Origin of the sequence: Pseudochryseolinea flava, from assembly GCF_003286915.1 — a bacterium.
Taxonomy (GTDB): Bacteria; Bacteroidota; Bacteroidia; order Cytophagales; family Cyclobacteriaceae; genus Ohtaekwangia; species Ohtaekwangia flava.
In genome coordinates, this window is record NZ_QMFY01000023.1 from 1 (window position 1) to 57,671 (window position 57,671).

The window sequence follows — 57,671 nt, forward strand, 5'->3', positions numbered from 1 at the left end:
GGTTTACTAGCCATAGCGCACAATCTTGCAAAAGCGACCGCATGAGTGACGAAGATTTCACGCGCCTACATTTTTCAAACTAGATTAACCCAAAAAAAACAAAAAAAGCCGCCTCATGACTTTTGAGGCGGCCTCTTTTTTTGTTCCGCAAAAAACTCTACCTTGGTAAAAGCCTTAATTTTTTGTCAGGCCCCATAATTTTTTGAACTGTGTACTTACCAAAAAATCGGCTTCTATTCATTAAATTTCAGTTTACCGTGGGTACCTCATGCTAAACCAGCCCATACATAGCGGTGAGTCTCAGCCTCAGTCATCTCAGTTAACTGATCAAGCGCTCGGTACTGAAAATCCGTTTCCGGGTTTGAGATCATTCTCTATTGATGAATGCCATCTCTACTTTGGTCGTGAAGGGCAAGTCGATGAGATTCTCATGCAAATCGCGAAGAGCAGATTTGTGACCGTCATGGGCTATTCAGGTAGTGGAAAGTCATCGCTCATGTCGTGCGGTTTAGTTCCTGTACTTTACGGAGGCTTTGTTACAGAATCTGGTCCCTATTGGGAAGTTATTACGACGCGCCCAGGAGGATCACCTATTCGTGCTTTAACAGATTCTGTTGTTGATTTTCTAATCAAGAAAAATCGAATCAATTCAGACGACAGAAGTATCCATTGGGCCATTATCAATTCTGTTCTTCGAAGCGGCCCCGATGCATTGCTCGAAATTTCGAAGTATATCCAAACTGATAATAAAGAAAACATCTTCTTTTTAATTGATCAGTTTGAAGAGATCTTTCGCTTTCGCGATGACGCAGAACATGAAGCGCAAAACGATTCGCGACTTTTTGTAAACCTAATTCTTACGGCGGTAAAACAATCCGAAGTTCCCGTTTACGTGGCGCTAACGATGCGGTCAGATTTTATCGGTGAATGCGCAGCCTTTCCAGGATTAACACAACTGATCAATAATAGTAACTACCTCGTGCCGCACATGACGCGCGAGCAAAAGAAAATGGCTATTGAAGGTCCTGTTGCCGTGGCTGGTGGCAGAATCTCCCAACGCCTTGTAAAGCGATTGCTTGCCGACCTTGGCACGAATCAAGATCAACTTCCAGTATTGCAACATGCACTTATGCGTACGTGGGATCATTGGATTGAGAATCATGAACCCAATGAGCCAATAGATCTTCGTCACTACAATTCGATTGGTAAGATAACACAAGCCTTGTCGCAGCACGCCAATGAGGCATACGAAGAGTTATCGACAAGAAATAAAATGATTGCCGAAGTTCTTTTCAAATCCATTACTGAAAAGAACCAAGACAATCGTGGTATGCGAAGGCCTGCGCGTTTGGGGGTGATAGCGTTACTTGCGGAAGTGAGTGAAGAAGAAGTGATCGATGTGATTGAACACTTCAGAAAGCCAGGTAGATCTTTTTTGATGCCAGCAGCGCACGTAAGGCTCGACAGTGATTCAATGATTGAGCTTTCACACGAAAGTTTGATGCGTATTTGGAATCGCCTTGAGGCATGGGTAGAGGATGAGTTTGAATCCGCCTCGATGTATCGTCGTTTGTCAGAGGCAGCGGCGATGTATCAGATCGGGAAGACTGGTTTGTGGCGGCCACCAGATTTGCAACTTGCGCTGAACTGGCAGAAGAAACAAAAGCCGACGCGTGAATGGGCCCAACGCTACGACGAAGCTTTTGAAAGGGCAATCGTGTTTTTGGATACGAGCCGTATCACGTATGAAGCGGAGTTGAAGAATCAGGAGATGATGCAACGACGCGTGCTGCGAAGAACGCGTGCTACTGCGATTGTCCTTGGGGTTGCATTTATCGTAGCCATTCTCTTCTTCGTTTTTGCTTATCTACAAAAAATACAAGCCGATTCCGATCGTCAGTATGCCGACACGCAACGGAAGCAAGCACTAGCGCAAAAAGCTGAGGCTGATCGCCAGAAGGGGATAGCTGAAAGTCAGAAAGCTCGCGCTGAGAAAAGTGCTTTTGAATTATTGAAATCAAACGAAGCACTTGAGGATGCTGTGAAAGCTGCTAAGCGCGAACGTGACCGCGCTGAAGATGCGTTTAAGTTCGCGCAATTGGAAGAACTAAAAGCAAAAGCTGCTGGGATAAAAGAAAAACAAGCAGCGAAGATGGCAGAGGAGAAAGCGGAAGAGGCGATGTATAACTTTCAGGCTGCAGAAAATCTACTCATGCTAGTACTGGCGCAAACGCTGGCGACAAAATCTGTGCAAGAAGATGATGATAAAAACTTAGCCGGTCTCCAAGCAATGCAAGGTTATATCTATCATAAGCGACACAGAGGAAAAACATACGATCCTTACATTTATCGTGGATTGTACAGCGCGCTGACAAAACTCTCTGGTGCTAATTACAATGCGTTTAAAATTCCAGGACCGCCACGCGTGCACATTCGATCCCTGGCTATTTCTGGCCGCGGTACATCGTTCTTTGCGTCTGGAGCAGACGGAAGAATTTATCAAGGTGACTACGATCGGTTGAGCAGCACCGTGACAAACTACACCACACCATTTCCAAGTAAAGTGATCGCCCTGAGTAAGGATGAAAACTATTTAGTGAATGGTAGCGACTCTGCCTTTGTTCAGCTTTACGATTTGAAGAATGGCGGAAAAGCAAAAATTATCAAAGGATTTAAAGGTCAAACCAACGACATAGAGTTCCTTCCAAAGGAGAATGCGTTCATCGTTGCCAGTGGAGATAGAACCATCAGCAAAGTTAACGCCGCGACTGGCGAAGTGACAAAGCTGATCACGATGCCATTTGAACTGAAGGCGATTAGTATAAATCCGAATGGCAAAACCATGGCAGGGGCAGCATGGTCGGGGCAGGTAGTGATTTTGAACCTACAGACGTTAGAGTATCAAACGGTACTTGACGACAACGGTTTTCGCGCGATGGTGGTGAGGTTTAATCCAGATGGAACAGCGTTAGCATTTGGATTAGAATCTTTGGATCCGGTGAATCGCCGTGGTGTCGTCCGTTTATATAATACTTTTACGAAAGAGACGCGTCAGTTTACGGGCCACCGTGCTGGGATCAACGACATTGAGTTTAGTGCGGATGGTAAGTTGATGGCGAGTGCTGGACTCGATAAACGTTTGCAACTGTATGTTTTGGATAACCCAGAGGATTTGCCTGTGGAGATGGAAAATAATAACGGATTTGTGTGGGATATTGCTTTTGCGAAAGGTTCAGATTTGTTGATCGCAACTTGTAGTGAATCCGAGATTCGCGTGTGGCCAACAAATCCGGCGTCTTTGGCAGAACAGATTTGTCCGAAGCTTACGCGGAACATGACGCAAGATGAGTGGGGTAAATACGTTGGAGACAGGCCGTATGAAAATACTTGTATAAATCTGCTAATCAATCAACACTGATCAGATGCAGCGTTTAAGAATTGCCTTCCTAGTATGCTTTGCGATATTTTGTGCGCGTGGTCTGAAAGCTCAGAGTCAGGAAGAGTGTGAGCAGGTGTTAAACCGCGCGATCGAAGAATTTAATGCTGGGCATTTTTACGGGATACCATCGATGCTGCATGACTGTCTAGAGCGGAATCAACGCGCAGCATGGCGACAACGCGCGTATATTTTACTAGCGGAAACGTATCTATTGTTAGATGATCCGGTCGGAGCTGAGCGAAGTTATTTGGAGATTTTACGTGCCAACCCGGAGTTTGTTCCTGATCGTAATCGTGATCCGATCGACCTCGTTTATCTCGGTTCTAAATTTACCGGCGAGCCAATTTTCTCGCTCTATGGCAGGATCGGTGCGAACGTATCACCCGTTAATTTGCTAAAGACACGGTCGGCACTTGCAGGCGATGTAACACACGATTATAAGTGGAGAACTGGGATAGGCGCGGGCGTTGGTGCTCAATATCATTATGATCAGAATTTTGGCGTGACGCTTGAATTGAATTATATGTTTACGGCCTATCAATACGAAACGACACGTGCGTTCGGGCGCGATAAGTTATCAGTTTTTGATCGACAAAATTGGTTTAAGATTCCGGTAACATTCCGATACTCAGATTCAGAAGGAAAGTATCGGCCATTCGGATACATTGGATATTCCGTAGATATGCTGTTCCGTGATCGCGGTACGCTAACATTCGACGATCGTAATTTTACGGATGGGAGAATCGTTCCCGATGAACGCGAAAGTCCCGTCATTAATTTTAATCCGAAACGAAATAAAATAAATCAAGCGCTCCTTTTTGGAGGCGGGGTAAAGTATAAACTTGGACTCGATTATGCCTTTGTTGATGTTCGTTACTCTATCGGATTGACAAATGTTGTGAAGGTTGAGAACACGATTAATAGTGCAGACACTGAAGATCCGGTTTTTCAATGGGGATATGTCGATAACCTTTACAAAATCAATAATCTTTCAGTTTCTATCGGATACATTTATCCATTATACAAACCACGAAAGTTAAAGAAGGCTCGTTCGAAGTCTGTTCTTAAGCGTATCAAAAAGCAAGATGATGAAGTCACTCAAGATTAAAATTCTTTTGATATCGCTGTTAGCCTTCCTTTCGTGTGACACGAAAAATGATTTTGAGGGAGACTACCGAAATTACTTTGTAAAATACTACGGCGAAGATGGTAATCAGGAAGCTGCGGATTTATTGTTGACCGACGATGGCGTGTTGATGTTGGGTACGACCCGTATGGCCAATCAAAGCAGGATAGTATTGATCAAAGTGAATTACGATGGTGATGAAATATGGAGACGAACGCTGGGTGCTTATAGCGAAAACGCCAAAGACATAGAGCCAACCACAGATGGACAATCATATCTCATTCTTTCAAATGTGTTGACAGGAAAGAATCTTGTAACCAATGAAGATTTGTATGATGCCAAAGTGATCAAAGTTAACCGCGACGGAATAAAGGAAGATAGTGCCGTTTATAGTGAGCATGTGACACAGTTCATGAATAGTGTAACACCGCTTTCGGACGGCGGTTTTTTCCTTGCAGGCAACAGCGCCGATGAGACTATTTTTAATGAAACACTTACCACGCCGCCACCGGATCAGGAGGATATTATATATGTGCAATTCACACCGGCTTTCGATCCGCTCACGAGCAACGAAAGTACCGCTGCAGAGCATTATGGGGCGGCGGTAAAAATGTTTGAGACCTCATCTGGTATTCGAATATTTGTTTACTCCGACAATGAGTTTGGACTACCGATTGCTGCAAACGCGAACCATGCTGTGTATGAGACCTATTTTTCGGGAGGCTCCTGGAGTACCGGGTACCCTTACAGCGGCACAAATGATCGCGATGAAATTCTCAAGCATGTCATAAAAGATCCATTTACCAACGGGTATTTTGAGTTAGGGACCTCATGTGACATGCCAACGCCTTACGGAAATCTTTATTTCGCCCGCCGTACCGGTGGATTCGCGATTATAAACCAAGGTGTTGTTAATGGACTTGTTGGAAATTATACCGCTGCCGGTGTCGCACCATGCCTTCATACAGATGATGGATATTTGGTAGTTGCGAATCAAATCCAGCTCGCAGGAACGAATATTAAGCTTGTGAAGCTTGATCAGAACTGCACATACCAATGGGACGTCAGTTTTGGAAGTGCCTCAAAACAAAATGTTGGTGTGGGTGTTGCTGAATTACCTGATGGTAGGATTGTCGTGTTGGGCACGATTGAACTTGAAACGCAGAAGAAGATAGCGTTGATGAAGATCAATCCTCAAGGTAAGTTCTCCGATTAAATAGCAGAAAATCAGTCGAAGGATTACGTATATTCATGGTTACATTTTTCTGATTTTTTAAATAAACCTCAATAGTTGTTGTCCCCCTCCATGATTACACCGCTGCGTTTTATTCAATTTTTTTGCATATCCCTGTTGATGCTTTCGTTTCAAGTAGCGTCTGCTCAGGTAAGTGTGAGTGGGGGTACCGGTGGGTCCACGCTTTGTGCTGGGGGAGGATATGTTTCATTGACGCCCATTGTGATCTCGGAAACAGCAAACGGCGATATATCAATGGGCACGCTGGCGCTCGAAACATTGAATTTGACGTTATCCAATGCGGCTTATGAATTTGAACCCAACGTTGGAAGCGTTTCGTTTACGGGGACAGGAGCTGCGAGCATATTGGCGTCGATCAACGTCACGGCAACACAGATATCGATCTCCATCGCAGAGGGCGATAATAATAATTCGACAGGTTTAAACGCGCTCACAATTACCGGCATTCGGGTACGCGCAACTGCCGGAGCTGGTGCGGCCAATCTTCGTCGCGCTCCCGCGGGCGGTACAATCTCTATCAATGGATTTGCAGCCGGAACAAATGTATCATCGGTTCAAGGATTTGCTTCACCAACCGTAAACGCGGGAAGTGACGCAACGGTCTGTCAAAATACCGCATTCAACTTTATCACCCAAAGCACTCCCTCATCGGCATCGGCAGGAACTACGTTGTCGTGGAGTCATAATGGTTTGGGGGTTATTACAAATGGATCAACGCTAACGCCAACCTATACGCCATCGGCCGCTGAAACGGGGGTGGTGACATTCACGCTACAAGCAACCAACACAAATGGAAGCTGTTCTCCAGTAACTGAACAAATGCAGTTGACGATCAATCCGTCGACGATGGTATCAGTTCCTCCTTCAGCATCGGTAATTTGTGAAAATGAAAATACATCGTTCACCGTCGTTGCATCGGGAACGTCACTTACTTATCAATGGCGCGAAAATGGTTTGAATATTTCTAACGGTGGCGTCTATAACGGAGCGACTTCGCCAACATTGACTTTAACCAACGTGCCTGCTTCATTTAGTGGCCGTACATATTCTGTCACGGTATCGGGTACGTGTGGATCTGTAACCACAACCCCTGCCGTTCCACTTACAGTAAACGTCAGGCCGCTGATTGTGGCTGGTAATCCAACTAGCGAAACAATTTGTCAAAATGATGACATTGATTTTGTTGTTGATGCAGGCGCGACCACGGGCGTTTCTTATCAGTGGCAGGTGAGTGTCAACGGCGGATCTACCTTTAGTGATTTATCCAATGGAGGCAACTACGCAGGTGTTAATTCAGGTATTTTGAATCTAACCAACGTGCCAGTTTCATTTCATGGAAACCTGTATCGCGCAGTAGTAAACGGAGTTTGTTCGCCGTCTGTCACCAGCAATGCAGCGATACTCACGGTGAATGCCAATCCAGTCGTAAATACACCACCTTCCCCGCAAACCGTTTGTGAAGACGGTGTTGCTACTTTTTCGGTGTCGGCCACAGGGACAGGTTTGACCTATCTATGGTATGAGGATGGAACTCCTTTATCCAACGGAGGAGTCTATTCAGGGGTGACGACCTCAACGTTGACTTTGTCCGGTGTTACATCAGCCTTTAATAGCAGAGATTATCATGTTGTGATTACAGGAGGTTGTTCATCACCGGTAGCGACGACGCCAGTAAATCTCACGGTGAATGAGAAGCCGCAAGTGAGTAACCCGACGAACTCAACGATTTGCCAAGGAACATCAACGTCGTTCTCCGTTTCTACAACGCCCACCACTTCACCAACCTATCAGTGGCAAGTAAGTACGAACGGTGGGGTGACTTTCAATAACCTCACAAACGTAGCGCCTTATAGCGGGGTGACTACGGCGACGCTGAATCTGAATGCTGTCCCTTTGGCAAACAATAATTTCCTTTATCGTGTAGTTGTAAATGGAACTTGTTCTCCGAGCGTCACAAGTAACGCAGCGCTTTTGAGGGTGAACACAACAACGAGCGTTACTACACCTCCTGCGGTTACGAGTGTCTGTGAGGATGGAACGGCGATGTTTAATGTAGTCGCTTCGGGAACAGCACTAGGTTATCAATGGAGAGAGGGCGGTGTTCCCATTTCCAATGGGGGCGTTTATTCCGGCGTAACAACGACGTCCCTTACATTAACAGGTGTTGCGAGCGCGTTCAATGCTCGCGTTTATAGTGTTACCGTTTCGGGAGCCTGCGGAACCGTGACAAGTGCTGGGGCGGCGCTTACCATTAACGAGAAACCTGAAATATTAGATCAGCCTGATAATACAATCATTTGTGACGGTGATGACACGAGCTTCGAAGTTGATCCAGGACTAACAACAGCGCCAACGTATCAATGGCAAGTAAGTACTAACGGCGGTGTGAGCTTTTCAAACGTGGTTGCTGATGCTGTGCACAGCGGAATAACAACCGCTATGCTATCATTAACCGATGTGCCCTTAACCCATCAAGGGAGATTGTATCGCGTGGTAGTGAGTGGTGCCTGTGCTCCAAGTATCACCAGCAATGCCGCAGTACTAGGCGTGAATGCTAATCCGGTAGTGACGACAGCACCGACAGCCCAAGTATCCTGTGAAGGAGGTACAGCAACCTTTAATGTAGTGGCGACAGGAGCAGGTCTTGCGTATCAATGGCGCGAGAATGGAACACCGATCAGCAATGGTGGAATCTATTCCGGTGCGACGAGTCCAACGTTGACCTTGACAGGCGTTACCGCAGCGATGAGTGGCAGAACGTATAGTGTTGTGATCACCGGTTCATGCGACAATGCGACGACGACAGCAGTAGCGCTTACGGTGAACATCAATCCCGTGATTACGAGTCACCCGAGCAGTGTAGTGATTTGTGAAAGCGATGCGACAAGCTTCACGGTGAATGCGGGCACAACAACATCACCATCATATCAATGGCAAATCAGCACCGATGGCGGTGTTAGTTATACAGACTTAACGAGCGTAGCACCTTACAGTGGTGTGACGACAGCAACCTTAAACGTGAGTAGTGCATCGTTATCGATGAATGGGAATCGTTATCGCGTACGCGTATCGGGTACGTGTTCTTCTCCTGTGACGAGCAACGCGGCAGTACTAGGAGTGAATGCTAATCCGGTAGTGACCACAGCACCGACAGCCCAAGTATCCTGTGAAGGAGGTACAGCAACCTTTAATGTAGTGGCGACAGGAGCAGGCCTTGCCTATCAATGGCGTGAGAATGGAACACCGATCAGCAATGGTGGAATCTATTCCGGTGCTACGAGTCCAACGTTGACCTTGACAGGCGTTACCGCTGCGATGAGCGGCAGAACGTATGATGTCGTGATCACAGGTTCATGCGACAATGCGACGACGACAGCCGTAGCGCTTACGGTGAATAGGAATCCAGATGCTTTTGCCACAGACGCGACGATCTGTAGTGGAGCAACTACCAATATCATAATTAGCAACCCGAATGCGGTGGCGGGAACAACGTTCACATGGAGTATACAGAGTAGCACGAATGTTAGCGGGGCGTCATCGGGATCAGGTGCATTAATAGCGCAAACACTAAGCTCGACCGATGGTGTTACTGCTGGAATTATTACTTATATTATTCAACCTAGTGCATCAGGTTGTAACGGTGTTCCTTTCGCTGTTTCTGTTAATGTAAGACCTATTCCAAATGTGGCTGCGTCTCCTCAAACGATTTGCTCAGGTGCGACAACCAATATCTGGATCACAAATCCAAACAATGTTTCTGGAACAGCATTCAATTGGATCGTACAGAGCGTTTCAAATGTAACGGGGGCGTTACCGGGGTCTGGAAATACAATCAATCAACGTCTCACATCTACCGATGGTATTACGCCTGGCGCTGTGACCTATCGTATTACGCCGATTGCAGGCGGATGCCAAGGTAGTTTCATTGATGTGACAGTTACCGTAAATCCGATTCCTGTCGTAACAAATCCGCCAACGGATTTTATACAAAAGATATGTAGTGGTGTTGCTTTGAATTTTGTACCGACATCGACAGTAACCGGTACCACATTCAATTGGACTTCAACAGTAATAGGAACGTTGACCGGTGTGTCGACTTCCGGTACAGGACCAATTACTGATACGCCAATCAATGCAACAAGCACGGACGCTGTCATTATATACACCATTACACCTACGATTGCTGGATGCGCTGGCGCTCCCGTAAACCTTGTCGTGACCGTTCACCCGGTGCCCAGTGCAACAGCTTCTTCTCAAAATATTTGTTCAGGACAATCGACTAGCATTGCGATAAGTGGTGGTCCGAAAAACGTGTCAGGAACAACGTTCTCTTGGACTATACCGAACTTCACAAATGCGAGCGGATTTGCAATTGGATCCGGAAATGTAATCAGTCAGCTTCTATCAAGTGTAGATCAATTGAATAATGGTGTTGTTACTTATCGCATCTTGCCAACAGCGAATGGCTGTGACGGCCCAACGCTGGATGTAACAGCAACGGTGAAGCCTGTTCCTGTTGTCAACAATCCGACCCCATCATTAGCGCAGCAGATTTGCAGCAGTGCGCCGCTGAATTTTGTGCCGACAACCGCCGTATCAGGATCAACCTTTACGTGGACAAGTACAATTACGGGACCAGTAAGTGGTGGATCTGTGACGGCATCAGGCAGTGGAAGTATTACAGACTCACCGGTTAACACAGGGAATGTACAAGGAACGGTAACCTATCGAATCACGCCACACAACAATGGATGTGATGGTCCTACGGTTGACTTTATCGTGACTGTGAAGCCTGTACCAACGGCAACAGCTTCGGGTGTTGTTATTTGTAGTGGTGAGACAGCAGCCATTTCGATTTCGCCATTGCCAAACAACGTGGCAAATACAACGTTTTCTTGGGTTGCAGCGCCGACGACTAACATTATCGGTGCCTCTAATGGAAACGGTTCATTGATATCACAATCGCTGTCGACGACGAACGCGAGCATGGGTTCGGTAGTATATACGATTACACCTGCCGCCGATGGATGCAATGGTTCGCCGGTGATGGTTACCGTGACAGTGAATCCATTCGCAATCGTGAGTGCAGGAGCAGATATAAAAGTTTGTCAAGATGCCGCAGCACCTGTGACGGTGCCGGTTACAGGAACGATTGGCGGTAGTGCAACATCTGCTACTTGGTTTGTTAAAACGGGTTTGGGAACAGTGTCGGCAAGTACGACAACGGGCGGGACCGTCACGGCGACTTACAACACACAGCCTGGCGATATTGGCGGAGTCGTTGAACTGTATCTCGTGACCAATGATCCAGACGGAGCAGGCGGACCTTGCACGGTGAAATCGGATACCTTAAAAATCTTCATGAATCCAACGGCGAAGATCGTTCCACTTATCGATCAGGTGGTTTGTGATCCCGGCGTAATCAATTTATCTGGAACGCTTGCAGGGAGCGCAACGTCAGGTTCATGGACACCAGAGACAACAGGTGGTGGCGCGTTAACCATTAGTAGTATCACGGGCAGTGTTGTCACCGCGAGTTATTCGACAGTAGCAGCAGATGTTCCTTCAACAGTTTCCTTTAGGCTGACATCGAATGATCCAGATGGCTCCGGGCCTTGTACGCCCGCAACAGACGTGGTTTCGATTACGATCAATGAGTCGGCACGGGTGTTTGCAGGTGCAGATTTCGCGGTGTGTGAGGATAGTCTCTTCCAACTTCACGGTGATTTTGACAAAGCGACCTCGAGTGTAACCTGGACAGGAGGTAGTGGTGCTACTCGCTTTAGCAATGTGAACGATACGGCATCAACGTACTCGTTGACACCGGCAGACATTGCGGCAGGCTCTATAACATTTACGTTAACGTCTAATGATCCAGACGCTGGTGGACCTTGTATCGCTGTGTCGGATAACGTGGTGGTGAAGGTTAATGAACTGCCAGACGTATTCTTCTTCGGATTGGAAGATTTTTATGCAGAGAATAGTCCGGTTGATGATCTCTCACCAGTGCCAGTCGGTGGTGATTTTTCGGGACCTGGTATCATTGCCGGAACTTATCAATTCAAGCCATCTGCTGCAGGCTTTGGGCCTATCGTCATTACCTATGAATACACAGATCCGAAGACAGGTTGCACAAACTCGGTGTCGGACAATACAATAGTGAACCCTGTTACCGATGTTGACTTCTATATTGAGAACAATCCAAGAGATGAAGATGGTCATCCTGTAATTTGCTCTAATCAAGGCGTTGTGAACTTAATCGGCGTTCCTGCGTCGGATGATAATCTCCACCAAGATCCAACGTTCTTCGAGGCGCTTTCACCTGAGTTGATTCCAAGAATGAGCGAAAGCAACCAGCGCTGGACGTTGAATACGACAGATCTTCCTGCGGGAACATATTTGATGCAGTACACTTACAAAAATCAGTACGGCGCATCGAATACGATCACACGCGACATTATCGTGCATGCAACGCCAACGGCGACAATTGATGTAACAAATGAATGTATTGATAAAATCGTGACATTCCACGAATCGTCGACTTTTGCGCCAATTCAAAATAATACTACGGGGGTTATCGATCAGTGGACTTGGACGTATGGAGAAAGTACAAACGGCAGCGACGGCCCGAATCCTGAACCAACGTATCAGTACATCACGCCGGGTGATAAGAATGTGACGTTGAGAGTTACAACCAATGAAGGATGTTCGAATATCGCTTCAAAAGTAATTACGATAGGGACACCGCCATCACCTGACTTCGAGGCCACTGGAATTTGTTTGGGTGATGTTAAAAAGTTTGTTGATAAGTCAACGTCAAGCTTTGGAACGATTACACATCATGCATGGGATTTTGGCGACGGTGATACATTAGGTATGTCAGTGTCTAATAAAGTAATTCCGGTAGGTAAGCATGCAGGAAAGACTACTGGCATTTGGAAAAATCCAAACCATGAGTACACAGATTATCAAGTTTACTCAGTGACACTAACGGTTGGTACTGATTCTAAATGTAGCGCGAGCACAACCAAAGAAGTGTTTATTCTCCAGACGCCGTTAACCTCTACGGATTACTTTACAGACTTCGATTCAGGTCCAGGCACATGGGTCGCAGTAGGGGAGCCGATAACACAATCGAGTTGGAATTTCTCGATGCCGGACGGAGAGTACATTAAAAAGAAATATCCGACAGATAGTGCGTGGGTGACATCGGGCAACGATGGTACATATTTCAATGGAGAGCAGTCTTTCGTGTATGGCCCATGTTTAAATCTTACGGCAATAGATCGTCCGATGGTATCGATGAACTATCAAGTAGATACAAAAGAAGGATTTGACGGTGCAGTGTTGCAGTACTCAACAAACAGTGGTCAAACGTGGAAAACAATAGGAAACGCGGCGCCAGATCAGGGTATCAATTGGTACAACAGAACTGATGTTGTGGGAAATCCAGGTGGTGATGATAACTATGCATGGAGTGCCATAGGCGAGACAAGTTGGAAGAATGCACGATTCAATCTTGATCAGATACCGCTCGCGGAACGTGATACAGTAGTGTTCCGAATTGCTTTTGGAAGTAGCTTGGATGCATCGCCGGGTAGAAAGCTAAACGGATTTGCCTTTGATGACGTGTACATCGGAAGTAAGAAACGGATGGTACTTGTTGAACATATCACCAATGATGCCTCATTCAATGCCGAGGACGAGTTCATAGATAACGACATTGCTTCCGATAATTTTATTAAACTTCAATACCATTTGTCGACGCCAACTAACGATGAGGTGAATGAAGATAATCCATTCGAGCACCTGGCCCGCGCTGTATTTTACAACGTGGCGCGTCCACCGGCAACCTTCATGGATGGTATACTCGGACCATATTACAACACAACCTTCGATGGTCTTGTGGCGAAGATGACGCCGGAAGTTCTCGATAGAAGGTCGCTTGAAGATCCTTCGTTTGAGATATCCATTGTGTTCAACGATACGATCAAGTCATATTTATCAGCCGACATTACGTATACCTTTATCGATACGGCGATGACATATACCAAACCCGTTATTTTACAAGCTGCACTTGTTGAGTCAGGTCCTGGCGCGAACGACAACAAAAATGCGTTGCGTAAACTGTTATTAGAACGCAGCGGCTTTATGACAGATAAGCCACTGAATAAAGGAGAAATTGTTTCGTTCGTGAAGAAAATAAGACAGCCGATAAATTTCCCAATCGGTGATGGTGACAGTCTGTCGGTGATTGCATTTGCACAGGAATTGACAAGTCAGAATGTGAAGAAAGTGCTGCAAGCAACCATAGCAAAAGCACCGTTGGATCTCATACCGCTTGGGCCCGTTGCGAATGAACAAGATCAAGAAGCAAGCAACATTGAATTGTATCCAAATCCTGCTTCCATGGTCATCAACTTTGCCTCAACGCAAGCGCTCCGGAATGCGTATAGTTATCGTCTCATCGATCAACGCGGCGTTACGGTGTTGGATGGAAACCTAAAGCGTGATTTGAGAACGCCGCAGGAAGTTGATATCAGTAAACTTGCTAACGGAATATATTTCATGGCAATTGTTGACAAGAAGCGTGTGGTGCGCTACGAAAAAATTGCTATCCTGAATCAGTACTAAAAAACTGATTACAGTACCTGTAAAAAAAAGAGATCCCGCGAGTAATTCAGGGATCTCTTTTAATGAATACTATTGTTACTCTAACCAAGAGCTTCTTTCGATAATTCGGGAATCACGATTTTACACTTCTTTAGAAATTCTCGACCTATTCGTGTGACTTCCTGCAAGTTCGTTTCAAGCTTGCTGTTCTCTTCTATAAAAACAATCTCACTCCGAAGGGCGTCCAGTCCCATCAACGTAAAGCTCGGCTTAATTTGGTGCGCCATACGTGATAACTTATTCCATTCCTGCGTGTCAATAGCTTGATGCATGTCTTCTAAAATGGATGGTACAGTTTGGATAAATGTCGTGACCATTTCGCGAATGAACTCTTCGTTGTTGCCTGAAACCGAGCGAAGATAGTCGAGGTTGTAGTGGACTTCTTTCTTTGTGCCCACCTGGACCGGGATGTTCTCTTTTGTTGCTGGTTCAATTTTTAGATCGTCGAACAATTTATGATAAAGATCCTCGGGCGTAAACGGCTTGGGTAGATAGTCGTTCATCCCAGCAGCAAAACATTTTTCTACATCAGAAACCGTGGCGTTAGCAGTGAGCGCAATGATGGGTACATCTGAGGAATGATCCATCATTCTAATCGCTTTCGTTGCTTCATACCCGTCCATCACAGGCATCTGAACATCCATCAAAACAACATCGTAGAAATTGTTTTTGATCTTCTCGATGGCAACAAGTCCATTTTCAGCAACATCGATATAGCACTGCCAATTCTTTAGAATACTTTTTGCGTACAGTCGGTTAATGTCGTTGTCTTCGACAAGCAATACGTGCAAGTCAGACTTCTTAACGTCCTGCAGAACCTTGTCTGTACTTTGTGTCGTTTTTGCAAGGTCTTTTACTTTTCCGATGCCATAAGGAATCGTAACCATGAACGTCGACCCTTCATGTTCTTTGCTGATCACGTGAATCGTTCCTTGTTGAAGTTCTACCAGCTGTTTTACGATCGTCAGTCCCAGTCCAGTTCCGCCATATCGACGGGTAACGCTAGCATCAGCCTGACTAAAACTTTCGAAGATGGTATTCAATTTTTCTTCTGGAATACCCACGCCAGTGTCGCTAACTTCAACGCGTATCCAACAAGTGCCACGGTGTTCTTTCTCTGCATTGCAACGAATTTGAATTGAACCGTTGTGGGTAAATTTTACGGCGTTGCTAATGAGGTTGATTAATATCTGATTTAATCGGACTGGGTCACCCAGCAAGATTTTGTTTAGCTTTTCATCGATCTTATAGTCGAGCGAAAGCTTTTTCTCTTTCGCTTGATAAGTAAAGGTATTAATCAGCGAGGGGAGTAGATCTTTTAAATTGAAGGCGATACGTTCAAAGCGAAGCTTGCCTGATTCGATCGCGGCGAGATCGAGGATGTCATTGATGATTACCTTCAAGTTCTCAGCAGAGTGCCTGATCGCGTTTAAATACGTCTCACGATCTTCAGGACTAGGTCCTTGTCCAAGAAGGTTGGCCATTCCGGCAATACCATTGATCGGCGTTCTGATTTCGTGACTGATATTTGCCAAAAACTGTTCCTTAGCTTTTTGTAATCGCACGAGTTCGTTTTCATCACGCTTCCGTTGCGTGATGTCGCGACAGTCAAGAATCAATCCTTCCAGTGCGGTTTTGTGCTGAAGGTTAATCGCGTTGAATTCAAGAAAACGGAAGCTTTGATCCTTACACAGAAATTGAAATTCAATTTTTTCGGTGTAGGCTCTTTTCTGACTGAGTCTGAATTTGCGTTTGAAATCTTCTAAGGTCTCAGGTTTGATGAAGTGAAAGAAGTTTTTTCCGATCAAGCTTTTCGATCGATAGCCAAGCGTTTCTTTTACGGAAGCATTGTGGTAGTGGATATTTCCGGTATAGTCCACCACGAAGATAATATCCGAGCCGTCTTCTACGACGGCTTCGTAAAAGGCGCCACGCTTAACATAATTCTCTAACTTCATGCTAGATTCCAATAGCCTCCATTTCTTTCAGGTACCTGTAGAGGGATGATTTCCCGATATCTAATTTGTTAGCTACTTCTAACACATTATTGTCGTATTTGTTGAGGTAGTGCCGGATGATCCGGTACATAAACTCCTGCATTTTCATCTCCTGATTAAGGAATGACTCCATGCGTGAAGAGCTGTTGAAGGTGATGTCTTGAGCACGAATTTCCTGGTCTTCAGCCATTACCGCCGACAACTCGATGATCGATTTGAGTTCGCGTATATTTCCGGGGAACGAGTACTGAAGCAGCTTTTCTTGTGCCTCTTGGCTGATTTTGAACTTACGTAATTGATTTTCGCTAGCGAAATTGTCCAAGAAATGCTTCGCAATAAGCAACACGTCGTTACCCCGTTCGCGGAGCGCCGGTAGGTGTACCGGAAGACCCAATAGGCGATAATACAAGTCCTCACGGAATCGCCCGCCCTTCACTTCTTCTGCAAGATCTTTATGCGTTGCGGCAAGAATACGGACATCCAATTTAATGACTTGGTTGCCACCGATCCGTGTGACTTCACGCTCTTGCAACACACGAAGAAGTTTTGCTTGAAGGTTTGGATCCATCTCACCGATTTCGTCGAGAAAGATTGTTCCGCCTTCCGCTTCTTCGAACTTACCAATGCGCCGTGTGATGGCCCCCGTGAAAGCTCCTTTCTCGTGACCAAACAATTCACTTTCGATGAGATCGCGCGGAATTGCTGCGATGTTGACAGCAACGAACGGTTTATTTTTTCTTTTCGAGTTGTAGTGAATGGCTTTTGCTACAAGTTCTTTTCCTGTTCCAGTTTCACCGGAAATACTTACTGAGATATTTGTCTGGACGGCTTTTTCAAGTAGCGAGAACACACGTTTCATTGCCGGACTTGTACCGATAATGCTTTTTTCAAATTCGTATTTTCCGACGATCTCTTTTTTGAGGTGATCGATTTCCTTGATGAGCGATGTCTTATTGCGCGCATTGTTGATGGCGTTCATCAAGCGTTCTTTCGTCTCATGATCTTTCGATATGTAATCATAAGCGCCAAGTTTTAACAGTTCCACCGCGGTGTGGATTTTCTCTTGTGCTGATACGATGATCACATTGATGTTGGGATCATGACTGCGGATTTGGCTAAGAACCTTTTCCCCTGGCATGTCGGGCAGGGAATAGTCGAGCGTAATGACTGCTGGATTCTTGTAAAGATTGGCCAAGCAATCCTTGCCAGACGTGTAAAATGATACCTCATAATCCGGATTGAGTTCGAGGACATACTTTAAGAATTTGGTGTAAGCCGGATCATCTTCCACCACAAAAATGTTAACGGGGTCTTTCTCGTACATGAGTCTTTACGGGTTGAAAAAGTAAATATACTCTTGAATATAGTGGAAAGAAAAGTTTATAAATAGCCAATATTTAAGCATATTTATCACAAGCGTATAAATCTGTCGTAACATGATTCCAGAATTTCGTGGTCTAGAGGACGCAGAGGTCGAACTACTCTTAAAGGCGCCTATACTCGTTTGCATTTTAATTGCCGGTGCCGATGGCACGATCGATAAAAAAGAAGTGAAGGAAGCAATTTCTTTAGCTGGGCAATTGAAGAATTCTTCGGGTGTGCTATCGGGATATCTTCGCGAGAGTACAGAGGACTTTGAAGACAAGTTAAAGATCGTTGTGCAGGCCTATCCCTATATGGCCGATAAACGTACGCCAATCATCGTTGAAGAGCTGACCCGGCTGAATAACCTGTGGCCTCGGCTTGGGATAGATTTTTCGATCGCGCTGTATACCATGCTTCTTAAAATTGCCGACAAGATTGCAAATTCCTCAGGCGGGCTGCTGGGCATTCGATCCGTCGATGAAGATGAAGCAAAGTTTATCCATCTACCCATGATTGCCAATCCAGCGAAAAATTAATGCGGCTTTTCTGCTTTCCTGTGCTAGCAATTTTCATCTTTGCACTTCTTCTGTAAGAACGTCTTATGTCGTCGTCAAGGTCATTTTTAGGTAGTGCCGTAGTTCCCTTCAGGTTTGTGTTTTTGATGTGGGCGGTCTTTTATCTTGAAATTCTACTTGGTTTTCCTTTCAAGTACTTCGGCATAGTTCCCCGAACTCCGGTCGGTCTCATTGGAATATTCAGTGCGCCGTTACTTCATGGCAATCTTATCCATCTCATTTCAAATACGATCCCGATGCTTTTCTTGGGATCAGTACTATTCTTCTTCTATCCCGGGGTAGGTGGTCGCGTGTTTCTGCGCGCTTACTTTTGGACGAATGTTTTGGTGTGGATCTTTGCCCGTCCGGCCACAAATCACATCGGCGCGAGTGGTGTGGTGTTCGCGATTGCATTCTTCCTGATCTTCTTTGGTTTTTTTCGACGTGATTTTGTGTCGATCTTCATTTCCGTCATCGTCATCATTTTATACGGCGGAGTCTTCTTTCAAGTGATCCCCAACGACCCATCAATTTCGGCCGAATCTCATCTCGCGGGTGCATTGGTTGGCACGATCTCAGCGATTAATTTTGCCAACAAGAAAAATATCTATTAACGATTCATTGAGCAGTTCACCATGGATGCAGCGGTAAAAAAAATAATGACCGATCTAAAAGCTAAAAAGTATGCCCCTGTGTACTTTTTGCAAGGAGAGGAGACTTTTTACATTGATCTGATCGCCGACTTCATCGAAGCCCATGTCTTGAACGAAGCTGAAAAAGGATTCAATCAGGTCGTTGTGTATGGTAAAGATGTGACGATGGCGACCATTCTCACGCACGCCAGGAGATTTCCGATGATGGCGGAGCGTCAAGTCGTGATCGTCAAAGAAGCGCAAGACATTCAAGATTTAGGAAAGGACATTGGTGGCAAGCTTCTTTTGGACTACCTCGGCAAGCAAGTGCCGACCACGGTGCTGGTGTTCTGTCACAAGCACAAAAGCCTCGACAAACGGAAAGAGGTAGGGAAGAAGATTGATCAACTCGCTGTAACCATCAACAGTAAGAAGCTGTACGATAACCAGCTTCCGGAGTTCGTCTCAGAGTATGTCAAGGATAAAAAGATCCCCATAGAGGACCGTGCAATTCAAGCAATCTGTGAATTTGTGGGGAATGATTTACATCGTCTTGCCAATGAAATTGACAAGCTGGTGATTTCGCTTCAACCTGGAGAGTCAATCACTGCCGACAAAGTGATGAATCAGGTTGGCGTGAGCAAAGAGTATAACATTTTCGAACTACAGAAAGCCATTGTTACACGCGATACTTTGCTGGCCACAAAAATTGTAAACTACTTCGAGAGCAATACCAAGAAAAACCCAAGCATACCGGTCGTAGCTTATTTGTTCTCATTTTTTAGCAAACTGTTAATGGCTTCAAGCGCCACCGACAAGAGCGAAAAAGGACTTGTTAGTGAGCTGAAAGTGAGTCCGTATGCTGTGCGTGATTACACCTCTGCTTTACGCATATATCCGATGCCCAAAATCATGGATAACATCAGCTCGCTCCGAGAGGCAGACTTGAAACTCAAGGGAGTAAACACAGGTGCCGCCAACGAAGGACAGATTTTGCGTGAGCTTGTATGGCGTCTCATGAACTAGATGTCGTCACTTATTTTTGTACAATCTTGCACAATCCATACTTTGCGCATTATCTTTAAAAGCTAGAAGCGTAAAGCTTGCTACCGTTAACCGACAACTTATAACGGTTAACGTTTTTTAAACTGGCTGGCAAATTTTTTTTAGAAGCAGAACCCAGGTACACCAGCGCCAACTCATAGGGAGGTTTTGACTTCAAGTATTTTTTGGTTTCTTATTTGCAATAAAGTTTGAACAACGCGTTCTAAACAAAAATCGAATTCACGTACATGCAAAAAATCATTGCAGGGTTATTCTTCATTCTTATCGTCCAAGGCGTTTGTGCGCAGGATCAACTGTCGCAAAACAAAGTCGAAAAGCTTTACCAGCTCGGTGTCGAGCTCGTGCAGCATGAAAATTATGGTGCGGCACGCCAGGTATTCACTGACTTTTTAGCGCAAGCATCGCCCATCGATTCGCGAAGAAGCGAGGCGGAATATTATGTCGCCTTCAGCGCCCTTAACCTCGGTCACAAAGATGGCGAAAAGCTCATTGATCATTTCATTCAGCACAATCCATCAAGTCCAAAAGCGTCTACGGCATATTACGACCTGGCCACGTTCTTCTACAATGAGGGAAACTATGTAAAGGCCGGCAACTATTACAAGAAAGTTAATTTTCCTGCGCTTACCAGTGATCAACAAAGTCAGGGGCATTTCAACTGGGGGTACAGCTTGTTTAGTCAGAAAAAGCTCGACGAGGCATTGGAGCAATTCAACTTTGTAAAACGCCAGAGTACTGCTTACACGCCTGCATCGAACTACTACGCTGGCTATATTGAATACACGAAAGGTGCTTATGATGAAGCGTTGTTTGATTTGAAGAAAGCAGAGACAAGTCCATCGTACGCAACCGTCGTTCCTTATCTGATCGCCAATATCTACTATCGCCAGAAACGATATGACACGCTCCTTGAGTACGCGGCCGTGTTGAAGAACAGAACAGACATCACCAACGCGAGTGATGTATCGATGTTGGTCGCCGAAGCATATTACTTTAAAGGTGACTACAAGAAAGCAGTAGACGCCTATCAGCAGTACTTCGATAAAAATGCAAAAGCTGAAACGGGGCTTTACTTTCGCGCGGGGTATGCAAACTATTCGGCAGGAAATGTTGCGCGTGGTATTGAATATTTAGATAAAGCCGCTGCATCAAAGGATACAGTAAGCTACTATGCGTCCTATTATCTCGGTATTCTTCACCTTAAACAAGGCAATAAGCCATTGGCGCTAAACGCATTCGACTATGCGCGGAAGAATCCTAAAGATGCTAACTTTGCGCAAGAGAGTTCATTTCATTTTGGAAAAGTTTCTTATGACGCGGGTAAGGCAGATCAGGCCATCGCAGAATTCGAACGATATTTGAAAACATATCCATCGACGGCGCATACGACAGAGGTAAAGGAATTGCTTGCGCAAGCGTACATCAACGGAAATAACTTCAACAAAGCAATCGAATACATCGAGGGGCTTTCATCACGAAACCAATACATCAATCAGGCGTATCAAAAAGCAACCTACTTAAAGGGCGCTGAGCAGTTCAATAAAGATGCGTATGCCGATGCCGTTGTATACTTTGGGAAATCATTGGAACAACCCATCGATCCTAACTATACTGCGCTAGCAAGCTATTGGAGAGGGGAGGCTTACTCTATCGGAAGAAAGTATGAAGAAGCGGTGGCCGATTACCAGCGCGTCGTAAGCTTGGGAGCGTCAGCCCCTGCGGATGTGCTGTTGCAAACGCGTTACGCACTCGGCTATGCTCACTACAACACAAAAGCATTTGATAAAGCCCTTTATAATTTTAAAGAGTTTACTAACAAAGCTGACAAAAACCACCCGAATTATGTTGATGGTTTGATTCGTTTGGCAGACTGTTATTATGTAACAAAACAATATGACCAGTCGCTTGTGACGTATACTAAAGCGAAGTCTCTGAAAACGTCTGATCAAGATTATCTGTTGCTACAATCCGGTATTGTGCAAGGTGTACAGCGTCGATATGCTGAGGCACGTACGAGTTTAAGTCAATTGATTCGCGAGTATCCGAAGTCTCCGTATCGTGAGGATGCGCTATATCAACGCGCACAGTTTGAGATTGAGCAGGGCAATTATCAAGCTTCCGCAGATGGATTATCGCAGCTGATTCGGGAAGGCGATAACTCCCCGTACTTGGCTTCAGCATATATGAAACGTGGAACGGCGTATGGAAATTTGAAACAGTACGATAAAGCGATTAACGATTACGTTACGGTTATCCAGAAATTCCCTGCTGATCCGAAAGCAAAAGACGCACTCACGCCACTTCAGGAGGCGCTTTCGGCAGTCGGTAGGTCAGATGAATTTGATAAGTACTTATCGGCTGTAGAAGTTTCTAATCCCAATGATTCGCAGTTGGAGTCTATCAAGTTTGAAGCGGCGAAAAATCAATACTTTGATCAACAATATCAAAAGGCGATTACCAGCTTAACGGCATTCACGACAACGTATCCTGCATCGGCAAGAGTTTCTGAAGCGAAATTCTACATCGCGGAGTCGCACTACAGACTCAATCAATTCGATCAGGCCCTCACCGTTTATATACCGCTCAGCCAAGACGTCTCGTTCACATCAGGAAACAAGGTAGCTGCGCGTATCGCGGAGATTAAATTTAAGCAAGGAAAGTATGAAGCTGCTGTCCCTTACTATCATCACCTGGAGCGCCTAGCCAGCACGAAGAAAGATAAGTATAACGCTTGGTCTGGTCTGATGGAATCATTCTTCTTGCTCTCAAAATATGATTCAACCGACATATACGCGAGACTTATCCTCGAACAGGGAAACATCAATGCTGGCGCTCAAAATAAAGCGTCTTTATATCTTGGAAAATCAGCGATGTCACGCGGCGATTACGAAGTAGCCAAAGATGAATTCCTCAACACATTGAATGCCGCATCGGATGAATACGGCGCGGAAGCCAAATATCTTTTGGGATTAATCTTCTATAATCAAAAGCAATACAAGCAGTCTTATGAAACGTTGATCAGTTTGAATAATGATTTCTCCACTTATGAATTATGGGTTGGTAAGTCGTTCTTATTATTAGCGGAGAATTATGCAGCACAGAATGATATTTTTCAGGCGCGCGCAACACTTCAATCGTTGATCGATAGATTCCCATTACAGAACATTAAAGATGAAGCTTCTAAGCGACTGAAAGAAATAGACGCAGCTGAACTCGAAAAACAGAAGAAAGCAGAGGCCGATACATTGGATAATTAATCGTTAAGCATTTTTTACGATGAACAATATTTTGAAAGAATACACGAAGAAGATGATGCGCTATTGTCAGACAGGTTTCGCAATCATTTTTGTGTTTGTAACAGTATCCTCGTTTGCGCAAGGGCAACCGAATAATTGGGAAGAAATTCCGGATGTTAAAGTTGACGTGATCATCGATCGCAAGAATGATCTGCCGCCGGCAAATCGAAATTTCGACAAGATTCCGCCGCGTCCATCGGAACCCATAAAACCACCGATGACCTATTCTTTTCAATCGTTGAATTTTAATGCGCCGATGTTGAACGCGCAGATACGTCCATTGAAATTGAAGCAACAGTCTTCATCTGATATCTACGGTAATTTTCTGAAGATAGGATATGGTAACTATGCATCGCCGCTGCTTGAGGCTTATCTTAACTCTCGAAAGGATAAGAATAAATTGTTGGGCGCGCATTTTTATCACCATAGCTCAGGTAAAGGTCCGGTTGATGGTAAGAACTCGGGAACGGGAACGACAGGAATCGAGCTTTCGGGAAGGTCTGTAGGAGAGGATCTCTCATTGGGCGGTAAAGTTGGTTTTGAAAATCGCACGACGCATTTCTACGGATATCCGAAAGAAGTTCAGTTGGACAAGGATACGCTAAAACAATCTTTCAATTTGTTTAAGTTAGCCGGTGAGCTGAGTAACTCTCGTAATTCAAATTTTGGATATAAGCTGGGCGCGGGTTTCAGTTATCTTGCTGATAAGTACAGTGCCAAGGAAACGGAAATCGATTTGAGCTTAAGTTCGTCTTATAAACTCAGTGATATTTCCAGAATCAGTTTAGATGTGAACTTCGCCGGCCTTAGCCGTAAGGATTCGGAGATTGACGCAAAACCGAGAAGTTTATTCAGTTTGGCGCCATCATTTGTTTTTCTCCCCATTGACGACCTTACCCTGAGTGCGGGGTTTATTCTCGCGTTCGAAAGTGATACCCTTGTTTCGAAAGACGTACACTTCTATCCGAACTTTAGCGCATCGTATCCGCTTAGCCCTTCCGTTGATGTTATTGCGCACCTTAGTGGTGGCATCGAGAAAGTTTCGTTGCAAACTTTGTCATACGAAAACATGTGGCTTCAGAAGAACGTCGACATCTTCCATACCAACAAGACCTTTGATTTTGGATTTGGTATAAACGCGCGATTAGGAAATAAGGTCGCTGCGCATGCTGGCGTGTCCCTGAACACGTTGAAGGATTGGTACTTCTTCGTAAATGATCCGACAGATCAATCAAAGTTCAACGTGGCCCGTGATGATGCACGCCGTAGCAATCTGTATGTAGCATTGAGCTACGCTCAGTCAGAGACGGCGAAGTTTATGGTACGCGGAGATTTTTATGGATATAACGTCGATAAGTTAGCGGTAGCGTGGCATCGCCCAACGTACAAGTTTACCGCGAATGGTTCTTTGAATGTATATGATAAGATTGTTTTAGCAGCAGATTTGATTGCGCAAGGTGGAATGAAAGTGATTGGTCCTGATGATAAAGCGACGACATTGAAGGCGGCTTTTGATTTGAATTTTAAAGCGTCGTATTTATTCTCAGAAAGTCTTACGGCATTCATCCAGTTGAACAACATTACAGGATCAAAGTATCCACTCTTCCAACATTATCCGGTAAAAGGTTTCCAAGCAACGGCTGGGATAACCTGGAGCTTTTAGGATGATGACAACAAACGGTGTTGACAGTAGTGAACAGCTGCAGAACGTTTGTATCCCTGGAATTTTAGGTTAATTTTGTGTAAATACCTGTTCCTTAAACATTAACGATCCGAACATGGCAAGAAGAAAAAAGCTAAGCGAAGAAGAGTCTCAGGCAAACAACAATATCAATAACGAGTCTGACGACACCTTCGGTCTTCCAGAAATTGAGTATGAACCCATCAATCGGGAAGAGAAAATTGTAGTGGAAGAAACGACGACGACAACACACGAATATACTGACGCCAATACAAGTAACGAACCTGAAACGCCTGTTGAACAAGAGACTGTTCAAGAAACTACGTTCGACGACAACGCTTACACGCCATCGTTCAAGGAAATTGATCAGGAGGAAGAACGATCTTCGGCACTTCCAATCATTTTGGTTATCGTAGGAATTTTAGCGTTGGCAGGAGCCGGGTATTGGTACTTCGGGATCTATAAACCTGAGCAGAAGAGACTCGAATTAGCACGTCAGGCGGAAGAAGATAAAATTGCAGCCGAAGCAAAACGACGTAAAGACGCAGAGGAAGCAGAACGCTTAAGACTTGAACGTGAGAAATTCGTTGCCGATTCGATCGCAAATGCGAAACCGAGTGTCGGTGAAATCGAATCGTTGACAGAGCGTACGGGTAAGTACTATGTGGTTGTATCCAGTGCCATCGACGACGATTTGATTATGGACTATGCAAAAGAACTTAGCAAGAAAGGTGTGAGTACGAAAATTATTCCGCCGTTCCGTAAAACTAAATTCAGCAGGCTCGCCGTTGATGTGAAAGATAGTTACGATGAAGCACAAGCTACCGCCGATGGTTTGAAAGGTGGCGATTATGGCGATAAAGTTTGGGTAGTAAAATACTAACGGATATACAGCATGACAGCACAACAAGAACTTCAGAATAAACGCATTGCCCTCGCATCGACGGTAGGCATTTTTGCAGTTCTTTTTGTGCTGATGTTTTTTATTATCATCTGGAGTCCAGGAAATCCACCGGCGTTTGGCGGCAGCGGCGTAGAGGTGGCATTCGGAACAACGGATGTCGGGTATGGCGATTTTGATCCTGCTGTCGCTGGCGACAATTCAACGCAAGAACAAGCGCCTGCGAAAAATGAAGAACAGCCAGAGCCAGTGCCACAGCAACAAGCTTCCGCTCAACAGACACCCGAAGAAAGCGATGAAGCGCTTGAGGATGTGAAGTCGGAAGAAGAAAGTCCGATAGCAGCAACACCACCGAAGAAAGAAAAAGAAGTGGTGAAAGAACCTGCGAAAGTAAAAGAGACGCCGAAAAAAGTTGAGCCACAGCCGAAGAAAGAAGAACCGAAAACAAATCCGGCTACGGTTTATAACCCCAATGGGAAAAGCACTTCGTCAACCGATGCGAAAGCAACAGGTGATGGTAAAAAAGGTGAGGCTGGTAATCAGGGTGATCAACCGGGCACTAAAGGTGACATGGGGAATCCAAAAGGAAAGTTGGATGATACGGGTATTTATAAAGGAAACCCTGGCCAGGGTGGTGATGGTCCTGGCGGCGCTGGTGGGGTAGGACTTGAAATGACAGGCTGGACCTGGGAGGTAAAGCCGAAGGTTCCTGAGTTGACAGAGCAAAACGGAGGTTTCGTTATTTTCGAGATCACTGTTGATGACCAGGGAGAAATAATCAACACAAAGGTCATAGAAAATAATCTTTCGACAGCGGCGATGAAGCAATGCGAAGCGAAAATTAGAGATGTTTCTTTTAGGCATACGGGTAATGGCGCTGCGCCTCCACAGTCAAAGGGAAGAATTCGTTTCAACGTAATCGCGCGCTAGCTTATGCAACAACGTTATGTAGAATTCATCCATGACGTTCTCATTACATTACACGCTAACATTCGGGAAATTAAGGAGCGCCGGAATTTCGCAACACCCGAGGAACTCACCTACATCGAAGCAAAGTTGTTAGCCTATAACGAAATGCTTTCCATATTGCAATCAAGTGCAGATGAATTCGGCATCGATCGAAAGGAAATTGGATTGTAGGATGCTGCGGTAGCATCTTACCAACGACGTTGCTTTTTTCTTAGATTTGTGCCCGTAAAAATTCAATCATGTTCCTCACGTACGTCGAGGCGATCGATTTCCTCTATCACAACTTGCCAATGTTTCAACGCATTGGTGCAGCCGCATTAAAGAACGACCTGTCGAACACGATTCGTTTATGCGATGCACTAGGGAATCCACAGCATAAGGTTAAGACGATTCACGTCGCAGGAACAAACGGCAAGGGAAGTACATCGCACATGTTGGCTTCGATTCTGCAATCTGCCGGCTATAAAACTGGATTGTATACATCACCACATTTAAAAGAATTTACCGAACGTATTCGTGTAGACGGTCAGATGATCTCGAAGGATTTCGTGCTCGATTTTGTGAATCGCATTAGACCAGCTATTGACGAAGTTCAACCATCATTTTTTGAAATCACCGTCGCGATGGCTTTTGATTATTTCGTTGCGCAGCAAGTTGATATTGCTGTGATCGAAGTTGGCCTGGGGGGAAGGTTGGATTCAACAAACGTGATCATGCCTGAAATTTCTGTCATTACCAACATCGGCTGGGATCACAAGGATATTCTTGGCGATACACTTGAAAAGATTGCCTCGGAAAAAGCAGGTATCATCAAGCCCGGCATACCGGTGGTGGTTAGTGAACGACAAAAGGAACTTCAGGAGATCTTTATCGAAAAGGCATCAGCGGTGAAAGCACCGATTTTATTTGCGAGCGACCGGTATGCGATTTCGCTTCACCAGTCAGGGGCGCAAGTATGGATGAAGGTGTTCCGCGAAGCGTCCGTGCTCTTTGATCATTTAGTGTTGCCATTGCAGGGTTACTATCAGCAGAAAAATCTTGCAGGGGTGCTAAATGCCGTTGACATTTTAAACGAGCGTGGTTGGCATATCGCTGATGGGCAACTGCTCGATGGGTTGAAGAAGGTTATTACACAAACTGGCTTGAAGGGGAGATGGCAAACGCTTTCGGAGCAGCCTTTAATCGTGTGTGACACCGGGCACAATCTAAATGGAATAGAAGAGGTTGTTCGTCAGATTAGCAGACAATCGTATGATAAGTTACATGTGGTATTGGGGATGGTAAAAGATAAAGACATCACTGATGTGCTGAGGCTTTTACCGAAGGATGCCAAATACTACTTTTGTCAGGCTAATATTCCGCGGGCAATGGATGCTAGGTTACTTTCGGAAAAGGCAGCGGATGCAGGGCTCCATGGCGTAGTGGTGGAAGAGGTGAACGCTGCAATTCGTGAAGCCCAACGGCATGCGACAGCAACCGACATGATCTTTATTGGAGGAAGTACATTTGTCGTTGCTGAAATAGAAGGACTGTAGATAGAAATTATAGATTGTGAAAAGGAAACTGGAACGCTTCAAGGTCATTGAAGAAAGGACTAACGTCATTGAACCCACCAAAACGCTGTACAAGCAGATTAAAGGAAATTGGCGTCGTGATTTTTTTAAGAACGACAACCCGATAACAGTAGAACTTGCGTGCGGACGTGGTGAGTATACAACGGGGTTAGCACGTCTGTTTCCCAATCGGAATTTTATCGGCGTCGATATCAAAGGGGAACGTATCTGGCGCGGGAGCACGACCGCTGTCGAAGAAAATCTTTCTAATGTCGGATTCCTGCGTACACAAATTTTATTAATTGAGAATTTTTTCGAACCCGGCGAGATTAACGAAGTGTGGCTCACTTTTCCCGACCCACGTCCCACCAAGCGCGATATCAAGCGCAGACTGACAAGTCCGAGATTTTTAGCGATGTACCGGTCACTTGCTGGTACAGGCGCCTACATTCGTTTGAAGACAGATAATACGATCCTTTACGAATACACCGTTGAAGCTTTGCAAGAACGCAACGACATCGAAGATTTTAAATTCACACCGGAGGTTTATCAATCCGACCTGCGTGGTGAAGTCTTTGATATCAAAACCCGTTATGAAGAACATTTTGCTGCGAAAGGAGAGACCATCAAGTATTTGCGCTTCAAATTTAAATGACGGATATGGCCTACGAGAACTACGAAATTGAAGAGAAATTTCAGGCAGCAGACAAGTTGATTAATGAAGGGAAGATTGCCGAGGCGGCGACCATGCTGGAAGAGATTCTGGCAGATGTACCCGATTTTGGAAAGGCGCACAATCACATGGGCTGGCTCTATGAAACGAAGTTCAAGAACTTTAAGCAAGCTGAGGAATTCTATCGCCTAGCGTTAAAATTTGCACCAGAATATCCGGCCGCGTATTACAACTACGCATACCTTCTGTCAACGCTTCGGCGCTTCGATGATCTCGAGAATTTATTGAACACGGCCTTAAAGTTGCCCGGGATAAGTTTTGCAACGATCTACAATGAATTCGGTTTGATGCGCGAAATCCAAGGTAGGTATGACGACGCTGTGCATTATTTCCGCCTCTACATACAAAATTCATTCGACTCGAAGACAATCGAAACCGCTGCAGAGTCTATCCGCCGCTGCAATCGAAAGAGAGAACTCCTCGATAATCGTTAACATTTGGGTAATACTTCGTTTTGCGTTCTTTCGTATATTCGAGGACGTGAAAACGTGCATTCATAAACCATCACCTAGCCAGCGCAAAACACTTCGCAAAAGGTCCACATCAACACGTCTCCATGGGTAAAAAGAAGAGAAGAGAAGTTGACCTGGTCGTATTGTCCGACATTCACCTCGGTACTTATGGTTGCCATGCGGAAGAACTTCTTCGCTATTTAAAAAGTATTAAGGTCAATCGGTTAATCTTAAACGGCGATATCATCGACATGTGGCAGTTTAGTAAACGCTATTGGCCGAAGTCGCACATGCAAGTGGTGAAGCACATCACGGGCTTGCTTACAAAAAATACCAAGATCGTTTACCTCACAGGCAATCACGACGAAATGCTTCGGAAGTTTTCAGGCTTTCGGCTGGGCTCATTCATGATTGACAACAAGATTGTACTCAAGCTCAACGGTAAAAGCGCCTGGTTCTTTCACGGTGATGTTTTTGACGTCACTATGCAACATTCAAAATGGTTGGCAAAACTTGGCGCAGTCGGTTACGATACACTCATCGTCATCAATACGATGGTAAACTGGATGCTTACCAAACTGGGCAGAGAAAAGATCTCGCTGTCGAAGCGTGTGAAGGATAGTGTGAAGAGTGCTGTAAAATTTATTAACAACTTCGAAAAAACAGCTTCAGATATAGCGATCGAGAATGGCTATCAATACGTGGTGTGTGGCCATATCCACCAGCCGGAAATTAGAACGATTGCAAACGAGAAGGGAGAAGTTGTATATTTAAATTCTGGCGACTGGATTGAGAACCTAACAGCGTTGGAATATCACCGTGGCGAGTGGCGAATTTATCGCTACGCCGAAGATCGCGTGGCTCAATCGATGAAATTGCCAAAGCGTTTTCAAGGTGACAAAGACAACGATGAGTTGTTCCAAGATATGGTCTCTGAATTCTTAAATGTGAAGCGGTGAAAATTCTATACGCAATTCAAGGAACCGGTAATGGTCATATTGCTCGTGCTGAAGATATCGTTCCTATTCTTCAACAATACGGAGAACTCGATCTTTTCGTTAGCGGTGCACAAGCGGATATCAAGCTTTCATATCCTGTAAAATATAAATCAAAAGGACTTAGTTTCTTCTTTGGGAAGACGGGCGGAATTGATTTTTTGAAAACGTTCAAAAAGAATAGCTCCAAAGAGGTGTACAAAGAGATTAAGAAATTTCCGGTGGAAAATTATGACCTCGTTATCAATGACTTCGAACCTATTTCGGCATGGGCTTGTCGCAAACGCGATATTCCCTGTGTAGGATTAAGTCATCAATCTGCGTTACTATCCCCAAAAACACCGAGGCCCCGGAAGATGGATCCCGTGGGTGAGTGGATTCTGCATAATTATGCGCCAATCAGCAAGTACGTTGCTTTCCACTTCGAATCATACGACGATAATATCTTTACACCTGTTATTAGAGCAGACGTTCGAAATGCAAAAGTGGAAACGAAAGACCACTACACCGTGTATCTTCCTGCTTACGACGATAAAAAACTTGTTCCGTTACTTTCTAAAATCGGAAACGTAAAGTGGCATGTGTTTTCTAAGCACGCCAAGAAAGCATATCACGTGGATAAACTTTCGGTGTATCCAGTTGACAAAGATGCGTTCGCCAAAAGCATGACTACATCAACAGGAATTCTCTGCGGGGCCGGCTTCGAGACGCCCGCCGAAGCATTGTACCTAGGAAAGAAACTTTTGGTTGTGCCCATGAAATCACAATTAGAGCAACACTACAATGCTGCCGCGTTAAAGAACTTAGGGGTACCCGTGGTGAAGAAAGTGAAGAAGAAAAATCTCGATAAGATCATTGAATGGATCGAAAGTGATAAACGCATTTCCGTTGACTACAGAGACACCACTGCGGAAGCAGTAGCCCGGGCCGTCGCCTTAGGTAAAAGCTGAAGGTAGACAGCTTAATGCGCAAACCTCTTCGTGCGATAGCAGCATACTTCTTACTTCTTACTTCTTACTTCTTACTTCTTGATTCTGCCTCCTGTCTCCTTGCATTTATAACACTTCGTTGATCTCTTACTAACGCTCGGGTAATCACACCATCGTACATTCATTACATGGTGCAGAAAAAAGTGTTTCGTATTCTCATTGTTGACGATGACCATGATATACTAGAACTGTTATCTTACAATTTTGAGAGAGAAGGATTCGTTGTGAAAACAATAAGCGATAGCCGAGCTGCTGTGAAAGTCGCCGTTGAATTTAATCCTGACCTGATCGTGCTCGATTTGATGATGCCTCATCCGAACGGTATTGAAATCTGTCGTGAGCTTAGAAGTCTTACAAGGTTTGTTGATACCTACATTTTCTTTCTGACGGCAAAATCGGAGCGGTACTACCAAGAGGCGGCACTCGATACGGGCGGCGATGATTTTATCGAGAAAATTATGGGGCTTCGTGCACTAACATTTAAAGTCAGCAGTGTACTCAAGAAGAAGATCGTCATCCGTAAACGTGCTCCTGAACTTCACTTCGGAGATTTGAAGATCTGTCGCAGAACGACTTCCGTACGCATCGGTTCACGCGAGGTGGTACTGAGTAAACCAGAATTTGAGTTGCTGTTTTTCTTGGCGCAAAATCCTCATCGCACCATTAGCGCAGATCATTTGTTGCGCAATATGTGGGGATCGGAAACGTATATGGTGGAGACTTCCGTTGATGCGTATATCAGTAGTCTACAAAATAAAATCGGATACAACTTAATTGAAAAGCGCGGATTCGATTCGTATCGTTTCAGTTAGTTACGATTACACTATGCAATGCCGTTGTAAAAAAAACGAATTCAGCCTCCTCATGAAGCAGAAAAAAAGATGTTGCATGTTGAGGTCAAGATAACCGGATGTTAACGATTAATCAACCTCCAGTGCTTCCAAAATATCGGCGAGGTCATCATAGGATTTTAATCCTGGCCTGATTTCATTACTACCTTCAAGCGCAATCCCGTGAACTTGACTATCAGCTAATGCGCTGTCTAGTTGGCTAAGTGTTGTGATTTGAAGAAGCGTTGGAATATCGCCGGTATAAGTATCGCGCGCTGCGATCATGACGTACGCAGGAGTGGCGTTTGTAGGTAAAGCGGTATCCGTTGAGGCGACAAGAATATAGGGGAGGGGAATTGTTCCCAACATGTTTGCCTCCGCAGTAGAAAGCTCTAAGAGATCTGGTCGATACTGCTCAAGGACAGCGTCCAATGCGGCAGCCGACGGCAATCCCACAATTTGGGCGACTATCTTTGGCCCCGTAATCCACCCGCGAATCTCTTGAAACGATTTCGGACTAATATAGTCAGTGGCATTTTCGACGACATTAAAACCCAACATGTCGACACCCATACCGGCACAATATCTTGCGTCGCTAAGGTTAGTAATGTTGCCGACTTTCACGATGGTCTTTAGAGGCATAGGTTAAATTGAAAAGAAAAAATACCTTTGAGGTTTACATTTCAAATAAAGCGCGGATTTAGTAAAAACAACGCTATTGGTGAAGCAATTTCATAATTATTTGGTGGGGCTGCTAATTTTGATTGCAGCGGGGTGTGATTCGGACGATGATCGCCGAGCTGAACCTGATTTCTTTCCCCTTCAAAAAGGCGTTTTTCAAACTTATGATGTTGAAGAGATCGTCTACGAACTTGGCGATCCAGATACCGTACACTTCGAACTTCTGACCGAAGTAGTGGATTCTTTCGCCAGCGATGGCGGCTATCGTTACATCATCCATCGCAGCAAACGTGAATTATCTGAAACAGAATGGACCTATATTGATACGTGGTCGGCGCAGAAAACAACCCATGAACTCATTGTATGGGAAGAAAATGTACCCTTCGTCGATCTTCAATTTCCAGCAAAGGAAGGTTCGGAGTGGAATGGGAACGTTTACAATAATGTAACAAATCCTACCACAGGAAAGCGCGAAGATGTGTACGCAATTCAAGAGACAGGTGAAGATCAATCTGGAAGATTTACAACGGTATTGAAAGAGGATAACCAAGAGTTTATTGTATTTTATGACAAACGTGTTGATAGCTATATCGATAACGTAGGACTTTCATATCGGGAGATTACGCAGCTTGAGTATTGCACGAATAATGATTGTTTGGGAGAGCAGATTGTGAACAGTGGAAAGATTTATAAACAACGCATTAAAACGTATGGCCGTCATTAAGCGCATTTTGTTATTGATGTTGGTCGTCGGTGCATCAACTCAGGCGCACACTCAGGTAGGTCGGTACATGGTATTCTTTAAAGAGAAGAACGGGACGCCGTATTCAATTTCAGAACCACAAGAATTTCTCTCGCAGCGTGCCATTGATCGCCGCTCAAAACAAGGTATCGCTGTTACAGAAAAAGATCTGCCAGTAAATCCTGCTTATGTTGAAAGTGTAAAGAGCATTGGTGTAGACGTTTTCTTCACAACACGTTGGATGAACGGACTGCTGATACAATGTGATCAAACTTTGGTCGACGATGTTGCAGCATTGTCATTTGTTGATCGCGTCGATTTTGTTGCACCGAATGCCAGACTCCTTGGAAATGGTAGGAAGAAAGTGCCCATCAAGCAAAAGACATCTCGGGTTGCCAATGTAACAAGTACGCAGCTTGAGCAATTGAATATCGATGATATGCATCAGGAAGGATTGCATGGCGAAGGTATTGTGATCGGTATTTTTGATGCAGGGTTTGGTGGCGTTGATGTTATTGATCCATTTGCCGCAGTCATCGCCGAAGGGCGCATCGATTTAGAAGCTTCAAAGGATTTTATCATCAATTCAGATAATGTATTTCAGTATGATCCTCATGGCACCGAAGTTTTTTCGGTGATTGCTGCTTATCAAAGTGGATCATTCACAGGCGGGGCCTACAAAGCGAAGTATCAGTTGTATGTCACAGAAGACGCAGCAACGGAATATCGCATTGAGGAATACAACTGGCTCTTTGCTGCGGAACGTGCGGATAGCGCGGGTGTCGACGTAGTCAATTCGTCTTTGGGCTATAGTACTTTTGATAACAACGCGATGGACTACCCGAAATCTGCGCTTGACGGAAAAACCGCAGTTGTTACACGCGCGGCACAATGGCTCGCCGATCGAGGGGTACTGATAGTTTGCAGTGCTGGCAATGAAGGAAACAATGGGTGGCAACTCATCACACCACCAGCGGATGCTATCGATGTACTTTCTGTGGCGAGTGTTGACGCTAAGGGAGCACGCGCGGCATCGAGCTCAAAGGGACCAAGCGCAGACAATAGAATTAAACCTGATGTCGCTGCGTTAGGCGTTGGCACCAGTGTCATCTTTCCGAATGGAAGTATCGGCGCAGCTAACGGCACGTCACTAGCCTCGCCATTGATCGCCAGTTTTGCAGCCGGTGTCTGGCAGAAATATCCGGATCTAACCAACAAAGAAATTATGACCCTTATCCGCCAATCCGGATCATTGGCCCATGCCCCCAACAATCTTCTTGGCCACGGTATTCCCGACTTCACTAAAATTGAAAGCTACTTGATCTCGTTAGAGAAAAATCCATTCTCAGTCTTTCCGAATCCTTTTTTGGACTCCATAACGATCAAGCCGTTTAGTCCTGGTATGGTTGCTTCATGTGTTGCCACGTTAATTACGGCGGAAGGAAAAAAGGTTTTTGAAACGACGTTGTCCTTTACACGAGAGGAGCCTAGTATAACAGCAAAATTGCCGGGGCTGGCCGCAGGTGTCTACATGTTGAAGTTGCAATGGAAAAACGGCTCACAGACAATGAAATTGGCAAAACAATGACTAGTCATTCCTTTCTTCTGCTATTTTAGCGGCAAAGTTTTCTATGAAACAACCCATCATTGCACCATCAGTACTTGCGTCGGACTTTGCAAACTTAGAACGCGAAATAAACATGATCAACGACAGTCAGGCTGACTGGATTCACGTTGACATCATGGATGGTGTATTTGTGCCTAACATTTCTTTCGGGCTTCCCGTTACGGAAGCCATTAAACGTCATGCGAAAAAACCACTGGATGTACACTTGATGATCGTGCAGCCGGAGCGATATGTTGAAGCCTTCCAAAAAGTTGGTGCCGATATTATCACGGTGCATGTTGAAGCCTGTCAGCACCTACATCGTAATATCCAACAAATCAAAGCACTTGGGTGCAAAGCTGGTGTGGCCTTGAACCCGCATACGCCGGTGGTAGAATTGGAAAACATCATCGCTGACATTGACCTCGTGTTGGTAATGTCTGTTAACCCGGGGTTTGGCGCGCAGAAGTTTATCCCGAATACTTACAAAAAGATCGAGTCTGTTAAAAAAATGATCCAGGCATCAGGATCTAATGCCGTGATCGAGATCGACGGCGGAGTGAATCAACAAAACGCAAAACTGCTTTTAGGCAGCGGTGCCGACGTCTTGGTAGCCGGTAATTTTGTGTTTAGCGCTGCCGATCCAAAAAAAGTAATCGCAGGCTTGAAAGCTGTTTAGCGATTTATTACGGAACCTTATCAGCCATTATCCGTATCTTCGGCAAGGTTTTTGACCTTTCAATTGAAAAAAAACACCTTGCTATGTCTTGTTCTTTACGTCTTATCGTTGCTTCGATTTTTTTACTGTCGGCTTGTGCGCGGTCAGTCACGCGTGTTAATCCGGATACACAGATTGATTTAAGTGGCCGGTGGAATGATTCTGATTCCCGAATGGTGGCCGATCAAATGATTTATGACCTGTTTGACTCCGATGGTTTTAAAGATTATGCGAAAACTCTTGGAAGAAAACCGGTGATTATCGTAGGTCTGATTAAAAACAAAACATCAGAGCATATCGAAACGGGGAATTATGTGAAGAAGTTTGAAATGGTCATTCATAACTCCGGTGTCGCGGAGCTTGTTGAATCCGATGAGTTTCGTGATAAACTTCGTTTAGAGCGCGCGCAGCAACAAGAGTTTGCTGATCCATCTACGGTAGCAAAATGGGGAAAGGAAACGGGCGCAGATCTAATGCTCTTTGGGGAGATGAATGCGGAAACAGATACCTACAATAAAAAACGCGTGGTTAACTATATCACCACGATGTTCCTGACCAATGTTGAGAGCAGCAAACGTGTTTGGTATGGACAGAAGGAGATTAAGAAATATATCAAGAACTGATTGATACGATGCCATGATGAAAGACTTTCGATCTGGTGTCTTAAATTCTCGGGTGATTGTTAGCGTGGTCACCTTTGTTGTTGTGCTTACTGCCTTGGGTTCATGCGCAAACTACTACCAAAAACATTTTGACTTCAATCAGGAATTTGAACGCGGTGATTTGAAACAAGCGCTTGAAACCCTAAAGAAAAATGATCGAGAGGAAAATGGGCGCGGGCGATTTATATACTATGTTAACAATGGACTCCTCTTATCTGTGCTGGGCCAGTATGAGGCCAGTAATAATTTCTTAGAGAAAGCTTTTCTCTTCGGCGAAGATTATCATGTCAACTATTTTAACGAAGCTGCAGCGTACTTTCTGAATCCGAATTTTACAGTCTATCGCGGCGAGGATCATGAGCATTTGATGTTACTGTACTTCAAGGCTATCAATTTCTTGAAAATGAATAAGCCCGAAGATGCTCTGATTGAGTGTCGTCGGCTCAATATTCGATTGAATCAACTCGGAGATAAATACAAGTCTACCGAGAAATTGCAACGCGATGCTTTTATTCATAACCTCATGGGGATCATCTATCAATCGACCAAGGATTATAACAATGCCTTCATTGCCTATCGAAATGCACTCGATGTTTATGAGAATGAGTACGCGCGAATGTTTTCGATGCAGGTGCCGACTCAACTAAAAAAAGATATCTTGAATACTGCGGTGTGGACGGGGTTCTATGAAGAGTTTGAGGACTATAAACTTAAGTTTAACATGGCAGATTATATGCCACCAAAACCAGATGCCGAGTTAATCTTCTTCTGGCATAACGGCCTTGGCCCAGTTAAAGAGGAGTGGAGCGTCAATTTCGTGATCGATCATAATTCAGGAAACGTGGTGGTATTCAATAATCAGGCTTTGGGTTTTTCATTTCCCTATGAGGTGAAGGAAGACAAAGATCGCACGGATCTCAGAAAACTTGAAGTGTTCCGAGTTGCCTTCCCAAGGTATACCGAGCGCGCCTTGTATTATCAGTCGGCGGCGGTTGAAGTAGGAGGTCAGTCTTTTCCGGTGGAGATAGCAGAAGATATCAACAAAGTGGCCTTTCAAAGTTTGAAGCAGCGTATGCTTGAGGAATTTAGCAAGGGATTGGTACGTGCAGCGTTGAAAAAAGCAGCAGAACACAGTATGCGAAAAGAGAACGAAGGGCTCGGCGCGGTGATGGGACTAGTAAACGCGATGACAGAGAAGGCAGATACGCGCAATTGGCAAACGCTTCCCCATAGTATTCATTATGCTAGAATACCATTGGTAGCGGGCGCCAATGATGTGACTTTCACGGTTGCCGACGCGAGTGGGAAAGTAGTACCTTACAAGTTTACGTATCAAGCAAAAAAAGATCAGACACTATTCCACACATTTTCGTCGTTAGAAACATCAGGAACGCTTTATCGCTACTATTGATTGGCGAGCGGGCGATCGAAGATGACTGTAGGATGATTCCCGAATTTCACTTACCTTTAGCGGTCAATAGTCAGACTATTAATGGCTTACATTTTTTAATTTTTTGAAGTTGAAAGCTGCACTTCCGAAACGTTTTTCAGCCATTATCGCCCTCGCGTTCTGTCTGGTGTGTCCGCAGGTTTTTGGACAGCAGGATAACTCAATTCCGCTGGACCATTTCTATGTTGATCGCCAAGGACCAAGCTTTTTTCGAAAAGTATTAAGCAAAGTCACCTTTGGGTTAAGTACGGGGTATGGCCTCACGACTTTTAAGCATTCGCTGGATGGATATGGTATCCAACAGAATCCTGGCGAACGCCCAATCATTTTTCCGATCGGCGATGCGGCGTCTACTTCCGGATATTCAAACTGGTTTAATCGCGTCGATAGTGCTGTGATCAACATTCTGCCGACTTCATTTCGAGCTTCATCAGATACCGCAGATATTGGTTTTAGAAACAAAGCCTTCAATATTCCATTGAAAGCAACGTTGCATGTTGAATTTTTGGATCGTTACAGAATCGGTGGTGGATATTCGTTTGAATATGTAAACCTAAGAAGCTTTGTCCCCACGAAATACGATGAAAGTATTAACCTCTTTAAACCTGATGTGCCGAGTTTCTTTTTGAAGAAGTACTTCTTCATGCTTGGTGCGTCCGTGTACCGCTACTATGAGTACTTGCTCGTGGTTGATGCCAATATTGGTGGATATAGTCTAGGGAAGAAGTTTGATAAAGAAGTAATCAACAAAGGCGTTTACTTTAATCTTGGTGTCGCTGTTGAACGGGAGATGTCTGAATATTTCAGGGTATTTGTCCGTCCCTCTTATGAGTTTAAGAACTTCAAAACCAGCATCGAAGGAGCCGATGCCATCAAGCATAAGTTTAATGCTTTTTATGTGAATGTTGGCGTGACGTATCGTATACCTGAATTGCGCCGCTGTTTCTTAAAAACCTGTAACATTCAAATCAATCACGCGCACGGTAATAGAGAATACCGCAGTAGGGTTCATCCGATACACAAAAAGCAAAATCCTCACTATGGTGAGAACCATCCTACTTTGATCAAATATAAAGGTCGAAATAAAAAGAAGTTGAACCCATATTAAGGGTGAATTCTAACCAACGGAGTAGCTGTTATAGAAACTTTAGAGATGCAAGTGCTGTGCGTTATTGCGCACTTATTCCTGGTCATCGTCATGCTTTTCTTGTTCTAGAGTTTTCTTAATTTTTATTCGACAAACAGTCTCAAACTATTGCTGTTTCAAGCCTTGCCGTAAGTGTTTTTTGTTATCTTGCGAGGCTTTAAAAAACGCTTTCTACAAGCTCAAAACATCGATTAAATGGCAGAAGATTCTGGGGTCCCTACGCCGGGCAGACAAAGCATTATTCCAATCAACATTGAAGACGAAATGAGAGGTGCCTACATCGATTATTCGATGTCGGTAATCATTTCTCGTGCACTACCTGACGTGCGCGATGGTCTTAAGCCCGTTCACCGCCGCGTGCTCTACGGGATGTTGGACTTAGGTGTGAACTACAATAAGCCTTATAAAAAGTCGGCAAGAATTGTGGGTGAAGTTCTTGGTAAATATCACCCGCACGGTGATGCTTCGGTATACGATACAATGGTACGTATGGCGCAAGACTGGTCACTCCGTTACACGCTTGTTGATGGACAAGGAAACTTCGGTTCGATCGACGGTGACTTTCCAGCAGCGATGCGTTACACGGAAGCTCGTCTGAAAAGAATTGCTGAAGAGATGCTCGCTGATATCAATAAAGATACGGTCGACTATCAGCCAAACTTCGATGACTCCCTGAAAGAGCCAACGGTACTCCCAGCAAAGATTCCGAACCTATTGCTCAATGGATCTTCTGGTATTGCGGTAGGGATGGCCACAAACATGGCGCCACACAACCTTACGGAAGTTGTTAATGGGATTACCGCATACATCGACAATAACGATATCACCATTCCGGAATTGATGAAGTTTATCACCGCGCCAGATTTTCCAACTGGAGCGTTGATCTATGGATATTCAGGCGTGCAAGAAGCATTCCTTACCGGACGTGGACGCATCGTGATGCGCGCGAAAGCTGAGATCGTTACATCATCTACCGGAAAAGATCAGATCATTGTTACGGAAATCCCATACATGGTGAACAAAGCCATGATGATCGAGAAAACGGCAGCATTGGTTAATGAGAAGAAGATCGAAGGTATTTCTGACCTCCGTGATGAATCAGATCGAGAGGGTTATCGCATTGTGTATGATTTGAAACGTGATGCTGTACCCAATATCGTATTAAATAATCTCTACAAATACACGCAGTTACAATCGACGTTTGGGGTGAATAACGTGGCGCTTGTGAAAGGCCGCCCGATGACACTCAACCTGAAGGACCAGATCAAATATTTTGTTGATCACCGTCACGAAGTTATTGTCCGGCGTACCAAATTCGAATTGGCCGAAGCTGAACGAAGAGCACACATTCTCGAAGGATATTTGATCGCGCTCGATCACCTCGACGAAGTAATTGCATTGATCAGAGGATCCAAGGATCCAGAAACGGCGAAAGAAGGCCTGATGTCTAGATTTGGTCTCTCCGAGATCCAATCGAAAGCAATCCTTGATATGCGTCTGCAACGACTCACCGGACTGGAACGCGACAAGATTCAGGAGGAGTACAAAGAAGTAAAAGCTTTGATCGATCGCCTCAGAGATATTCTTGCAAACGAACCAATGCGAATGCAAATCATCAAGGATGAATTGACTGAGATGAAAGACCGTTATGGTGATGAAAGACGTACTACCGTTGTTCACAACGATGACGATTTCACCGTGGAAGATATGATTCCGAATGAGGAGATGATGATTACCATTTCCAACCAAGGGTATATCAAACGCACCTTACTTTCTGAATACCGAACGCAAGGTAGAGGGGGCGTTGGTTCACGAGGGGTAGCGACGAAAGATGACGACTTCACGGAACACTTGTTTATTGTGCATGCACACAATTACCTCCTGATCTTTACTGATCAAGGAAAGGTGTATTGGAAGAAAGCGTATGAAATTCCGGAAGGAAATAAAACTTCAAAAGGAAGAGCGATTCAAAATCTAATCAACATCGAACCGGGTGATGCTGTGCGAACGATTATGAAAATTCAAACGCTCACGGACCAAGAGTATATCAATAACAATTTCGTAATGCTTTGCACGGAAAAAGGCATTATCAAGAAAACGACACTTGAAGAATATTCGAGACCGCGCCAAGGCGGTATTAACGCCATCACCATTCACGAAGGAGATCGCTTGTTAAATGCTTCGTTGACGAACGGAAAAAATCATATTGTTATCGCCAAGAGCGAAGGTAAGGCTGTTCACTTCCATGAGTCGGATGTTCGTCCGATGGGAAGAACGGCGGCCGGTGTTCGCGGCGTAACATTAGAATCCGATCAAGACAAAGTAATCGGCATGGTTTGCATTACCCGCAAGGATGCTAATCTTCTCGTTGTAACCGAGAACGGTTATGGAAAGCGCTCGATGATCGACGATTACCGCATTACTAAACGCGGTGGAATCGGGGTGAAGGCGCTCGACATGACTGAGAAAACTGGCAAGCTTGTTGCCATCAAGGAGGTGGGTGATGATGACGAATTGATGATTATCAATAGATCGGGGATCACCATCAGAATTAAAGTAAGTGAGCTCCGCGTGATGGGGCGTGCTACGCAAGGTGTCCGTGTGATTAAACTCAACGATGATGATCGTATCAGCTCGGTAGAAAAAATACAGAAGATCGATGATGAGACAACGACACCGGGTGCCGAAGCTGCAACGACGCCACAAGATGATGTTCCGCAAGCCCCCGATGATGCAACGGATACCACATCAACTTCAGATGACTCCACTAATTCAATCTAATACCATAACTTTCACAAAATGAAACGAATTACACTTGTGCTGTGCTTGTTAGCTGCAGGAACAGCATTTGCTCAAAAGCCGGTAAAACCAAGCAATCCAAAAACGCTTAAAGCGCTTAAGGATGGTAAAGTCGACGAAGCAAAAACATTGAGCGATTTGGCCATAACCAACGAGAAATTGATGAACGATGGTGAGACATGGTATTACAGAGGCCTCGTATACGCGACCATCGATACAACCAAAGTTGAAGCGCATAAGAATTTGGCAACGGACCCACTAAAAACTGCGGTTGAAGCTTTACAAAAAGCCGAAAAACTTGGCAAATCAGGAAAGGATTATTTTATCACAGGTCCCGATGGAATTCTCCCGATCACGAAGACGCAGCAATTGGAAGGTCTTGCAAATCATTACTTGCAACGCGGCATTAATAAACTTCAAGATGAAGACGATGCTGAAGGTTCAATCAAAGAACTTGAAAAAGGTAAGCTTGTTTTTGAAAATGCGATGACCGCTTATTCTAATGATACGCTTTCTTATTTCGTTCTTGGACTTGCAAACAACACTGCCGAGCATTGGGATGAAGCAATCGCGGCGATGGAAAAGTATCTGGCGAAAGGCGGTAAATCAAAAGACGCATATGTTGTAATGTATCAAGCTTACAATGGTCCGAAAGAAAACAAAGAGAAAGCACTTGAAATCATTCGTAGAGCAAAAGCTGCAATTCCGTCAAACACAGATTTTCCAAAAATCGAAATTGGTTTGTTGATCGATTTGAATAAAATAGAAGATGCAAAGCGTGGTCTTGAGGAAGAAATTAAGAAAGATCCGAAGAACGCAACATTCCATTTTTATCTAGGCTATGTTAATAGTCAGCTGAACCAATTGGAAGTGGCGCGCGGTAACTTTAACGATGCGTTGAAGGTTAACCCGAACTACTTTGAAGCGCAATATTACCTTGCGAATACCTATTTGATCGAAGTTGATAAAACAACGAAAGAAATTAATAACCTTGGTATTTCTGCGGCGGATAACAAGAAGAAACCAGCACTCGTTCAAAAGCGTGTGAAAGACTCTGAAACGGCGTTGCCATTCTTGGAGAAAGCAGAAAAAATGAAAATGCCAAGCAAAGAATCAGAAGTAGAATTACTTCAGAAAATGAAATTGCTCTACTACTACGTAGCAGACGATAAGAACCTTGATCGAGTGAGCAAGAAGCTCAAGGATTTGGGCGAAGAAGATTAATGAGTAAGGGGCTTCGGCCCCTTATTTTTTGTAACTAATTTTACCGTAGAAGTGTTTTTTCACTGATATGCTTAAAATCGCGTGGTGTTCCCAATACGTGCTGCCGCTTCCTATAGGCCACCGCTTTCCAATGAGCAAGTATGAGATCTTGCCGCTGCAGCTGATTCATGAAGGCACGATCAATGAAGGAAATCTGTTCACCCCGTCTTCACTTGATGAATTGTTGATACTTGCTGTTCACCATGCAACTTATTGGAACCAACTTAGCACACTCACACTTGAGCCACGGGCGGTGAGACGTACCGGCTTTCCGCTGTCACAAAAACTTGTCGATCGTGAATGCGTCATTGCGAGTGGTACCATTGCATGCGCAGATTACGCATTACAGTTCGGGATCGCCATGAATATTGCGGGGGGAACGCATCATGCATTTACCGACCATGGCGAAGGTTTTTGCTTGCTTAATGACATCGCGATCGCAGCGCAGTATCTGCTTTCGAACGCGAAGGCTAAACAAATACTGATTATTGACTTGGATGTACATCAAGGTAACGGTACGGCGGAAATTTTCAAGTATGAACCTCGTGTGTTTACGTTCAGTATGCATGGCGCCAATAATTACCCATTGAAGAAGGAGTCATCAGATCTTGATGTTGGTTTGCCTGACCATACTTCTGATGCTACCTATCTTCATACACTGGCCTTTCATCTGGACCAAACCATGACTGCCTTAAAACCAGACTTCATATTCTTTCAATCGGGCGTTGATATTTTAGATACGGATCAACTGGGTAGACTGAAAGTTTCGCGAGAAGGTTGTAAAAAACGAGATCGCATGGTGCTGCAGATGGCACGTGAAAATAAGATTCCGATCGTGGTCACAATGGGTGGAGGATACTCCAAAAACTTTATCGACATTATTGAAGCGCACGCGAATACCTTCCGTGTTGCTCAAGAGATTTATTTCTGATCAGCTATGCTGTTGTATGATGTTAGATTCTGATCTATCTTTCTAAGATAGTAACCTCTCATCACGACTAAAATGCAAGGAACTGCGCTCACAAAATCTGAAAAGAAAAACCTTTGGTTTGTTATTGCGGCATCATCTGTAGGAACGCTTATTGAATGGTACGACTTCTATATTTTCGGAAGCTTAGCAACGATTCTGTCGGAGCAATTTTTTCCAACAGATGATCCTTATGTTGGCTTTCTCTCCACTTTAGCAACTTTTGCCGCGGGGTTTGTCGTGCGCCCATTTGGGGCTATTGTTTTTGGAAGACTTGGTGACTTAGTCGGGCGGAAGTACACCTTCATGGTCACACTTGTTCTGATGGGCGGTTCAACATTTGCCATAGGACTAATCCCGGGATATCAGACAATCGGTATTCTCGCACCGATCCTGGTGTTGATTCTCCGACTTCTTCAAGGTCTTGCGCTTGGCGGTGAATATGGTGGTGCTGCAACCTATGTAGCCGAGCATGCTCCCGCTGCAGAAAGAGGATTCTATACCAGTTTCATTCAAACCACAGCAACGCTAGGGCTATTTGTTTCGATAGGTGTAATTCTACTGGTAAGGCAATCAGTCGGTGTGACAGAGTTTAGTGAGTGGGGGTGGAGAATTCCATTTATTGTTTCTGCCGTATTGGTAGCGGTGTCGGTATTTATCCGTCTTAAGATGAGTGAGTCTCCGCTCTTTTCAAAACTCAAAGCGGAAGGAAAAGTTTCTAAGAATCCAATTCGCGAAAGCTTCGGTAACAAAGAAAATTTGAAGCTCGTGTTGATCGCACTGTTTGGAGCAGCAGCAGGACAAGGTGTTGTTTGGTATACGGGGCAGTTTTACGCGATGACCTTTATCGAGAAAACGTGTATGGTTGATTTTGTGCAAACGCGCGATATCATCGCCATCGCACTCTTACTAGGTACCCCGCTTTTTATCTTTTTTGGATGGTGGTCAGATAAGGTTGGTAGAAAGTACATTATGCTTGCGGGTATGCTCATCGCTGTATTTATGTATCGGCCAGTGTATGACAAAATGTTTTCCATCGCGCAGGTGACTGGTAAAACAGAATTGGTAAATGAACGCGTTACGGAAAATTCGCCAGCGCAGGAAAAAATAACCAAAAAATTTAATGACGGCACACAACAGGTAATCACGACGACTACGAAGATCGTTGACGGTAAAGAGCAACGCGACATGAAGCAAGAAATTATACTTTCAAACGAGGCCTATTGGATCATGATTCTTCTCGTGTTCGCCCAGCTTGTTTTAGTGACGATGGTCTATGGTCCGATCGCCGCGTTTCTTGTTGAACTGTTTCCGACAAAAATCAGATATACGTCGATGTCATTGCCATACCATATTGGTAATGGGATTTTCGGAGGACTCACTCCATTTCTCGCTACGTTTCTTTTCGTCCAAAGTAAATCGGATGTCAACCCAGAAGGCGATCCACTCGCCGGACTTTGGTATCCTATTGCCATCGCAGCCATTACCTTTATTATCGGCATGATTTTCTTAACCAATAGAAGAAAAGCCGAAGTAATGGAATAATTATAGAGTATGCCTTTTACGCCAGCACATTCAGCAATCGTACTTCCTTTGCTTCGCTTGCGATGGCTTTCCGCTACTGGATTAATTATTGGAAGCATTGCTCCCGACTTTGAATATTTTTTTAAAGCCAGCGTGAGCAGTGTACATAGTCACACTTGGGGAGGGTTATTTTATTTTGATCTCCCCGTCGTGGTAGCACTCGCGTTTGTTTTTCATCTCGTCGTGAAGAAAAACTTGATCAATAATTCGCCGCGTTTTTTACAGGTGAGATTTCAAGATACGCTGCATTTTAATTTTATAAAGTATCTCAAATCAAATTGGTATTGGTTTCTCGTATCAGCACTCATTGGGGCTGCATCTCATATTTTTTGGGATAGCTTCACACATAACAGCGGGTATTTCGTTCATAGGCTTCCGTTCTATCGGTATTCTCTTCCTTGGCAAGGCGTAAAATATCCGATGTTTTATGTTTTGCAGCACGTAAGTACTTTCGTCGGACTTGCTGCCATTACGGTGTATGTCATGCTTAAGCAGCGTCAGCAAATTCAATCTGCACGAATTACAATATTGTATTGGACGTTGGTGTTGATCGTAATCGCAGCGGTGGTAATAATTCGTTTTGCCGTCGATGGTTGGAATCCACATTTGGGTAACCGCGTCGTGAGTTTTATCAGTGGACTTTGTCTTGCATTGATATTGACAGGTTTCATTAACTTTAGAAATCTAACGTTTACGAATCGGCATGGCCAAGAAGACGCAATGGGCGCAAGTAGGAAAACATAAGGTTGAACTGTCCAATCTGGATAAGACTATTTTTCCTGAAGACCATGTGATCAAAGCGGAAGTAATTAACTACTATCTCAACATTGCGCCTACGGTCTTAAATCATATCAAAGGACGTGCGCTCACATTAATCCGATTCCCAGATGGTATACATGGAGAGAGTTTCTATCAAAAAAATAAACCAGATTGGACTCCCGACTGGATCGAGTTTGTAAGTCTTGGAAAGGAAAAGAAAGACTACATCATGGCGTCGGAGCAAGCGACTCTCGTATGGTTAGCGAACTTGGCTTCCCTTGAACTGCATCAGCTCCATAGCCGGAAACCGGAATTCGATTGTCCTGATTACATGGTGTTTGATCTTGATCCACCCGAAGGATATGATTTTAAAAAAGTAATACCGATCGCTTTTGCACTGAAGACGGATATAGAAGCAAAGGGGTATACGCCGTTTGTGAAAACAACTGGCGGAAAGGGACTTCATATTTGCGTACCCATTGAACCGCGATGGGATTTCCATACTGTATTTGAAGCCGCGCAGGATATCGCGAAACCTTTTGTTGATCGAAATGCAGACGCAACAACTTTGCAAATCAAAAAAGATGCGCGTAAAGGTAGGGTGCTCATTGATATTTTCAGAATTAGGTCAGGGCAAAGTATCGTATCGCCTTACAGTTTGAGGGGTAGGATAGGTGCACCAGTATCCATGCCGTTAACGTGGGATGAACTCAAAGATGTTACCGACCCGAAAGTATTCAACATTCACTCGGCCTTAGAAAAAGTTCTCGCTGATGGTGATGCGTGGGAAGCGTTTAGTGCTTACGCAGTTGAACTTCATACACATCGAAAAACGATCACCACAAAAGCGAAGAAGTTGCCTGTTAACCCGAAACACAAGCAGCCCGAACAACTGGAGGCCTATGCGAAGAAACGCGACTTCGATGTAACACCTGAGCCGGTTGCACAATTGAAAGAAACTGTCGGCAACTCCTTTGTCGTACACCGCCATCATGCTTCACGTTTACATTACGACCTGCGCCTTGAGAAAGACGGGGTGTTAAAATCATGGGCTGTTCCCAAGGGTTTACCTCCTCAACCAGGTGTTAAACGATTGGCGGTGCAAACAGAAGATCACCCCATGCAATATCTTACCTTCGACGGAAAAATTCCCAAAGGACAATATGGCGCTGGTGAAATGTGGATCTATGCCTTGGGAAAATACACCATCACGAAAGATAAAAAGGATGGATTCTATTTTCGCCTCAGCAGCAAGGAAGTGAATGGTGAATACAGAATTCACAAGATGAAGGATAAAGAGTGGTTGCTCGAGCGCGTTGATCAGCCGCAGATCGATTACTTACACCACAACGTAGAGCCTATGCTCGCGGTTCCCGCGCAGAAACCTCCGGTTGGTGATCAATACATTTACGAAATGAAATGGGACGGTATTCGTGCACTCATCGCAGTGGAAGATGGTCAAGTACGAATTCAAACGAGAAATCATATCGACATCACTGCGCAATTTCCTGAGCTTACCAATGGTGAGCAGGCATTTCGCGCTACGAATGGTTTGTTTGATGCTGAAATTGTATGCCTTGATTCCGACGGGAAACCCGTGTTCAAGAAAGTGATAAACCGGATGTCTAGTGCAGGCCAGTCGAATATCCAGAAGCTTACCAAATCAAACCCCGCCTTTTGCTATGTGTTTGACTGCCTCTATTTAGACGGCCGAAATTTGACGAACGATCCACTCTTGAAGCGCAAAGCATTTTTAAAAGACGCGATCAAATCGGATACGTCGTATCGCGTGAGTGAAACGATAGAGGATGGACACCTTTTGTTCGAAGCAGCGCGCGAACATGGACTTGAAGGCATTATGGCCAAGGTCAAGGATAGTAAATATTTTGTGGGTAAACGCTCTGATTGTTGGCTTAAAGTAAAGGTGCGCCAGAGCAGCGACTGTGTGATCATTGGTTTTACTGAGGGTAAGGGCGAACGTCAACGAATTTTTGGTGCGTTGCAAATTGCGGAGTACGTTGATGGTAAACTTGTTTATCGCGGAAAGGTTGGTACCGGATTCGATGATGCCACAATGAAGGAAATTCTACAAGCGATGAAAGCTGTTGCTGTATTGAAAAAGCCAATCGTAACAGGGAATTTCGTCGATCCAAAAATCACAACATGGATCGAACCAACGTTGAACGTCGAGATAGCCTATGCAAAGGTAACGCCAGACCAAATGTTTAGAGAACCTGTGTTTGTCCGAATGCGTCCGGATCTTTAATTTTTCTCTTTGCAAAATTGATCTTCCATATTTTCGTCGACGGTCATGCCGTAAGCGATCGCAAGTTTTAAGTCCTCACAAGCGGCGGAGTGCTGGGAGAGGTATCGCCTTGCGATTGCCCTATTATAGTAAGCGGCGGCAAAATCAGCATGATAAACAAGTGCAACGCTATAATCTTCAATTGCATCTTGGTAACGCTCGAGTTTTAAGAGCACGTTAGCGCGGTTGATCCAACTTTTGAAATGGTCTTCTTTGATCGTTATTGCTTTTGTGTAGTCGGCGTATGCACTTTTTTCGTCGCGTAACCTTTCGTTCACTAAGCCCCGCGTAAACCAAATTTCAGGATTTTTGTCTTCCAGCGTTAATGCTTTACTAAGGTCGCGATGGGCACCTTTATAGTCATGTGTATCAAATAAGTATTTGGCGCGCTGCAAATAGGGGTGAAGTGCAGACGAATCGGCGTGAATGGCATCAGTAAACAGTGCAACAGCTCTACTGTTATCTGTATTACTGAGAAGCCCGAGATTACTTAATGCAAGGGCATGATCTGGATTTACGGCCAGGGCTTGTTTATAATTTCTACGCGCAGACGCCGTATCGCCCAGTCCATCGTACGCGAGAGCCCGATTCACAAAATAGTCGGCTTCTCCTTTTTGAACATGAATCGCCGAATCAAGCCATACTAAAGCTTCGTCGTGTCGACCGGATTGAAGGGCTATCAATCCGAGGTAATTATAGACGACGGGTTTGCTAAAACTCTGCGCCGTCATAACCTGATTCACGCCACTAACCCGAGCTTGTTGGTTAAAGTAGATTCGTTGCGTGATGCCTGACGGCGTTTTCAGAAAGAGGTGAAAATCTTCGGCCGCTTGTGCATACTTCTTTAAATGAAAACGAAGCCGGCCTCGGTTCAGCAGTGCTTCAACATGCGTTGGAATGTTTTCGAGAACAATGCTATAATCGGTTAGTGCTCCTTCAGGATCGCGAAGGCGTTCTCGTGTTTCTGCACGCATAAAATACGCATTCATAAATCCAGGATCCTCTAGTAAACAGTTGTTCAGAAGGGACAAAGCCTTCGCATATTGCCCGTCGTCAAAGGCAGCTTCAGCTTGCCCGAATAACGTATCCGGACTGCGCTGCGCAACCGCCGAGAAAGAGAACAAGGATAATATAAAAAGACAGCGGATCACGGTGTTATATTTAATAGATAACCAAACCCTTTAATGTGAAAAACTGTTTAAGTCTGCATGGAAACGGCCAAAAAATCAACGCGAAAATCCTCTGGAAAAGTTTCACAGGATAAAATTGTTAATGCCTATCTCGAATATCTGTTGTCTGAAGGAAAGCAACCGGCCACAGTATTCAAGTTCTGTCTCGACCTCGGTATCAAAGAGGAAGAATTCTACGACCACTTCGGATCGTTTGACGGGTTAGAGCAACACATTTGGAAACGTTTTGCTGATCGAACTGTCCTTCGTCTTCGCGCGGATGAGTCATTCGTTACATTTAGTACGCGCGAAAAGGTGTTAGCATTTTATTACACTCTGCTGGAAGAGTTGAAATCAAATCGAAGTCTTGTCTTGTTTAGACTTCAGCAAGTGCCTCGTTTAGAAGGACTAACGCCAACATATTTGAAGGGTTTTAAAGCAACTGTGGAGGCATTCTTTGAGTCTATTTTGTCCGAAGGAAAAGAAAACGGGGAGGTAGCCAATCGCCCTTACCTAGATAAGCGCTATCCGCAGCTGTTTGGTTTGCACCTTGGCTTCATACTTTTGTTTTGGCGTGATGACAACAGTGCAGGCTTCGAACAGACCGATGCTGCCGTCGAGAAATCTGTTAATCTTGCTTTCGACCTTATCGGAAAAAGTGCTGTTGATTCTGCGATTGATTTCGGCAAGTTTTTATATCAAACCAAAACGCGATAGTACATGAAAGATCCCATGAAAGAATTCGATCGCATTCCAGTTTCTAAAGTTCGTCGTGCGTCTAAATTCATATCGACGGGGGCGAAGATTGGTACAAACTATCTTAAGCACTATGGTAAGAAGTTGATTGATCCTGAAACGTCGCGAGAAGAGCTTCATGAGGACAACGCAAAAGATATCTACAATTCACTGAGCGAATTGAAGGGAAGCGCTTTAAAAGTAGCGCAAATGTTAAGCATGGATAAGAATCTGCTACCGTCAGCGTATCAGCAAAAATTCGCCATGGCTCAGTATAGTGCGCCTCCGTTGTCATATCCACTAGTCGTAAAAACATTTCAGAAGCATTTTGGCAAAGGTCCGGATAAAATATTTGACTCATTCACACACAAGGCGGTGAATGCGGCGTCGATGGGGCAAGTTCATCTTGCTACACTAAAGGATAAAAAATTGGCCGTGAAGATTCAATATCCTGGTGTGGGAGAAAGTGTGAGATCCGATCTAGCCATGATCAAGCCCATTGCGCTGTCGATGTTCAATCTTAATCCCGCTGAGTACGACGAATTTATTCAGGAAGTGGAAGTTAGAATGATGGAAGAAACAGATTATGCACTGGAGCTTCAACGCTCCATAACACTTTCTCAGCAATGTAAGCATATCGAGAACATTGTATTTCCAGGCTACTATACGCAGTTTTCCTCGCCACAGGTATTGACAATGGATTGGCTTGAAGGAAAGCCTTTAGGGGAATTTCTCAAGCATGAATTTACAGCGACGATTGGATCGAAACTCGGCCAGGCGATGTGGGATTTTTATCACTTTCAGATGCATAAGCTGAAGGCGGTTCATGCCGACCCGCATCCGGGCAACTTCATTATAACGAATGATAACAAGCTTGGAATTATCGATTTCGGATGTGTTAAAGTAATACCTGATGCTTTTTATACTACTTACTTTCAGTTGCTTGATGATGATATCTTGACTGATGAGAAGAAGCTAGACCGTGTATTTCGCCAACTGAGTTTTATTCACGAAAGCGACACGCCGAAAGAAAAGGCGTTTTTCAAGGGTGTCTTTAGCAGGTTAGTGGAGTTACTCGGTAGACCATTCAGAACGCAAACTTTCGACTTCTCTGACAAAGCCTATTTCGATTCCTTATACAAGTTCGGCGAAGAACTTACGAAGATGAAAGAGCTGCGCAATTCGAAGAAGGCAAGGGGAGTGCGCGATGCGGTTTACATCAATAGGACTTACTTCGGACTCTATTCCATCCTTCACGATCTTAAAGCGACAGTGAGAACTGGCGATACCCGGCAGTGAGATATCGGGTCTTGTGACGGGTAAGCGTGGTTGAAGCGCGTTCATAGCGGAGCTCAACTGGAGAAATATTTTGATTTGTAAATATTATTCACAATCAGTAGTTTAGCATACTTCATTTAATTTTTTAAACTAAGTACTTATGCGGGCTATTTGGAAAGGACATATTCAATTTTCGTTGGTGACTATCCCCGTCAGAATTTACAACGCCATTGACTCCGGTACGACCATTAGTTTTAACCTTCTTTCGAAGGAAGGGCACAACCCGGTTGCCTACGAGAAAAAAGACAAGGTAACGGGTGAAGTGTTGAAGAGCGATGATATAGTGAAAGGGTATCAGTATGAGCCCGGTCAATATGTGATCATTGAAAATGAAGACCTTGCCAAGGTGAAACTCAAAAGTGAAAAAGTAATTGAGATTCAAGGGTTTGTTGATTCAGAAGAAGTGCATCCTACGCTGTATGAATCACCGTACTATCTTGGACCGGATGGCGACGTCGCAGCCAAAACCTATGGCCTGTTGATGCATACATTAAAAGACTCTGGTAAGATCGCGGTTGGAAAAGTGGTACTGCGTGATCGTGAGACACCAGTTTTATTAAGTCCACACGAAGGCGGTATGGTCATGTATCGTTTACGATATCCCAATGAAGTAAGGAGTATTCGCGAAGTACCGCAGCTACTCGAGGTTAAGGCCGACAAAGAACAACTGAAACTTGCGAAGACGTTGGTTGATTCGATGAGCGTGAAGTTTAGTCAGATTGAAATGAAGGATCATTACTATGATGCGCTGAAAAAGATCATCGATGCGAAGGTAGAGGGTAGAGAAGTGGTGACCATCCAGGAAGAAGAGCCTAAGGTTGTTGATATTATGACAGCATTGAAGGCAAGTATTGATGCCGCGAAGAAGCCGATGGAGAAAGCAAAAGGTGAAACTGCCAAAAAAGCCAAGGCGGAAAAAGCCGAAAAGCAAACCAAAACCAGGCGCAAGGCTAGTTAAAGGCGAATTTCTATTCGTCGCTTCCGCTGTGCATGAGGTTAATCAAAGAAAGACTACCTTTGTGTAAATCATGGCGAAAGTTGTAAAATTTCATAATCCCGTTCCGGAGAAGTTTGGACCTCAGCGCGTTAGCAAGAAAAAGCCATCGACGCCGCCAAAGAATGGCCAATTGAATCTATTCGCAGGTGGTAAGATTATTAAGCTTAACCAACTCACCGCTTTCGAAGAAGCGCTCATGCTCGACGAAAATGGCGACCATGAAGGTGCAAAGAAACAATACCTGACAGCAATTCATGAGAATGATTCCGTGGCCGATGCCTATTGCAATCTCGGTATCATGGAAACACAAATCAGCAACTTTCCGAAGGCCATAGATTTCTTCACAAAAAGTCTGAAGGAAGACCCGCGTCATTTCGAAGCACACTATAACCTTGCTAACCTATATTCGGAGGTTGGAAATTTCCCATTAGCAAAATTGCACTACGAAGCGGCGATCGAAATCGAGCCGACGTTTACCAATAGTTATTTTAACCTGGCGCTTACATTGGTGATGACCAAGTCGTTCAAACAAGCCGCGCAGGTGCTAGTTCAGTACCGCCAGATGACACCAGATGAAGAACATCAGCTTACGGATGACCTAATCAGCAAACTCATGCAATAACCCATCAAGTCTACACACCTGGCAATCTCTTGATCAGTTTCGTCGCTCTGGATTTAAAGGCGGCCGTCGAATAGGGGAGTTGATCCTCCAGAATAATCTTCAATTCTCGTTGCAGTTCAGGTTTGTCGTCGATAACTCTACTGAGCACCGTCATCGCAAAACATTTTATCGCTACCGCCTCCCTTTTACTTTGTAAGAGTTCGAAGCAGATGTCGATAACCTGCGCGTGATTCCGCTTGGGTATCTCGACAAACTGCAAAACGCGCATGGTGTTGCGTTTGACGGCATCGTGAACATCATCCCTTACCATGAAGTCCAAGAGCTTTTTTAAGTGCGGTCGAATGAGTTTGGGATGCGCCTCGCCCACAATTGATATAGGCCATGATGCTCGTTGAGTAACGCGATAAGGACCAGTAAGATAAGTATCGATAAGTAATTTAAATGTTAAAGGAGATGAACTGGCATAACGCGCGATTTTATGGGCTTGTTTTGACCCGTGTTCCTTCAAAATTTCACGCGTTAAGTTCATTGGTAGGTTGTATTTGATCAATCACCGTAGTTAAATGCATATAAACTCTTTAAAATTAGCATGTTAAATCTATTCAACTACATTTGATTATTAACTAATTCTCACGGTTATTCTATGGAGATAGTTTTGGTCATATTGTCAATAGTAGCGCTTCAGTTAGGCCTTTGTGGTTTTTGCTTTTATTACAAAACGCGATCGGAATCTCAATCCACTCACCAATCATTTCATTCTGTCCTGAGGTAATATTGTCTCGCTGCCTTCTGCACTTTGAATTGCTGATGAATATATTTTGCCATTCAAAGCAAAATGCTCTATATTCATTCGTGATGTTTTAAAGGGACATGGCAATATTAAGCATGGCAAAAAAAAGGTTGTTCACTGCCGATTACGAAATACACGCATCGATAAAAATGCTGTATCCATACATTCAAAGTGCGAGTGGACTTTCGGAGTGGTTTGCCGACGATGTGCGTATCAATAACGAAAGTAAAACCTACACTTTCTATTGGGACAACGAGGAGCATAAGGCCCGCCAGGTAGCGCATCGCACCAATCATTTTGCGAGGTTCGAGTTTCTCCCTGAGAACGATAACGACGCAGCCGACCCATCATACTTTGAGCTTCGCCTTGAGTTCAATGAGTTAACCCAATCTGTGTTCATCAAGATATTTGACTATTCTGATTTCGATGACCTCAGGGAGCTTCAAGATCTTTGGGATGGTCTTATCGACGCGTTACGAAAGACAGTCGGAGGGTAGCTCTACTCCATCACCATCACGCGACCACCGATAATTATCTTTTCTTTTCCCGTCATTGGCCTTATTTTTGAGTTTGCTTTCTGAATGAAGAAGATCGATAAGTTAATCCTTGGTGCATTTCTTGGCCCGTTCTTGATCACTTTCTTGGTCGTGGTCTTTATTCTCTTGAACGTAAACATGCTCAAGTACTTTGACGACATCATTGGTAAAGGCTTAGATAGTGTGGTGCTCGGTCAACTCTTTCTTTACTTCGCGATCTTTACAATTCCTACAGCACTCCCGCTCGCGGTGCTGTTGTCATCGCTTATTTCATTCGGAAATTTGGGCGAACACTTTGAGCTTACGGCCATTAAAGCCGCGGGGATATCACTGATCCGTGCACTTCAGCCCATATTCTTTTTTGTACTCTTGCTTACTGGCCTCGCGTTCTACGCAAATAACTATTGGGTTCCAAAAGCAGCGCTTGAAGCGTATAGCCTACTATACGACATTAAGCATAAGAAGCCCGCGCTCGACCTCAGAGAGGGGGCCTTTTACAATGGTCTCGATGATATCAGTATTAAGGTTGATAAAAAATATCCCGATGGTGTTACATTGAAGAACGTGATTATCTATGATCACAGGAAGAACGACGGCAACAAGGAAGTGACCATTGCCGACTCCGGTAAAATGTATAGTATTCTGAATGACAACTATATGAAGTTGGAATTATTCAGGGGATATAACTACACGGAGGGCGCAAGTAATGAAAGGGCACTGGCAGGTCAAAAGTCTCGCAATTCAGAATCGCTTAGTAGGAGCCAATTCGCCAAGACGCAGGTGGTATTTGATCTGTCGTCTTTTCAGTTGAAAAGAACAGATAAGCAGTGGTTTCAGGGGAATCGTCAGATGCGCAATATGAATGAATTGGATTATGACATTGATTCGCTTCGAAATCAAATTCTTGCGCAACGCCTCACGCATTATTATAGTCGGTCTTCAATGTTTTCGTATTACGCACCACAGGACTCGATTCCTTTACCAGCCGATGTAAAAGCTTACAAGAAATCTCACGATTCACTCGAGACGGCGAAGTATACACAGCGAATGAATCCGCCACACTTAAGCACAACACCATCCGCGCCGGTTGATTCAAGTGCGCAGAAACTGGCCCTCGCTAAGGCGGATAGTGTGAGGGCCATAGACGCTGCGAAGAGGGCAGAACGGAAAAAGAATACGGTTGTGGGTAATATGGAAAAGTCAGATGTGTCTCAAAGAAAGTTAGCGCAGAGACGTGCTGAACAGAAGCGTAAGCGTATTGAAAGGCAGAAAAAGCAATCTTTCCAAAAGCCAACTAATGTCACACTGGCAACGACTAAAAAGCCACTGAGTGATTCTCTTATTGCATATAAACTCGATAGCATATTCCAAGCCTCCCCTGATGCCATGGCTTATCAATCAGCGGCAAATTCCGCACGCCAGCTGAAAAGTCAGATTGCAAACGCGAATGTTCAGATCGATAATTTCGAAAAAGATAGGCGTGTATTCGAAATACAATGGCATAAGATCATCGCGAGTTCGTTTGCGTGTATTGCCATGTTCCTGATTGGCGCGCCGCTGGGTGCTATTATCAAGAAGGGTGGGTTAGGGGTGCCTTTTTTGGTGTCTATTCTGTTCTTTATTATCTACTATGTTGTAACCATGCAGGGCGAAAAATTGGCTAAGCAAGGTACGATCAATGTAATCTTCGGAGTCTGGATGGCTGATTTGATCCTGTTTTTTGTGGGGCTATTCTTCCTGAAGCAAGCGCGTGCGGATGCGCGCCTCTTTGAGGCTGATTTCTACAGTGTTGTGGCCGATAAGGTAACGCGATGGATCAAGCGTAAAAAACAATCAAAAACAAGCTTGGCCTAAACTAAATTGTGGCAATGCTTGGAAAATTGCAGCATTTTGGATTACCTTTGCCCCCTGAAATAAAAGGATAAAAACATTTTTTAGAGATGTATCTTACAACGGCTATCAAACAGGAATTATTCAAGAAGCACGGTGCAGGTAAAAAAGCAACTGATTCCGGCTCTCCTGAATCGCAAATCGCTCTTTTTACACACCGCATCAATCACTTGACCGGTCACTTGAAAGAAAATAAAAAAGACTTCGCAACACAGCAAGGTCTTATGAAGCTGGTAGGTAAGCGCAAGAAGCTCCTGAACTATCTCCAGAATACGGACATCAGCCGCTACAGAGCTGTGCTCGCGGATCTGGATCTTAGAAAATAAGAAATCGACATTCCCCAAAGGGAACCCGAACAAAGGTTCCCTTTTTGCATTTTAACTACTACCTAAGAGCCCCTTCAGGA

At 44.5% G+C, this 57,671-nt stretch carries 42 protein-coding genes; 37 read left to right on the forward strand and 5 right to left on the reverse strand.

Features of this window, described 5'->3' with window-relative positions; genetic code table 11:
• The first annotated feature begins 268 nt into the window (after positions 1-268).
• From DQQ10_RS25610 to DQQ10_RS25625, 4 genes are all read left to right on the forward strand, one after another.
• Entirely contained in the window at positions 269-3,418 is a 3,150-nt protein-coding gene (locus tag DQQ10_RS25610; RefSeq protein ID WP_112749801.1) for an nSTAND1 domain-containing NTPase, read from the forward strand.
• Between the two features lie 4 nt (positions 3,419-3,422).
• On the forward strand, positions 3,423-4,547 hold the full coding sequence (locus DQQ10_RS25615) for a porin family protein (RefSeq protein WP_112749802.1): 1,125 nt from the start codon (positions 3,423-3,425) through the stop codon (positions 4,545-4,547).
• The gene (locus DQQ10_RS25620; protein WP_112749803.1) at positions 4,525-5,781 is read left to right on the forward strand and encodes a hypothetical protein; all 1,257 of its coding nucleotides are present in this window, start codon (positions 4,525-4,527) and stop codon (positions 5,779-5,781) included. Before DQQ10_RS25615 ends, DQQ10_RS25620 begins: the two co-directional genes overlap by 23 nt.
• 138 nt (positions 5,782-5,919) lie before the next feature.
• Positions 5,920-14,454, forward strand: a complete 8,535-nt coding sequence (locus DQQ10_RS25625) for a PKD-like domain-containing protein (RefSeq protein WP_112749804.1) — start codon at positions 5,920-5,922, stop codon at positions 14,452-14,454.
• Positions 14,455-14,534: 80 nt separating this feature from the next.
• On the opposite strand, the gene DQQ10_RS25630 is transcribed toward DQQ10_RS25625, so the two are convergent.
• Positions 14,535-16,451, reverse strand: coding sequence for a PAS domain-containing hybrid sensor histidine kinase/response regulator (locus DQQ10_RS25630; protein WP_112749805.1), 1,917 nt, complete (start codon positions 16,449-16,451; stop codon positions 14,535-14,537).
• A 1-nt stretch (position 16,452) separates the two neighbouring features.
• A complete protein-coding gene (locus DQQ10_RS25635; RefSeq protein WP_112749806.1) occupies positions 16,453-17,814 on the reverse strand; it encodes a sigma-54-dependent transcriptional regulator in 1,362 nt (453 codons plus the stop codon).
• Between the two features lie 112 nt (positions 17,815-17,926).
• Between DQQ10_RS25635 and DQQ10_RS25640 the strand changes: the two genes are divergently transcribed.
• From DQQ10_RS25640 to DQQ10_RS25705, 14 genes are all read left to right on the forward strand, one after another.
• Positions 17,927-18,391 carry a hypothetical protein gene (locus tag DQQ10_RS25640; protein WP_112749807.1) on the forward strand — a complete coding sequence of 155 codons (465 nt, stop codon included), beginning with the start codon at positions 17,927-17,929 and terminating at the stop codon, positions 18,389-18,391.
• A gap of 65 nt (positions 18,392-18,456) precedes the next feature.
• Positions 18,457-19,023: a rhomboid family intramembrane serine protease gene (locus tag DQQ10_RS25645; RefSeq protein ID WP_245970546.1), complete on the forward strand. Its 567-nt coding sequence runs from the start codon at positions 18,457-18,459 to the stop codon at positions 19,021-19,023.
• Between the two features lie 45 nt (positions 19,024-19,068).
• On the forward strand, positions 19,069-20,067 hold the full coding sequence (gene holA, locus DQQ10_RS25650; RefSeq protein ID WP_245970547.1) for a DNA polymerase III subunit delta: 999 nt from the start codon (positions 19,069-19,071) through the stop codon (positions 20,065-20,067).
• A 266-nt stretch (positions 20,068-20,333) separates the two neighbouring features.
• Positions 20,334-23,363: a tetratricopeptide repeat protein gene (locus DQQ10_RS25655; protein ID WP_112749810.1), complete on the forward strand. Its 3,030-nt coding sequence runs from the start codon at positions 20,334-20,336 to the stop codon at positions 23,361-23,363.
• Between the two features lie 19 nt (positions 23,364-23,382).
• The gene (locus tag DQQ10_RS25660) at positions 23,383-25,065 is read left to right on the forward strand and encodes a porin family protein (protein ID WP_112749811.1); all 1,683 of its coding nucleotides are present in this window, start codon (positions 23,383-23,385) and stop codon (positions 25,063-25,065) included.
• A gap of 115 nt (positions 25,066-25,180) precedes the next feature.
• A complete protein-coding gene (locus tag DQQ10_RS25665; protein ID WP_112749812.1) occupies positions 25,181-25,966 on the forward strand; it encodes a DUF4366 domain-containing protein in 786 nt (261 codons plus the stop codon).
• 12 nt (positions 25,967-25,978) lie between these two features.
• Positions 25,979-26,914, forward strand: coding sequence for a hypothetical protein (locus DQQ10_RS25670; protein WP_112749813.1), 936 nt, complete (start codon positions 25,979-25,981; stop codon positions 26,912-26,914).
• Between the two features lie 3 nt (positions 26,915-26,917).
• Positions 26,918-27,124, forward strand: coding sequence for a hypothetical protein (locus DQQ10_RS25675; protein WP_112749814.1), 207 nt, complete (start codon positions 26,918-26,920; stop codon positions 27,122-27,124).
• Positions 27,125-27,192: 68 nt separating this feature from the next.
• Positions 27,193-28,488, forward strand: coding sequence for a bifunctional folylpolyglutamate synthase/dihydrofolate synthase (locus DQQ10_RS25680; protein WP_112749815.1), 1,296 nt, complete (start codon positions 27,193-27,195; stop codon positions 28,486-28,488).
• 16 nt (positions 28,489-28,504) lie between these two features.
• Entirely contained in the window at positions 28,505-29,161 is a 657-nt protein-coding gene (gene trmB, locus DQQ10_RS25685; RefSeq protein ID WP_317047968.1) for a tRNA (guanosine(46)-N7)-methyltransferase TrmB, read from the forward strand.
• A 5-nt stretch (positions 29,162-29,166) separates the two neighbouring features.
• A complete protein-coding gene (locus tag DQQ10_RS25690) occupies positions 29,167-29,673 on the forward strand; it encodes a tetratricopeptide repeat protein (protein WP_165824129.1) in 507 nt (168 codons plus the stop codon).
• Between the two features lie 122 nt (positions 29,674-29,795).
• Entirely contained in the window at positions 29,796-30,650 is an 855-nt protein-coding gene (locus DQQ10_RS25695; RefSeq protein ID WP_112749818.1) for a UDP-2,3-diacylglucosamine diphosphatase, read from the forward strand.
• The gene (locus DQQ10_RS25700; protein ID WP_112749819.1) at positions 30,647-31,636 is read left to right on the forward strand and encodes a glycosyltransferase family protein; all 990 of its coding nucleotides are present in this window, start codon (positions 30,647-30,649) and stop codon (positions 31,634-31,636) included. The genes DQQ10_RS25695 and DQQ10_RS25700 overlap by 4 nt, the downstream gene beginning before the upstream one ends.
• A gap of 167 nt (positions 31,637-31,803) precedes the next feature.
• Complete coding sequence (locus DQQ10_RS25705; protein WP_112749820.1) at positions 31,804-32,487, forward strand: response regulator transcription factor; 684 nt, start codon at positions 31,804-31,806, stop codon at positions 32,485-32,487.
• Between the two features lie 108 nt (positions 32,488-32,595).
• On the opposite strand, the gene DQQ10_RS25710 is transcribed toward DQQ10_RS25705, so the two are convergent.
• Positions 32,596-33,147, reverse strand: coding sequence for a beta/alpha barrel domain-containing protein (locus DQQ10_RS25710; protein ID WP_112749821.1), 552 nt, complete (start codon positions 33,145-33,147; stop codon positions 32,596-32,598).
• A gap of 79 nt (positions 33,148-33,226) precedes the next feature.
• Between DQQ10_RS25710 and DQQ10_RS25715 the strand changes: the two genes are divergently transcribed.
• From DQQ10_RS25715 to ligD, 12 genes are all read left to right on the forward strand, one after another.
• Complete coding sequence (locus DQQ10_RS25715) at positions 33,227-33,910, forward strand: hypothetical protein (protein ID WP_133259766.1); 684 nt, start codon at positions 33,227-33,229, stop codon at positions 33,908-33,910.
• Positions 33,897-35,516, forward strand: coding sequence for a S8 family peptidase (locus tag DQQ10_RS25720; RefSeq protein ID WP_112749823.1), 1,620 nt, complete (start codon positions 33,897-33,899; stop codon positions 35,514-35,516). Before DQQ10_RS25715 ends, DQQ10_RS25720 begins: the two co-directional genes overlap by 14 nt.
• Positions 35,517-35,559: 43 nt before the next feature.
• Positions 35,560-36,213, forward strand: a complete 654-nt coding sequence (gene rpe / locus DQQ10_RS25725) for a ribulose-phosphate 3-epimerase (protein WP_112749824.1) — start codon at positions 35,560-35,562, stop codon at positions 36,211-36,213.
• A gap of 83 nt (positions 36,214-36,296) precedes the next feature.
• Positions 36,297-36,875: a penicillin-binding protein activator LpoB gene (locus DQQ10_RS25730; RefSeq protein WP_112749825.1), complete on the forward strand. Its 579-nt coding sequence runs from the start codon at positions 36,297-36,299 to the stop codon at positions 36,873-36,875.
• A 13-nt stretch (positions 36,876-36,888) separates the two neighbouring features.
• Positions 36,889-38,325, forward strand: a complete 1,437-nt coding sequence (locus DQQ10_RS25735; RefSeq protein WP_245970548.1) for a COG3014 family protein — start codon at positions 36,889-36,891, stop codon at positions 38,323-38,325.
• Between the two features lie 109 nt (positions 38,326-38,434).
• Positions 38,435-39,472 (forward strand): hypothetical protein, encoded by a 1,038-nt coding sequence (locus DQQ10_RS25740; protein WP_133259767.1) that lies wholly within the window; start codon positions 38,435-38,437, stop codon positions 39,470-39,472.
• A 234-nt stretch (positions 39,473-39,706) separates the two neighbouring features.
• Positions 39,707-42,292, forward strand: coding sequence for a DNA gyrase subunit A (gyrA, locus tag DQQ10_RS25745; protein WP_112749828.1), 2,586 nt, complete (start codon positions 39,707-39,709; stop codon positions 42,290-42,292).
• A gap of 18 nt (positions 42,293-42,310) precedes the next feature.
• Complete coding sequence (locus tag DQQ10_RS25750; RefSeq protein WP_112749829.1) at positions 42,311-43,534, forward strand: tetratricopeptide repeat protein; 1,224 nt, start codon at positions 42,311-42,313, stop codon at positions 43,532-43,534.
• Between the two features lie 67 nt (positions 43,535-43,601).
• Positions 43,602-44,504 carry a histone deacetylase family protein gene (locus DQQ10_RS25755; protein ID WP_112749830.1) on the forward strand — a complete coding sequence of 301 codons (903 nt, stop codon included), beginning with the start codon at positions 43,602-43,604 and terminating at the stop codon, positions 44,502-44,504.
• Positions 44,505-44,576: 72 nt separating this feature from the next.
• On the forward strand, positions 44,577-46,085 hold the full coding sequence (locus tag DQQ10_RS25760) for an MFS transporter (RefSeq protein WP_112749831.1): 1,509 nt from the start codon (positions 44,577-44,579) through the stop codon (positions 46,083-46,085).
• 9 nt (positions 46,086-46,094) lie between these two features.
• Positions 46,095-46,868 (forward strand): DUF4184 family protein, encoded by a 774-nt coding sequence (locus tag DQQ10_RS25765; protein WP_112749832.1) that lies wholly within the window; start codon positions 46,095-46,097, stop codon positions 46,866-46,868.
• On the forward strand, positions 46,828-49,149 hold the full coding sequence (gene ligD / locus DQQ10_RS25770; protein ID WP_112749833.1) for a non-homologous end-joining DNA ligase: 2,322 nt from the start codon (positions 46,828-46,830) through the stop codon (positions 49,147-49,149). The genes DQQ10_RS25765 and ligD overlap by 41 nt, the downstream gene beginning before the upstream one ends.
• Here ligD and DQQ10_RS25775 read toward each other — a convergent pair.
• Positions 49,146-50,339 carry a tetratricopeptide repeat protein gene (locus DQQ10_RS25775; RefSeq protein WP_112749834.1) on the reverse strand — a complete coding sequence of 398 codons (1,194 nt, stop codon included), beginning with the start codon at positions 50,337-50,339 and terminating at the stop codon, positions 49,146-49,148. The genes ligD and DQQ10_RS25775 overlap by 4 nt on opposite strands.
• Positions 50,340-50,396: 57 nt before the next feature.
• Between DQQ10_RS25775 and DQQ10_RS25780 the strand changes: the two genes are divergently transcribed.
• From DQQ10_RS25780 to DQQ10_RS25795, 4 genes are all read left to right on the forward strand, one after another.
• Positions 50,397-51,074: a TetR/AcrR family transcriptional regulator gene (locus DQQ10_RS25780; RefSeq protein ID WP_112749835.1), complete on the forward strand. Its 678-nt coding sequence runs from the start codon at positions 50,397-50,399 to the stop codon at positions 51,072-51,074.
• Between the two features lie 3 nt (positions 51,075-51,077).
• Positions 51,078-52,391 (forward strand): ABC1 kinase family protein, encoded by a 1,314-nt coding sequence (locus DQQ10_RS25785; RefSeq protein WP_112749836.1) that lies wholly within the window; start codon positions 51,078-51,080, stop codon positions 52,389-52,391.
• 139 nt (positions 52,392-52,530) lie between these two features.
• Positions 52,531-53,388: a non-homologous end joining protein Ku gene (gene ku, locus DQQ10_RS25790; protein ID WP_112749837.1), complete on the forward strand. Its 858-nt coding sequence runs from the start codon at positions 52,531-52,533 to the stop codon at positions 53,386-53,388.
• A gap of 70 nt (positions 53,389-53,458) precedes the next feature.
• Entirely contained in the window at positions 53,459-54,049 is a 591-nt protein-coding gene (locus DQQ10_RS25795; RefSeq protein ID WP_112749838.1) for a tetratricopeptide repeat protein, read from the forward strand.
• 10 nt (positions 54,050-54,059) lie between these two features.
• Here DQQ10_RS25795 and DQQ10_RS25800 read toward each other — a convergent pair whose 3' ends face one another.
• Entirely contained in the window at positions 54,060-54,578 is a 519-nt protein-coding gene (locus DQQ10_RS25800; RefSeq protein ID WP_112749839.1) for a hypothetical protein, read from the reverse strand.
• A 356-nt stretch (positions 54,579-54,934) separates the two neighbouring features.
• Here DQQ10_RS25800 and DQQ10_RS25805 point away from each other — a divergent pair, with 356 nt between their 5' ends.
• From DQQ10_RS25805 to rpsO, 3 genes are all read left to right on the forward strand, one after another.
• On the forward strand, positions 54,935-55,336 hold the full coding sequence (locus DQQ10_RS25805; RefSeq protein ID WP_112749840.1) for an START-like domain-containing protein: 402 nt from the start codon (positions 54,935-54,937) through the stop codon (positions 55,334-55,336).
• 84 nt (positions 55,337-55,420) lie between these two features.
• On the forward strand, positions 55,421-57,229 hold the full coding sequence (locus DQQ10_RS25810; protein ID WP_112749841.1) for an LptF/LptG family permease: 1,809 nt from the start codon (positions 55,421-55,423) through the stop codon (positions 57,227-57,229).
• A gap of 86 nt (positions 57,230-57,315) precedes the next feature.
• On the forward strand, positions 57,316-57,591 hold the full coding sequence (rpsO, locus tag DQQ10_RS25815) for a 30S ribosomal protein S15 (RefSeq protein ID WP_112749842.1): 276 nt from the start codon (positions 57,316-57,318) through the stop codon (positions 57,589-57,591).
• Positions 57,592-57,671: the final 80 nt, after the last annotated feature.

Coding starts and splice junctions, on each gene's coding strand:
- DQQ10_RS25610 (WP_112749801.1), top strand. CDS start 269: ATGCTAAACCAGCCCATACATAGCGGTGAGTCTCAGCCTCAGTCATCT.
- DQQ10_RS25615 (WP_112749802.1), top strand. CDS start 3,423: ATGCAGCGTTTAAGAATTGCCTTCCTAGTATGCTTTGCGATATTTTGT.
- DQQ10_RS25620 (WP_112749803.1), top strand. CDS start 4,525: ATGATGAAGTCACTCAAGATTAAAATTCTTTTGATATCGCTGTTAGCC.
- DQQ10_RS25625 (WP_112749804.1), top strand. CDS start 5,920: ATGCTTTCGTTTCAAGTAGCGTCTGCTCAGGTAAGTGTGAGTGGGGGT.
- DQQ10_RS25630 (WP_112749805.1), bottom strand. CDS start 16,451: ATGAAGTTAGAGAATTATGTTAAGCGTGGCGCCTTTTACGAAGCCGTC.
- DQQ10_RS25635 (WP_112749806.1), bottom strand. CDS start 17,814: ATGTACGAGAAAGACCCCGTTAACATTTTTGTGGTGGAAGATGATCCG.
- DQQ10_RS25640 (WP_112749807.1), top strand. CDS start 17,927: ATGATTCCAGAATTTCGTGGTCTAGAGGACGCAGAGGTCGAACTACTC.
- DQQ10_RS25645 (WP_245970546.1), top strand. CDS start 18,457: ATGTCGTCGTCAAGGTCATTTTTAGGTAGTGCCGTAGTTCCCTTCAGG.
- holA (WP_245970547.1), top strand. CDS start 19,069: ATGACCGATCTAAAAGCTAAAAAGTATGCCCCTGTGTACTTTTTGCAA.
- DQQ10_RS25655 (WP_112749810.1), top strand. CDS start 20,334: ATGCAAAAAATCATTGCAGGGTTATTCTTCATTCTTATCGTCCAAGGC.
- DQQ10_RS25660 (WP_112749811.1), top strand. CDS start 23,383: ATGAACAATATTTTGAAAGAATACACGAAGAAGATGATGCGCTATTGT.
- DQQ10_RS25665 (WP_112749812.1), top strand. CDS start 25,181: ATGGCAAGAAGAAAAAAGCTAAGCGAAGAAGAGTCTCAGGCAAACAAC.
- DQQ10_RS25670 (WP_112749813.1), top strand. CDS start 25,979: ATGACAGCACAACAAGAACTTCAGAATAAACGCATTGCCCTCGCATCG.
- DQQ10_RS25675 (WP_112749814.1), top strand. CDS start 26,918: ATGCAACAACGTTATGTAGAATTCATCCATGACGTTCTCATTACATTA.
- DQQ10_RS25680 (WP_112749815.1), top strand. CDS start 27,193: ATGTTCCTCACGTACGTCGAGGCGATCGATTTCCTCTATCACAACTTG.
- DQQ10_RS25690 (WP_165824129.1), top strand. CDS start 29,167: ATGGCCTACGAGAACTACGAAATTGAAGAGAAATTTCAGGCAGCAGAC.
- DQQ10_RS25695 (WP_112749818.1), top strand. CDS start 29,796: ATGGGTAAAAAGAAGAGAAGAGAAGTTGACCTGGTCGTATTGTCCGAC.
- DQQ10_RS25705 (WP_112749820.1), top strand. CDS start 31,804: ATGGTGCAGAAAAAAGTGTTTCGTATTCTCATTGTTGACGATGACCAT.
- DQQ10_RS25710 (WP_112749821.1), bottom strand. CDS start 33,147: ATGCCTCTAAAGACCATCGTGAAAGTCGGCAACATTACTAACCTTAGC.
- DQQ10_RS25720 (WP_112749823.1), top strand. CDS start 33,897: ATGGCCGTCATTAAGCGCATTTTGTTATTGATGTTGGTCGTCGGTGCA.
- rpe (WP_112749824.1), top strand. CDS start 35,560: ATGAAACAACCCATCATTGCACCATCAGTACTTGCGTCGGACTTTGCA.
- DQQ10_RS25730 (WP_112749825.1), top strand. CDS start 36,297: ATGTCTTGTTCTTTACGTCTTATCGTTGCTTCGATTTTTTTACTGTCG.
- DQQ10_RS25735 (WP_245970548.1), top strand. CDS start 36,889: ATGATGAAAGACTTTCGATCTGGTGTCTTAAATTCTCGGGTGATTGTT.
- gyrA (WP_112749828.1), top strand. CDS start 39,707: ATGGCAGAAGATTCTGGGGTCCCTACGCCGGGCAGACAAAGCATTATT.
- DQQ10_RS25750 (WP_112749829.1), top strand. CDS start 42,311: ATGAAACGAATTACACTTGTGCTGTGCTTGTTAGCTGCAGGAACAGCA.
- DQQ10_RS25755 (WP_112749830.1), top strand. CDS start 43,602: ATGCTTAAAATCGCGTGGTGTTCCCAATACGTGCTGCCGCTTCCTATA.
- DQQ10_RS25760 (WP_112749831.1), top strand. CDS start 44,577: ATGCAAGGAACTGCGCTCACAAAATCTGAAAAGAAAAACCTTTGGTTT.
- DQQ10_RS25765 (WP_112749832.1), top strand. CDS start 46,095: ATGCCTTTTACGCCAGCACATTCAGCAATCGTACTTCCTTTGCTTCGC.
- ligD (WP_112749833.1), top strand. CDS start 46,828: ATGGCCAAGAAGACGCAATGGGCGCAAGTAGGAAAACATAAGGTTGAA.
- DQQ10_RS25780 (WP_112749835.1), top strand. CDS start 50,397: ATGGAAACGGCCAAAAAATCAACGCGAAAATCCTCTGGAAAAGTTTCA.
- DQQ10_RS25785 (WP_112749836.1), top strand. CDS start 51,078: ATGAAAGATCCCATGAAAGAATTCGATCGCATTCCAGTTTCTAAAGTT.
- ku (WP_112749837.1), top strand. CDS start 52,531: ATGCGGGCTATTTGGAAAGGACATATTCAATTTTCGTTGGTGACTATC.
- DQQ10_RS25795 (WP_112749838.1), top strand. CDS start 53,459: ATGGCGAAAGTTGTAAAATTTCATAATCCCGTTCCGGAGAAGTTTGGA.
- DQQ10_RS25800 (WP_112749839.1), bottom strand. CDS start 54,578: ATGAACTTAACGCGTGAAATTTTGAAGGAACACGGGTCAAAACAAGCC.
- DQQ10_RS25805 (WP_112749840.1), top strand. CDS start 54,935: ATGGCAAAAAAAAGGTTGTTCACTGCCGATTACGAAATACACGCATCG.
- DQQ10_RS25810 (WP_112749841.1), top strand. CDS start 55,421: ATGAAGAAGATCGATAAGTTAATCCTTGGTGCATTTCTTGGCCCGTTC.
- rpsO (WP_112749842.1), top strand. CDS start 57,316: ATGTATCTTACAACGGCTATCAAACAGGAATTATTCAAGAAGCACGGT.